Genomic DNA, 57,671 nt, shown 5'->3' on the forward strand with positions numbered 1-57,671 from the left:
GGGTCGGTCTCGGTCGGTGTCGCCGTCGCGCTGTTGCTGAAGGCGCCGTCGGCCTGGATCGTGCCGGTGACCGTGATGGTCGCGGTCGAGCCCGACGCGATGCTGGCGATCGTGCACGGGAACGCCGTGCAGGCGCCGCTGACCGTGCCCAGCGTCAGGTTGGTGAGCGTGTCGGTCACCTGCACGTTGGTCGCGGCGGACGGACCGGCATTGCTCACCACGATGTCGAACGACACCGTCTGACCGATCAGATAAGGACCCGCGGTCGTCAGCGTCTTGGCGACGGAGACATCGGCGGTCGGCGTGGTGTTGTCGCCGTCAGTGCCGGTGTTGTTACCGGTGTTCGGGTCGGTCTCGGTCGGTGTCGCCGTCGCGCTGTTGCTGAAGGCGCCGTCGGCCTGGATCGTGCCGGTGACCGTGATCGTCGCGGTTGAGCCCGACGCGATGCTGGCGATCGTGCACGGGAACGCCGTGCAGGCGCCGCTGACCGTGCCCAGCGTCAGGTTGGTGAGCGTGTCGGTCACCTGCACGTTGGTCGCGGCGGACGGACCGGCATTGCTCACCACGATGTCGAACGACACCGTCTGACCGATCAGATAAGGACCCGCGGTCGTCAGCGTCTTGGTCACCGACACGTCGGCGGACGCCGTCACTGTCGTCGGATCGCTCGGGTTGCAGCGTGCCTGCGTGCCGCCCGAAGCCGGACAGGTGGTGTCACCACCGCCGCTGGCGCGTGCGGTGTTGGTCACGCTCGGCGCGGCAGCGGCGCCGACGGCCACGGTCAGCGTGATCGGTGAGCCCGTCGAGCCGGCCGGGATCACGGTCGTGCTGGTACAGGTGACCGTCGGCGAGGCGAAGGAGCAAGTCCAGCCAGTGCCGGTGGCCGACACGAAGGTCAGGCCGGTCGGCAGCGTGTCGGTGACGGTGATCGTGCCCGAAGTCGGCGCCGTGCCGGTATTGCTGACGGTCAGCGTGTAGGTGCCGTTGGTGCCGACAACGAAATTGCCGGTATGGGTCTTGGTGAACGACAGCTGCGGCGCATTGACCGTGGTGCCTGCGCTGCTGCAGTTGGTGGTCGCGTTGTTCGCGCAGCCCGGGCCCGGCGGCGTTCCCGGATTACCGGTGCCGGTCGGATTGGTCGCGGCGTAGTTGGTGATCGATCCGCCCGTCGCCGGCGCGGTCACGGTCAGCACCACATTCACCGATCCGCCAGCCGCGATCGGGCCCGGGATCGTACAGGTCAGCAGTGCGCCCGCCGCGCTCGGCAGCGTGCCGCAGTTCGCGCCCGTCACCGCCGTGGCGATCACGCCGGCCGGCAACTGGTCCTGCACGATCACATTGGTGCCACTTGCGGTCTGGCCGTTGTTGCTCACGGCCAGCGTGTACTGATAGCTCGTGCCCGCCGTGACCGCCGCCGGGCCAGTCTTCGCCACGGCGATGTTCGCCGGCGTGTTGACCGTGGTCGGGTCGCTCGGGGTGCAGCGCGGATCGGTCGTGCCCGAAGCCGGACAGGTCAGATCGCCACCGCCGCTGGCGCGCGCGGTGTTGGTCACGCTCGGCGCGGCAGCGGCGCCCACGGCCACGGTCAACGTGATCGGCGAGCCCGCCGAACCGGCCGGGATCACGGTCGTGCTGGTACAGGTGACCGTCGGCGAGGCGAAGGAACAGGTCCAGCCAGTGCCGGTGGCCGACACGAAAGTCAGGCCAGCGGGCAGCGTGTCGGTGACGGTGATCGTGCCCGAAGTCGGCGCGGTGCCGGTGTTGCTGACCGTCAGCGTGTAGGTGCCGTTGGTGCCGACGACGAAATTGCCGGCATGGGTCTTGGTGAAGGTCAGCTGGGGAGTGACGACCGTATCGCTATCGGTCGCGGTGCAAACGCCGGTCGTGCTGTTGAACGCGCCGGCACCATTGGCGGCGATACAGGCCGCGCCGGTATTGGTGACGCCCGATGGCGGCGTGATGGTCGCGACGTTGGTCGCATTGTTGTTCTGAGCGAAAGCGACGGGAGCCCCGAGCGCTGCCAGGCAGAATCCCAGAGACAGGACGACGCGACGACTTGCCGCGGCAAAGCCATGACCGAATGCGAACACGCTGACTGCTCCCCAGAGACGTTTTTTCGACAGCGGCTGCGTAGCCGGCTGTCTCCCCCACAGCTATTCCCCAGCACGAAATCTCACGAAATGGTGAGAAATAATGCTCTGTACTTACATCAATCTAACATCAATACGGATGTCTGTCACACTTCACTCAGGCACACGGCAAATTTGGACTGCCAAGACGTTCAGGAAATAGCCCTGGCCCTTGCACTCCATTAAAGTGTGATATAGCGCACAAACGCGTGAACGACATCGCCGTTTGGCGGCGGGATTTGGCCGCTGGTCGCGTGGCGGGAATGGGAATGGCGCCTCCCGGCCTGGGGCAGGCGGGGTGGGAGCGGCGCGAAGAGATGGTGGGTCGTGATGGATTCGAACCATCGACCAGCGGATTAAAAGTCCGATGCTCTACCGACTGAGCTAACGACCCGAGTTGTTGCGCCCGGCGTTGCACCGGGGGACGCGCATTCTAGCAACCTGTCGGGAAACGCACATCCTCCGCGCGTTTCCCGAGTGGCAATCGGCTCAACCGACGTAGCGCGTGGGGTCGTCGACCCCGGCGGCGGCGAAGCCTTCGGCCCGCAGGCGGCAGGCATCGCAATGGCCGCAGGCGCGGCCTTCGGCATCGGCGCGATAGCAGGACACCGTCTGCGAGAAGTCCACGCCCAGGCGCAGCCCCTCGCGCACGATGTCGGCCTTGCTCATCTGCTGGAGCGGCGCCTGGACGCGCAGTCCCGCGCCCTCCACGCCCGCCTTCGTGGCGAGATTGGCCAGCCGCTCGAAGGCGGCGATGAACTCGGGGCGGCAGTCCGGATAGCCCGAATAGTCGACCGCGTTGACGCCGCAGAACAGGTCCGTGGCGCCCAGCACTTCGGCCCAGCCGAGCGCCACCGACAGCATGATGGTGTTGCGCGCGGGCACGTAGGTAACGGGAATGGCCGGGCTGTCCGGATTCAAATGGGAATCCACGGGCACGTCGATGTCGTCGGTGAGCGCGGAGCCGCCGATGCTGCGCAGGTCGACGTCAACAGTCTTGTGCTGCACGGCGCCGAGCGCCTTGGACACGCGCGCGGCGGCGGCCAGCTCGGAGGTATGACGCTGGCCATAGGCGACGCTGAGCGCATGGGTGATGAACCCCTGCTCGCGGGCGATGGCCAAGACGACGGCGGAATCCATGCCACCGGACACGAGGACGACTGCTTTTTTCATCGGAGGAACCGGACTCGGAAATTCGGACACTGGATCGGACGAGCGCGCTCAGCGCCCCGGCTCGTCGTTCCAGAGGATCTTGTGCAGCTGGAGCTGGAATTTTACCGGCAGACGGTCGGCGACGATCCAGTCCGCGAGCGCGCGGGCATCGAGTTCGGACTTGCTGGGCGAGAACAGCACGTCGCAGCGCTCATGCAGCTTTTGTTCGGCGATCAGGTCACGCGCCCACTCGTAGTCCTCGCGTCCGCACAGGACGAACTTGATCTGGTCGTGCGCGGTGAGCAGCGGCAGGTTCTCCCAGCGATTGCGCTCCACTTCGCGCGAGCCGGGCGTCTTGATGTCGAGCACGCGCGAGACGCGCGGATCGACCTGGGCGATGTCGATCGCGCCGGAGGTTTCCAGCGAGACCTCGTAGCCGGCATCGCACAGGCGTTGCAGCAACTGGAGGCAGCGCTTCTGCGCGAGCGGCTCGCCACCGGTGACGCAGACGTGGCGCACGCCATGGCTGGCGACCTCTTCGAGGATGGCGTCGATCTCGCGCCATTCGCCGCCGTGGAAAGCGTAGGCGGTGTCGCAATACTGGCAGCGCAGCGGGCAGCCGGTCAGGCGCACGAACACGGTCGGCCATCCCGCGTCGCGGGCTTCGCCCTGTAGCGAGAGGAAGATTTCGGTGATGCGCAGCCGCTGCGCCGCGGCGGCGGCCGCATCTGTCGTTACGGCGTGCATGATGCGTGTCGGAAATCCGCGCGCGAGGCCGCGGATTCTCAAGGTGGGACGGTTATTTTACTTGGGACAGCTGGATCGCGCGCAGCCGATCCTCGGCGGTGCGGGAGGCGTCGGTGCCCGGGAAGCGCGCGGAGACATCCGCGAGGGTCTTCTCGGCGGCGTCGTACTGCTTCTGCCCGTACTGCGACAGGCCGACCTTGAGCAGCGCGCCCGGCGCCTTGTCGTGGGTCGGATAGCGGTCGAGCAGCGCCTGGAACTGCTGCTGCGCCAAGCTGTAATTCTGGGTGACGTAGTAGCTCTCGCCCAGCCAGTACAGCGCGTTCGGCGCGTAGGCACCGTTCGGATAGGACTGCAGGAAACTCTGGAACAGCTGCGCCGAATCCACGTACTGCCCGCCTTTCAAGGCATTGAACGCGGCTTCGTAGGCGCCGCGCTCGTCGGCGCGGTTGGCGATCGCGCCGGCATCGCCGTGGATCGTGGGCGCGCTGTCGGTCGGAGCGGGTGCCGCCGGTGCCGTGGGCGCGGCCGGCTGCGACGGCGTGCTGGGAACCGAAGCGGCGGGAACCGAATTGGGATCGAGCGCGGGCTGGCCGGGTGACGCGGGCGCCCCGCCCTCGAGACGGTTGAGGCGGCCGTCGAGATCCAGGTACTGGCTGCGGTTGGTCGACTTCAGCTGTTCGACCTGCTGCTGCAGATCCTCGATCTGCGAACGCAGGGCCTGCTGGTCGCTGCGCAGCTGCGTGATCTGGTTGAGCAGATCGACGTTGCCCTGGTTGTTGGCGGCCTGCTGCTCGAGCGCGGCGACGCGATCGGCAAGGCTGGCACGTTGCGCAAACGCGGGCGCGGCGGCCACGAGGGCCGCCGCTAACACCGCTGTGCCTGTCATCGTGGAAACGATGCGGTACTTCATGCTTCAGCCGTCAAGACTTACTTGGCGGTGTAGACGATCTCGACGCGACGATTCTTGGCCCAGCAATCTTCGGTCGATTCGGTGCAGGTCGGACGCTCTTCGCCGTAGCTGACCACGGTGAGCTGGCTGCCCGAACCGCCGTTGGCCTGCAGCGCGGAGGAGACCGCATTGCCGCGGCGCTCGCCCAGGCCGAGGTTGTACTCGCGGCTGCCGCGCTCGTCGGCGTTGCCTTCCAGCGTGATGCGGGCGGACGGACGGTCGCGCAGGTACTTGGCGTGGCAGGCCATCGCGGCCTGGAATTCCGGACGCAGGCCGTCCTGGTCGAAGTCGAAGTACACCACGCGCTGACGCAGGCAGGCGTCGGTATCCAGATCGTTCGGGCCGTAGGCGCCGGGGGCAGTCGGGCCGGTGTCGGTGACGCCGCCTGTGGTCGAGCCGGGTTCGCTTCCGGTGGTCGGCGTTTCCTTGACCTTCTTGGAACAGGCAACGGCCGCGGTGCACAGCAGCGCGGTAAGCAGGACGCGGGTGGTGGTGTTCATCTCGTCGAATCCTTAGCAGTGAAGAGGGGTGTTGCAGAATGCGTTGGTTGGCATGCAGGTCAGATCAGCGTTGCGTGCGATACGGTCCCCAGGCCGGCTCGCGCACGTCACCGTCGGCGAGCACGAGGCGCTGACGCACCCGGCCATCGGCCGAGACTGCGTACAACACTCCGCGCCTGCCTTCACGGGCCGCGTACAGGATCATGCTGGCGTTGGGGGCGAAACTCGGCGATTCGTCGAGCGAACCCGGCGACAGCGTGGACCAGCGCGGCGACCCGAGGCTGCGATCCAGCAGTGCAATACGGTACACGTTGCCGCTTCCCTGCGCCACGGCGATCTTCTTGCCGTCAAAGGACACCGTGGCACTGGCGTTGTAACTGCCCTGGAACGTCACGCGTGTAGCGCCGCCGCCACTGGCCGGGGCCTGGTAGATCTGCGGCTTGCCGCCGCGATCGGAGGTGAAATAGAGGGAGCCGCCATCGGCGCTCCAGGTCGGTTCGGTATCGATGCCGAACTGGTTGGTGATCTGGGTCAGCGCCTTGCTGCCGAGGTCCATCACGTAGATCTCGGGATTGCCGCTGCGCGAGAGCGTCAGCGCCAGCTTGCGGCCATCCGGCGAGAACGACGGCGCGCCGTTGATGCCGCGGAAGCTGGCCACCAGTTCGCGACCGCCGGTGGTGATGTCCTGGATGTAGATGGACGAATTGCCACGCTCGAAACTCACGTAGGCAAGACGGCGGCCATCGGGACTCCACGAGGGCGACAGCAGCGGCTCCGGCGAACGCACCACGGTCTGCGGGTTGTAGCCATCGGAGTCGGCCACCATCAGCGCATAGCGGCTGCCCTTGCCGGTGCCGACCGCGGTGATGTAGGCGATGCGGGTCCAGAACGCACCACGCACGCCGAGAATCTTCTCGTAGATCGCATCGGCGATCTGATGCGCCACGTCACGCATGGCATTGCTGCGCGCGGTCATGGCGAAGCCGAGCAGACGTTCCTGCTTGGCGACGTCGAACAATTCGTACTCGACGCGATAGCTGCCGCTGCCGCCATCGACGACGCGGCCGACCACCAGGTAGTCCTGCTTGAGCAGGCGCCAGGTCGGATACTGGATCTCGCTGCCCTTGGTGGGCTTCTCGACCATGTCGTTCACGGGCAGGCCGCGGAACTGGCCGGAGCGGTCGAGATCGGCGCGCACGACGCTGGCGACGTCGGTATCCGGCGCCGCCCCGCTGCCCTGGTACGGCATCGGCACCACGGCAATCGGCAGGGCCGAGGCGTTGCCGCCGACGATGTCGATTTCCAGGCCCTTCTCCTGTGCAAGGGCCGCCATCGGCAGCAACAGGACGAAGAAGAGTGCGGCAAGGCGTCGCAGGGATCGGGTCATGGGCAGGACGGGAATCCGGGGGATGCGAAAGCGTGACAGGGTGTTCATGAACAAGGCTTCAAAGCTGAACGGAAAGTGATGCCTTTACAGGCCATTTTCCGCGAAGGCGGGGGTTTCACCCTCGAATGGCCGCTATCTAGCGGCCTAAAGCCGTCTTTTAGTCATCCTGTGCCTGAAAGTTCAGAACCACGGTGCGGTTGAAAACGGGCTCGAACCCGGCATAGGGCAGCGGCTGCGCCTTGAGGACGGCCGCCTTGACCGAGCGCCGGCCGGTTTCGTCGTAAGGGCAGCTCGGGTCGATGTCGATGCTGATCACGTCACCGGGAGGACGTTGCCGGATCCGAACCTGGCAACGCTTTCCGGTTGGAACGGATTCCGGACGCATCCACTGGCGGAGGATCGCGCCATGAAGCGCGACCATGTAACGCCTCAACAGTTCGGCATCAGCGCTCGCAGGCGCCGACGGAGGTTCGGGACCTGCCCCGTGCCACGGAATGAGTCCTGCGCACAGAAGCACGAGCACGCCTCCCACGATCGCGCGGCGTGAATATCGAATCATTCCGGTGCGACGCGATGATGGAAACCCGGGCGCAAGGCCTAGCGATCCTGCGCTTCAAAATTCAGAGTCAGAGTACGACTGAAGACGGACTCGAAACCGGCATACGGCAGCGGCTGCGCCTTGAGCACGGCCGCTTCGACCGAACGTCGGCCAAGCTCGTCGTAAGGACAACTGGGGTCGACCTTGGCATCGATGACTTCACCGCCCGGCAGCTGGCGGATGGTGATGCGGCAGCGCTGACCGATCGGTACGTTGTCCGGACGCGTCCAGTTGCGCAGGATCGCTTCCCGCAACGCTTCCTGATAGCGCGCCAGCAATCCGTTGTCGGTGCCTTGCGGCTGACCCGGCGGCTGCGCGCTCGCCGCCGCCTGCTGCGACGCCTGCGACGCCTTGAGATTGGCGATCTGCTTGAGCTTCTGCTCCGCCAGATCGGCCTCGCGTTTGGCCTTGGCCATCTCGGCCTGGATCTTCTTCAGCTCTTCCTGATCCTTCTGCTGCTGGGCCAGACGCTGCTTCTTCTCAATCTCTTCCTGGCGCTGACGCTCGGTCAGGTCGATCTGCTCCTGACGACGCTTCTCTTCCTGCTCGCGCTCACGCGTCTCGGCCGAGATCGCGTCGCGCTCGACCTTCTCCTGGTCGATGTCGGACGGCTCGGGAATGCGCTCCTGCGCCTGGAACTGCGGCTCCACCTGCGAATCCTGCGGATTCGGCTCGGGCAGCGGCTGCGGCAGCGGCGTCGCATCGACTTCGATCGGCTGTTTCTGCGGCGGCTCCGGCTCCACCGGCTCGGGACGCTTCTGCAGCGTGCGGCGCATCGCCGCCGACAGATCGCTGAACTCCATCAGCTCCGCGCTCACCGGCGCGCCGGCCGCGCCGGCCGGCGACGAACTGCCCGACCACCACAGCCCGACGAACATCAACGAGAACAGCAGCGCGTGCAACAGCAGCGCCAGGAACACGCCTTGGGTAGTGTCGGCGCGGGTCTCGCGCATTACTTGCCACCACCGCCGTTCTTGGGCTGGCTCATCAGGCCAACCTTCTCCACGCCGGCGCGCTGCAGCAGCACCATCGCGTCCATCACCTTCTGGTAGTTGGCGCTGCCGTCACCGGCCACGAACACCGCCTGCTTCGGATTCTGGCGCACGATGGCGCCGACCTTCGCTTCCAGCTCGGAACTGCCGATGGCTTCATTGCTGCCGGCCTTCACCGCGAGGAAGTAGTTGCCCTCGGTGTCGACGCTGACCACGATCGGGTCCTTCTTTTCCTCGATCGATTTGGCGTTGGATTGCGGCAAATCGATGTCCACGCCCAGGTTCATCAGCGGCGCGGTCACCATGAAGATGATCAGCAGCACCAGCATCACGTCGATGTAGGGCACGACGTTGATCTCGGCCTTGAGCTTGCGCTTGCGGATGCGGCGGCCGGTGGCGGTCAGGGCCATGTCGGAATCCTCGTGTCTTGTCTCTTCAACGTGCGTGGCGGTGCTTCGGGGCTAGCTGTTTCAAAACCAGCTGACCAACACACCGGTCACTCATCCAGGTGCGACTGACGCTGCAGGATCGAAGAGAACTCTTCGGCGAAGGCGTCGTAACGCACGCCGATGCGTTCCACCTTGGTGGCGAAGCGGTTGTAGGCCCACACCGCCGGAATCGCCGCGAACAGGCCCATGGCGGTGGCGATCAGCGCTTCGGAAATGCCGGGCGCGACGCTGGCGATGGTGGCCTCCTTCACGTTGGCCAGGCCCTGGAACGAAATCATGATGCCCCACACCGTGCCGAACAGGCCGACGTAGGGGCTGATCGAGCCGACGTTGGCGAGGAATTCGAGATTGCGCTCCAGGCCATCCAGTTCACGCGAGGTGGTCACGCGCATCGCACGCTGCGCGCCTTCCAGCTGGATGCGACTATCGACGCCGCGGCGCTGGCGGATACGGTTGAACTCGCGGAAGCCGCCTTCGAAGATCGCTTCCAGGCCACCGATATCACGGCTGCGCTCGGTGGCGCCGGTGTAGAGCTTGGACAGATCGGCGCCCGACCAGAAGCGCTCCTCGAAACGGTCGGCTTCCTTCTCCGCGCGCGCGAGCACGCTGCGCTTGCGGAAGATGATCACCCACGACACGATCGAGGCGGCCAGCAGCAGCAGCATCACGAACTGCACCGGGATCGAGGCGTGCAGCACCAGCTGGACGATGTCGAGGTGATTGCCGGCGGCTGCGGCCGTGTTGGCGGCGGCGGGATCGGCGGCCAGCTCGGTCGCGGCGGCGGCGGCTTGCTCCGGCAGCGGCTCGGCCGTGGTTTGCAGCAGCATGGGCAATGCACTCATCCGTTGTTACTCCGCAATCTTGTCTTCGAGAAGTTTGAGTTGGTCGTACAAAGGTTCGGGAATGCCGCGCGGGCGGAAATCGCCGGCGCCTACCGCCGCGACCCGCACCTCCGCATCGAGCAGTGTGTCGTCGCCGCGACGGATCGCCTGCGCGATCACCAGGCTGGCGCGGCGGCACTGGCGCAAGCTCACCGTCACGTCGAGCGCGTCATCCAGACGCGCGGGCTTGCGGAAATCGATCCGCATCGCCCGGACCACGAACACCAGATCGTAGGCTTCGCGCAAAAGTTCCTGGCCGTATCCGCGCGCGCGCAGCCACTCGGTGCGTGCGCGTTCCAGAAACGCCAGATATTGCGCGTGATAGACCACGCCACCGGCGTCGGTATCTTCCCAGTAAATGCGGACGGGGTGGCTGAATGTATCGTTCATGAAGGCCTCTTGCCCGTCATCCCGGCAAAGGTGGGGAATTTGGCGTCTTTCGTACCGGCGCCGCATGTTTCCCGAAGGGCAAAGTCACTGGATTCCCGCTTCTGCGGGAATGACGGGCAAACACATCTCAAAACAGCGCCTCCGGCTCCCCGGCACCCGGCTCCCGGCCCTTCGGCTGCAGGCCGAGATGCCGATAGGCCTTGTGCGAGGCCATGCGCCCGCGCGCGGTGCGCACGAGGAATCCCTGCTGGATGAGATAGGGCTCGATCACGTCTTCGAGCGTGCCACGCTCTTCGCTCAGCGCCGCGGCGAGCGATTCCACGCCGACCGGGCCGCCGTCGAAACTGTCGATGATCAGATGCAGCAGCCGGCGGTCGAGGTCGTCGAAGCCTTCGGGATCGACCTTGAGCATCTGCATCGCCGCGTGGGCGACCTCGTGATCGATATGGCCGCTCGCCTTGACCTGCGCGTAGTCGCGCACGCGCCGCAGCAGGCGGTTGGCGATGCGCGGCGTGCCGCGCGAGCGCCGCGCGATCTCGCCGGCGCCCTCGGCGACGCAGTCGATGCCGAGAATCTGCGCCGAGCGGCGCACGATGCGCGTCAGTTCTTCCGCGCTGTAGAACTCCAGCCGCTGCACGATGCCGAAGCGGTCGCGCAGCGGCGCGGTGAGCAGGCCCGCGCGCGTGGTGGCACCGATCAGGGTGAAGGGCGGCAGGTCGAGCTTGATCGAGCGCGCGGCCGGGCCCTCGCCGATCATGATGTCGATCTGGAAATCTTCCATCGCCGGATACAACACCTCCTCCACGACCGGCGAGAGGCGATGGATCTCGTCGATGAAGAGCACGTCGTGCGGCTGCAGGTTGGTCAGCAGCGCGGCCAGATCACCGGCCTTCTCGATCACGGGACCGGAGGTGATGCGCAGGTTGACGCCGAGCTCGTTGGCGATCACGTGCGAGAGCGTGGTCTTGCCGAGTCCGGGCGGCCCGAAGATCAGCACGTGGTCGAGCGCCTCGCGGCGCTGCTTGGCCGCTTCGATGTAGATCGCCAACTGCTCGCGCACCGGCTGCTGGCCGAGATATTCGGCCAGACTCCGGGGGCGGATCGAGGCGTCGACGGCGTCGTCCTCGCGCGTGGCGCCGGCGGCGATGAGGCGGTCTTCTGTCATGCGCTTATGTTCGCATGACCGGGCCCGGAAGACCGCTTTCGGTCAGGCCGTCGAGCCCTGGAACGCTTGCGCCGCCAAGGCGAAGGAATACTTGCGCGCGGCGTGATCGAAGATGTTGGCCGTCAACATCAGCTCGTCCGGCTGGTGGCGGCTCGCGAACGCCGCGATGCCTTCGCGCACTTCGGCTGCATCGCCGACCACGGCGCAGGCCAGCGCCGCCTCGGTCATCGCCTTCTCCGGCGGCGTCCAGTAGGCCTCGATGTCGTCGATCGGCGGCGGGATCAGCCCCGGCTGTCCACGGCGCAGGCGCACGAAGCTCTGCTGCTGGGTGGTGAACAGGCGCCGCGCCTCGGCGCTGCTGTCGGCGGCCACCACGTTCAAGGCCAGCATGGCGTAGGGCGCTTGCAGATATTTCGACGACCTGAAGTCGCGCCGGTACAACGCCAGCGCCTCCTCCATCGCCGCCGGGGCGAAATGCGAGGCGAAGGCGAAGCGCAGTCCCAGCATCGACGCCAGCTGGGCACTGAACAGGCTGGAGCCCAGCAGCCACACCGGCATGTCGATGCCGGCACCGGGTACCGCGCGCACGGCCTGTCCCGGCTGCGCGGGATCGAAATAGCGCAGCAACTCGGCCACGTCGTGCGGGAAGGCATCGGCGCTGTCGAAATAGCGGCGCAGCGCGCGCGCCGTGGCCTGATCGGTGCCAGGCGCGCGACCGAGACCGAGGTCGATGCGATCGGGGTACAGCGACGCGAGCGTGCCGAACTGCTCGGCCACCTGCAGCGGCGCGTGATTGGGCAACATGATGCCGCCGGCGCCGACGCGGATCGTATGCGTGCCGCCGGCGATGTGTCCGATCAGCACCGCGGTCGCCGCGCTGGCGATGCCCGGCATGTTGTGGTGCTCGGCGAGCCAGTAGCGGCGGTAGCCAAGCGCCTCGGCATGGCGGGCCAGATCAAGCGAATTGGCGAAGGCCTGGCTGGGATCGCTGCCCTCGGTGACCGGGGCGAGATCGAGAAGCGAATACGGGAGCATCGTTGCCACATCGTCGAGAATGCCGGCATCTTGCGGCGGCCGCATGCCGATGTCAGTGGCACGGGCGGGATACTGCGATCCGCGCGTGGTTCACGGCGGGGTTCGCAGGATCTCGCCCAGGATCTTCGTGGCCTCGAACAGCCTCTGCTCTTCCGAGCCGCCGAATCCGAGCAGCAATCCGCTGCGGCGATCCGGACCGGCGTAGCACGTGGACAGCGCAGTCGCCGTCAGGCCGCGTTGCGTCATGCGTCGCACGATGTCCTTGTCGTCGAGTCCGTCCGACAGCAGCACCGCCACGTGCAACCCCGCATCGGCGTTATGCACCACGAGCCGATCGCCACAATGCTGCGCCAACCCCGCAAGCAGTGCATCGCGCCGCGCCAGATACACGCCGCGCATGCGGCGCAGATGCCGGGCGAAATGACCCTCGCGCAGGAATTCCGCGAGTACCGACTGATACAGCGTGGGCGAGAACAGGTCGAAGACTCTGCGCGCCTCGGTGAAATCCGGCACGCGCGATGGCGGCACCACCAGGTACCCGATCCGCAGCGCGGGAAACAGCACCTTGCTGAAGGTGCCGATGTAGATCACGCGTTCGTGCGCATCCATGCCCTGCAATGCGCCGAGCGGACGGCTGACGTAGCGGTATTCGCTGTCGTAATCGTCCTCCAGCACCCAGGCGTCGTTCCGGAATGCCCAGTCCAGCAACGCCAGGCGTCGCGCCGCGGTCATCGACATTCCCAGCGGATACTGGTGCGAAGGCGTCACATACACCGCGCGCACGTGTTCGCCATGCCGTTGCAACGCGGCCACGTCGATGCCCTCCTCGTCCACGGGCACCGGCACGATCCCGGCGCCGCCCGCGCCCAGTGCGACACGCGCGCCCGGATAACCCGGCTCTTCCATCGCCACGCGATCGCCGCGCGCCAGCAGCACCACCGCGGCCAGACGCAGCGCCGCCTGCGAGCCGGACACGATCAGCACTTGTTCGGCCTCGCAGCGCACGCCGCGAGCGGCGCGCAGATGCTCGGCGATCGCCATGCGCAGCGCCGCCACTCCCGCCGGATCGCCGTAGGCCATCTGCGCGAGCGGAAGTGCCTGCGCATGCCGCGCCACCAATCGCGACCACGCCGCCTGCGGGAACTGGTCCAGCGCCGGCAGGCTCATGCGGAACGGGCCGAGCCCGCCGTCGTCGCGGATCGGCGGCGGCGGATGGACGGCCCGGCCCGGCCGAGCCGGCGCCTGGAGTTGCAGGAGATCGTCCGGAAGCGCCGCGCTGACGAACGTCCCCGACCCTGCCCGCCCTTCGAGATAGCACTCGTGCAGCAGCTGTTCGTAGGCCGTCAGCACCGGCAGGCGCGAGACGGCCAGCTCCGCCGCCAGCGTGCGCGTCGAGGGAATGCGCTGGCCCGGCCGCAACACGCCATCGAGGATGGCGCGGCGCAGTCCGTCATAGATCTGGCGATGGATCGGAACGCCGCCGGACCGATCGAGGGACAGATGCAAAGTGGTCATGGCGCCTAACCACAAAGTGGTGATAGGCACATTACCACTCTGGGCCTAGAGTCCTCGCGACCATCTCTCGGGAGAGCCCTCATGTCCGCACGTCCGACACGTCGCCCGAAGCGTCCGCGCCTCCGCAATCCCCTGCTGGCCTGCCTGCTGGCCTGCCTGCTGCCTTGCGGCCTCGCCATCCTGCCACCCGCGCTCGCGCAGACCGCGCCACCTCCCTCGCCAATGCCCGCGGCCCAGCCGTCCGACGGGCAGCACGACTTCGACTGGGAAATCGGCACCTGGAAGACGCATCTGAAGCTGCTGCTGAATCCCCTCAGCGGCGCCCCGCCCCAATGGGCCGAGCTCACGGGCACGTCCGTGATCCGCAGGGTGTGGGATGGCCGCTCCAACCTGGTGGAGCTGGTTGCCGACGGTGGAGACCTTCACATCGAAGGCGCCAGCTGGCGCCTGTACGACCCGAAGACGCGGCAATGGAGCCTCAATTTCTCCAACAGTCGCGTCGGCACGCTGACGCCGCCGGTGTACGGCGAATTCAAGGACGGCGTCGGCGTGTTCTACGGCCAGGACTTCAACGATGGCCGCGCGGTGCTGGTCCGCTTCGTGATCACCCCGATCACGTCGGACAAATATCGGTTCGTGCAGTCCTATTCCGGCGACGGCGGCAAGACGTGGGAAGTCAACTGGATCGCGACGGACACGCGCGTGACTGACAATCCATAGGCGCGAGCGCGGCGCTTTGTCGCTCGTCATCCCGGCGAAAGCCGGGATCCAGCCTTTCGTCCAGAGACGCGCTTCCGTTGAGAAGAAGCTGGATCCCGGCTTTCGCCGGGATGACGAGCATTTTGCGAAGGCCCCTCGCAGGCCCCATCAGATCTCGACCTGCGCACCCAACTCGACCAGGCGATTGCCGGGGATGCGGAAGAATCCCGTCGCCGGCGCCGCATTGCGATGCATGAAGGCGAACAGCTTGTCGCGCCAGACCGGCATGCCGCGGTGGCGGCTGGCCACGATGGTTTCGCGACTGGCGAAATACGTGGTGTCCATCGGATCGAAATACACCCCACCCTGATCGCAGGAACGCATCAGCGCCAGCGGCACGTCGGGCGTTTCCATGAAGCCGAAGCGGATCAGCACGCGATAGAAGTCGTTGCCGATCGCCTCGATCTTCAGACGCTTCTCGCTTGGCGCATGCGGAACGCCCAGCGTCTCCACGGTGAGGAAGACGTTGCGCTCGTGCAGCACCTTGTTGTGCTTGAGGTTGTGCAGCAGTGCATGCGGCACCACGCCCTGGTCGGCGGTCATGAAAATCGCCGTGCCCGGCACGCGCACCGGCGGCGCCAGCATCAGGCCGGGCAGGAAGCTGTCGAGCTGGATGCCTTCCTTGCGCACTTCCTCATGCAGCAGCTCGCGGCCGCGGCGCCAGGTGCGCAGCATCGTGAACACGATGATGCCCAGCACCACCGGGAACCACGCGCCGTGGAAGAACTTCACGCCGTTGGCGATGAGGAAGCCGATGTCGATGACCACCACCACCGCGCACACCGGCAATACCCAGACCCTGGCGCGCTTCCACTGCGCGCGCACCAGCAGGGCAAGCAGCAAGGTGTCGATCAGCATGGTACCGGCCACCGAAACACCGTAGGCCGAGGCCAGCGATGTCGAGGAGCGGAATGCCAGCACCAGCGCGATCACCGCGATCATCAGCATCCAGTTGATCCACGGGATGTAGATCTGGCCGATGGTCTCGCGCGAGGTATGACGGATCTGCATGCGCGGGATGTAACCCAGCTGCATCGCCTGACGCGCCACCGAATACGCACCCGTGATCACCGCTTGCGAGGCGATCACCGTCGCCGCGGTGGCGAGCGCGATCATCGGCCAGCGTGCCCATTCCGGCACGCCGAGATAGAACGGGTTCTTCGCGGCGTCCGGGAATTCCAGCACCAGCGCGCCCTGCCCCAGATAGTTGAGCATCAGCGACGGCAGCACGAAGAAATTCCAGGCCACCTGGATCGGGAAACGGCCGAAATGGCCCATGTCCGCGTACAGCGCCTCGCCGCCCGTCACCGCCAGCACGATCGCGCCGAGGATGAAGATGCCGTGCCAGCTGTGATCGATGAAGAACTTCACCGCCCACCACGGATTGATCGCCTTGATCACTTCCGGATTGTGGAAGATGTTGATCACGCCGATCACCGCCAGCGACAGGAACCACAGGATCGTGATCGGCCCGAAGATGCGGCCGACCCGCTCCGTGCCATGGCGCTGCACGAGAAACAGCACCAGCAGAATCGCCACCGTCACCGGCACGATGAACGGATGCAGCTTCGGCTCGATCACTTCCAGGCCTTCCACCGCCGACAGCACCGAGATCGCCGGCGTGATCACGCCGTCGCCAAAAAACAGCGACGCGCCGAAGATGCCGAGGATGCCGACCGCATACGCCGAGCGCCCGCCCTTGGCGAGCGTGCGCTGCGCCAGCGTCATCAGCGCCATGATGCCGCCCTCGCCTTCGTTGTCGGCGCGCATGATGATCAGCACGTACTTCAGCGTGACCATGATCATCAGCGCCCAGAACACGAGCGACAGGATGCCGAGCACGGTGTCGTGGTCGGCGACCAGTCCGTAGTGCTCGGAGAACGCTTCCTTCAGCGTGTACAGCGGGCTGGTGCCGATGTCGCCGAACACCACGCCGATCGCACCGATCACCAGCGCCGGCAATCCGATCTTGCCGTGGCCGTGATTCGATGCATGCGTGTTCGATGCGTGCGCGTCGGAATTATGATTGTTGGAAGAATTGCCCATGACTCTCCGGTCGCCGTACCGCTGCTCAGCGCAGCGCGGACTGTAGCGCCTTGCGGATGATGGTTTCGGCGGCGTCGCCGTCGGCGTGTGCCTGCTTGGCCATGCGCTGCGCTTCGGCCGGCTTGTAGCCGAGCTGCTGCAGGGCGATGGTCGCCTCCGAAAGAGGATCGGCCGGCGCCTTGCCGGCAATCGCGGTGGTGGTGGAACCCATGGTGGCGACGCGATCGCGCAATTCAACCACCATGCGTTCGGCCGTTTTCTTGCCGATGCCGGGAATGCGCGTGAGCGCCTGCACATCGCTGGTCTGCACCAGGCGGGCGAATTCGTCCACCGACGCCCCCGACAGCACCGCCAGCGCGATCTTGGCGCCGATGCCGCTCACGCGCTGCACATCGCGGAACAGCTGGCGCTCGGCCTCGCTCAGGAAGCCGTACAGCGACACCGAATCCTCTTTCTGCGCGTAGTGCGTGAACAGCGCCACCTCGCGTCCGGCCTCCGGCAGGTCGTAGAACGTGCTCATCGGCGCTTCCAGCTCGTAGCCGACGCCGTGCACGTCCACCACCAGCCAGGGCGGCTGCTTGTGGATGAGAATGCCCTTGAGCCGCCCGATCATCGGATCACTTCCTGCTCCAGGCTTCGCGCGCGTTCACGCCGAGCTTGCGCGCGGTCGCGCGCACATGCGCATGCGTGATGGCCACGGCCAGGGCGTCGGCGGCGTCGGCCTGCAGCTTGCCTTTCAGATTGAGCATGACCCCCACCATGTGCTGCACCTGCACCTTGTCGGCGCCGCCTTTTCCCACCAATGCCAGCTTGATTTCTTTCGCGGCATATTCGTGGATCGGCAGATCGCGCATCACCGCCGCGCACAACGCCGCGCCTCGCGCCTGTCCCAGCTTCAATGCGGAATCCGGATTGCGGGCCATGAACACCTGCTCGATCGCGACTTCGTCGGGTCGATGCGTGTCAATGATCTCAGACAATCCTTGGAGCAATCGCTTTAATCGCGCCGGAAAGCCGCCTTCCGGCCCCGTATCGCCGCCCAACAGGTTCAGGGGCGCGTGAAAGACGTGTGTCGTCTTGCCCGTGGCGTCGACGTCGATGATGCCGACGCCGGTACGCTGCGAGCCCGGATCGATGCCGAGGATGCGGGTCACGGCTGCATTCAATCGCAGGCAATCGCGCGCTGTTCCCTTCTCCCTCCGGGAGAAGGTGGCGCGTAGCGCCGGATGAGGGCGGGAAAACGACTTGCCAAAGAACGTTCCATGACACGGAATTCTCCTACCCTCATCCGCCCCTTCGGAGCCCTCAGCCGCTTGAAGCGGCTTCGATCTCCCCAGGGGAGAAGGGAAAGGCAAGTCGCGTCACGCATATGCCGCGTCGCCGAGATCGGCGTTCGAATACACGCTCTGCACGTCGTCGAGATCTTCCAGCCAATTCAGCAGCTTGGCCACCTGTTGCGCGGTCTCGCCTTCCACAGCGATGTCGTTGTCGGCGCGCATCGTCACCTCGGCGTGACCCGGCGCCAGTCCGGCGGCGGTCATCGCATCGCGCACTTCCGCGAAACTCTCCGGCGCCGTCACCACGTCGATCGAGCCGTCGTCCGCATACACCACCACGTCGTCGGCGCCTGCCTCGATGGCCGCCTCGGTGATCTTCTCCTCGCTCGATCCGGGCGCGTAGCTCAGCACGCCGAGCTTCTTGAACATGAAGGCGACCGAGCCGTCGGTGCCGAGATTGCCGCCGAACTTGCCGAAGGCATGGCGCACATCGGACACGGTGCGCACCTTGTTGTCGGTGAGGCAGTCCACGATCACCGCGACGCCGCCCGGGGCGTAACCCTCGTAGCGGATTTCCTCGTATTCCACGCCTTCCAGCGCGCCGGTGGCTTTCTTGATCGCGCGTTCGATCACGTCCTTGGACATGTTCGCCGACAGCGCCTTGTCGATGGCGCTGCGCAGGCGCGGATTGCCGCCCGGATCGCCGCCGCCGCTGCGTGCCGCGACCGAAATCTCGCGGATGATCTTGGTGAAGATTTTCCCGCGCCGGGCATCCTCGGCGTTCTTGCGGGCTTCGATGGAAGGACCTCTACCCATGGGCTGTTCAGGCGGCGCGAATGGACGAAACCGCGCATTTTACCTGATGCCCACCGGAGGTGCCGGGCGGGCCAGAATGGGGCCGGATCAGCCGTTTCAGTGCAGGAAACGCCCCTCGCGCAGGAAGGCGGCCGCCTGCTGCGCCGCCTGCGCCGAGAACACCAGGCCGCTGTGGCTGGAAGCGACGACGCAATGGTCGCGCAGGCCGGGCAGGCGCGTTTCCTCCAGCGCCACCGTGCCGTCCGAGGCCAGATCGAAGTCCGGAAACAGCCGCCCGAGGCCGTGCGGCACGTTGCCGGCCACCATGCCGACCTCGGCCACGCCCTCCCAGGCCTCGAATCCGCGCTGCAGGAATTCCGCGCTCCTGCCCAGCACCGGCAATGCCCAGGGCAGCGCCGCCAGGTGCCGCGCGGTCGTACTGCCGCGCAAGGGCGAGCCCAGGCAGACCACGCGCGTGACCGGCAGGTCCGGCGCGCGGCGCAGGGCTTCCAGCGCCATCATGCCGCCGAGGCTGTGCCCGACGATGGTGGTCTGGGGCGATGCCCGCAAGGTTTCGATCAACGCCGGCAGCGCCGCTTCCGGGCCGCCGACCACGCTGGCGTAGCCGAGGATGCGTGGCGTGAATCCCGCCTCCCGCAAGCGCACCGCCAGCGGCGTCAGCCAGGCGCGCGCGTTCCAGATGCCGTGCAGCAGCACGACGTGTTTGCTCAATGCAGGCCCGCCGGAGCCGGCCCGCTCACGCCGGCCTGCCCATGCCGGCCCGCTCATGCCGCCTCGCTCCGAGGCCGGCCGACCGGTTGCGCCGAGGCTTCGCGGCGCAGGATGAATTCGAGATCGCGCACCCGACCGACCGGGAATTCGTATTCGCCCACGCGCCGGAACCCGTGGCGTTCGTAGAAGCGCTGCGCACCGAGATTCTCGGACCACACGCCGATCCACAGCGTGCGCGGGCCGTCACGCTCCAGCCAATCGATCACGGCGCGGAACAGCTGCCCGCCCCAGCCGCCGTTCTGCAGCGACCGCCGCACGTACAGGCGCTTGAGTTCGCCATCGCCGGGCGCGACTTCGTCATGCGGCAGACCGCAAGGGCCGGCCAGCGCATAGCCAATGGCTTCGGAACCATCACGCTCCAGCAACCAGAACGCGTAGGCCGAATCGTTCAGCAACCTGGCGTGCGCTTCGACCGAATACGTCTCGCGCAGGAAGAACTCCAGGTCCTCCGGCGGATACAGATGCCCGAAAGTTTCGATGAAGGTTTGTGCCGCCAGCGTCGACAATGCCTGCGCATCGGCAGGCACGGCACGGCGGATCACCAGATTCGGTCGCTGTTCGGTCATTCGCGCAGGCATGTCGTCACGCAGTTACAGCCGGAGGCTAGCATCGGCTCTTCGTGGCGTGCAACGCATGGGCGGGGAATGGCGGCCCGACCGGATGTCCTTGCAACGTCGCCATCACGCTCTTCTCAAGGAATGGCATCCGGCGCGAAACGACCGCACGGCTACCGCGCGATCGGACAGATATCATCGCCTGCCTGCTTACGCCGCCGGCGGCGGATTCTTCTTGGCGGCCACGCGTGTGCCCGCCTTCAGCAAGGCGTTCGGCGCCAGCACGATCTGATCACCGGCGGCGATGCCGTCGAGGATCTCGATCTCGCCGCCGAGATTGCGCCCGACCTTGACGCGTCGGTAATCGAGTTTCGACGCCGGCCCCAGGAGCGCGACCCGCGTGCCGTCGGCGTCGGTGATCACCGCCGACTCCGGCACGATCACCGCGGCGGCGGTGCGCGGCACCGACAGCTTCACCTCGCCGACCATGCCGGCGGGAATGCGATTGTCGGGATTGGGCAGACGCAGTTCCACGCGCATCGCGCCGATGCTGCTGGAGATGCTCTGCGCGCTGCGGATCACTTCGGCCTGGAAGGTTTCGCCCGGCAGTTCCGGGAAGCTCACTTCGGCGCGCAGGCCGGGGCGCACCTGCAAAGCGGCGCTCTGCGGCACGTCCACCACCACGCGCAGCGGATCGAGCACGTTGACGGTGAACATCGGCGTGGCCGAGGAGGCCGAGTCGCCGACCACGCGATCGCCGCGTTCGATGTTGCGCGCGGCGATCACACCGGCGAACGGCGCGCGCACCACCTGGAAGCCCTGGCGTTCGCGAGCACTCACCAGCCGCGCCTCCGCGGCGGCGCGGCCGGCGATCGCGGCATCCTGGGCAGCCTTGCGATCGGTGTACATCTCCTTGGAGATCGCATTGGACCGCACCAGCACCGCGGCGCGATCAAAATTGGTCTTCGCCAGTTCTTCATTGGCGCGGGCACTGATCACGTCCGCCTGCGCCTCGCGCACCGACGAATCGACTTCTGGCGTCGAGATCACCGCCAGCACCTGCCCCGCGGCGACCTTGTCGCCGAGATCGACGCGGCGTTCGGACACGAGTCCCGTGGCGCGTGCGTACAACTGCGCCGATTCTCCAGCGAGCGCGCGTGCCGGCAGGCTCAAAGCGTAGGCCGCGTCCGCGGCGCGGGCATTGGCCACGAGGACTTGCGGCAATGCGCTCGCACCCGGCTTGGTTTCCTCGGCGTCGCTGCGCGCGCAACCGGCCAGCGTCGCCAACGCGGCGGCGCACACCACCGCAAGTAGCGCACGAACGGGAGCGGATTGGATGAAGGTGGCGGAACTCATAACGGAACTCCGGCATCGGCGGTTTCGCCGCCTGAAGAAGATGAAGAAGAAGGAAGAGGGTCGGTTTGCGTCGTTTGCGTCGCCGCGGCATGGCGCTTCAGACGGCGACCGAGCACGGCCAGGATCGACGGCACCACGACCAGCGTGGCCGGCGTGCCGAACAGCAGGCCGCCGATCACCGCACGGCCGAGCGGCGCGTTCTGCTCGCCGCCTTCGCCGAGACCAAGCGCCATCGGGATGATGCCGAGCACCATCGCGCTGGCCGTCATCAGCACCGGGCGCAGACGCACGGCGGCGGATTCGTAGGCGGCCATCTCGGGATCATGGCCTTCGGCGATCAGGTTGCGGGCGAAGCTGGTGACCAGCACCGAGTTGGCGGTCGACACGCCGATCACCATCATCACGCCCATCAGCGCCGGCACGCTGAGCGAGGTGCCGGTGACGAACAGCGCGACGGCGGCACCGGCGATCGCGATCGGCAGGCCCGACATCGCCACCAGCGGCTGGATCCACGACTGGAAGTTCACCACCAGCACCAGGAACACCAGCACCGCCGACATCAGCAGGCCGGCGGCGAGTTCGCCGTAAGCGCTCTGCATCTCGCCGGCCTGGCCGACGATCTCGATGCGGTTGCCGGGTTTCAGATTGCCTTCCTGCTGCGCGACGATCGCGCGCAGGCGGTCGTACACCGAGCCAAGATCGCTGTTCTGCACGTTGGCGAGCACGCTGATCGTCGGCGCCAGCGTGGTGCGCGCCAGGCTCGCCGGCACCTTGCGGGCCGTGATCGTGGCGATACTGCGCAGCAGCACCGCCTGCCCGTCGCCGCCGATGCGCAGCGGCATGTTGAGCAGGGTTTCGGCATCGCCAAGTTCGGTGATCGGCGCCTGCACCTGCACGGTGTAGGCGAGCGCATTGGCGGTGTCGGTCCAGTACACCGGCGTGACCGTGCCGGCCGAGCCAAGTACCGCCAGCACGGCGCGGCTGGCCTGCTGCGCGTCGAGTCCGAGCTGCGCGGCGCGGGTGCGGTCGATCTTGATCTGGTACTCCGGCAGATCCAGCACCTGACGCAATCCCACATCCACCGCGCCGGGAACCTCGCGCAGTTCGCGCTCGATCGCGCGCGCGGCGGCGAGATTGCCGGGAACGTCACGACCGGCGAGTCGCACCTCGAACGCCGCGGCCGCCGAGCCGGCCAGCGTGCGGCTGGTGGCATCGGGCGGGCGCTCGAACATCACCACACCGGGAAACTTCTCCGCGATCACCCGCCGGATGGCGGCCAGGTATTCATGACTGGGCGCATGCGGCGAACGCAACTGCACCTGCACCTCGGCCTCGAACGCACCGACCACGGTGCTGTCCACGATCGACATGTTGTAGGCCTCGGGCACGCCGATCTGTTCGTAGACTGTCTGCAGTTCCGAGGCGGGGATGATGCGGCGGATCTCGTTCTGGATGTCGCTCAGGCGCGCGGCGGTCTGCTCCAGTCGCGTGCCGGGCGGCATGCGCACCTGCATGCGCAACTGGCCGGCGTCGACCTGCGGGAAGTAGTCGCGCCCCAGCATCAGCGCCGCACCGACGCCGAGCGCCAGTGTCAGCAGCGCCGCCAGCGTCAGCACACCACCATGATGGCCCAGCCGCACCAGCAGGGCGTGATGGCGTTCACGCAGATTCTCCAGAACATGCTCGACGCGATGATTGACCGACAGCAGCAGTTTCTCAGGGGCCCAGCGCGGGTTCTTGCGACTCTCGATATCGGCAGGCAGCAGCAGGTAGCACAGCACCGGAATGAGTGTGCGCGACAACAGGAACGAGGCCGCCATCGCGAAGATCACCGCCAGCGCCAGCGGCGTGAACACCCAGGCCGACAGGCCGGTCATCAGCAGGATGGGCGTGAGCACGATACAGATCGCGATCGTCGACACCATTTCGGGAAACACCACTTCCTTGGCGCTGTCCAGGATCGCCGTGCGCACGTCCTTGCCCATCGCGATGTGACGGTTGGTGTTCTCCACGTCCACGACCGCGTTGTCGACCAGGATGCCGATCGCCAATGCCAGACCACCCAGCGTCATCACGTTGAAGGTGTAGCCGAGCAGGTCGAGCATCGACACCGAAGCCAGCAGCGCCAGCGGAATCGCCGACAGCACGATCACGCTCGAACGCCACGAGCCGATGAACACCAGCACCACGAACGCCACCAGCAGGCCCACCAGCACCGCTTCGTGCTGGATCGAGCCGATGGCGTTGTCGACGAACACCGACTGATCGAAGATCGGCTCGATCCGCATGCCCGGCGGTGCCGATGCCAGCACTTCCGGCAGCTTGGCGCGCACCGCGCGTACGATCTCCACAGCCGAGGCGCCGCCCATCTTGATCAGCGCCACCGACACCGCGTTGGCGCCGTCCATGCGCGCGACGTTGGTCTGCAGTGCGCCGCCATCGCGCACCGAGGCGATGTCGCGCACGTAGATGATGCTGCCGTCGCGGTTGGCGACCGGCAGATCGAGAAATTCGGCGGTGGTGGCCGGGCTGACGTTGAGCGAGATCTGCATCTCGCGCGCGCCCTCGCGGATCGAGCCCGATGGCAAGGTCGGATTGCCGCGCTCCAGTGCGTTGGTCACGTCCGCCGGCGTCAGGCCGTAGGTCTGCAATGCGGAAGGATTCAGATCGACCATGATCTGCCGCGGCGCGCCGCCGTAGGGCAGGCTCATGCGGATGCCCGGGATGGTCTGGATCTGCGAACGCAGCTGCAGGCGCGCGTAGTCGTACAGCTGCGCCTGCGACATCGAATCCGAGGACAGCACCAACTGCAGCACCGGCGTGCTGGACAGGCTGTTGCGCACCACGATCGGCGGCGAGGTGCCGGTGGGCATGCGCCGCAGGATCGTCTGCGAGATGGAGGTGATCTGGCTGTACGCGCGATCCAGGCTGACGTTCGGCTGGAAATCGATGCGGATGATGGCGACGCCGTTGATCGTTTCCGATCGCACTTCCTTGATGTCGTCGACGCTGTTGAGGATCGCGATCTCGGAGAACGTGGTCATCTTGGCGGCCATGTCCGCCGCCGGCAGACCGCTATAAGTCCAGACCAGATTGATCGAGGGAATGCCGACTTCCGGCAGGATGTCGGTCGGCATGCGCCGTGCCGCCAGCGTGCCGAACAGCAGGATCAGGATCGCTAGCACGCCGATGGTGTAACGGCGTGCCAACGCATATTGGACGATCCACATGATGAGAATCCCGGTGTGGGGGAGGCGGGACATCTCGCCACGGAAACAACTTCAACCCCTGCCCGTGAAATCAACAAACCGGGAAGAGGCGGATGGTGCGCCGAGCGTTGTCGATCAAGCTACGCCGGTCGTATTCACCGGCGTTAGTTCATTGCTGTCAGAGAATTGCCTAATCCTGCAATCCGTGCCGAGATGTACTCACGATACCCGGAACCGGCGCGCATAATCGCCGCAACGGCAGAACAAGGTATTCCGTCATGCATTCAAGTGTTTCCGCCGACTCCATCGCCGCCCGCGCGCAACACGCGCAGCAAGCCGAGCTTGCTGACCGGATTGCCCGATTGACGCCCGAGGACGGCAATCACACGACGTCCATATCCAAGCTCTTCGCCTATCGCGCCAGCGCGCCCGGGCCGTGCATCCCGTCCGTGTACGAGCCGCGGCTGGCGTTCGTGGCGCAGGGCAGCAAGATCGTCATGCTGGCCGGCGACACGTATCGCTACGACCCGCTGCACTTCCTGGTCGTTTCGATGCCGCTTCCGGCCGCCAGCGGTGTGATCGATGCCACGCCCGAGAAGCCCTATCTGGCGCTGCGCCTGGACATCGAGCTGGATGAGATCTCTTCCTTGCTGCGCGATGTCGAGCCGCCGCCGGCACCGGTCCAGGTCGATCGCGGCCTGTACGCCGCGCGCGCCGACGCGCAACTGCTCGACGCCGTGCTGCGCCTGATGCGCCTGCTGGATAATCCGCAGGACGTACCGGTGCTGTCCGCGTCCATGAAACGCGAAATCTATTACCGCGTGCTGACAGGTGACCTCGGTCACCGTTTGCGCGATCTCGCCACCGCCGGCAGCCGCTCCAATCGCATCGCCAGGGCGGTGGCGCAGCTGCGCGAGCACTACGCGCAGCCGCTGCGCATCGATGAGCTCGCGGATTCGGTGCACATGAGCGTGTCGTCCCTGCACCACCAGTTCAAGGCGGCCACGTCGATGTCGCCGCTGCAGTTCCAGAAGCAGATGCGCCTGCACGAGGCGCGCAGGCTGATGCTGATGGACGGGTTGGAGGCCAACACCGCCGCACATCGCGTCGGCTACGAAAGCCCCTCGCAGTTCAGCCGCGAATACAAGCGCCTGTTCGGCGCGCCGCCGCGTTCGGATATCGGGCTGGCGAGAGCCTCGCAAGCCGGATGACGTGAACGGGAGCGGCCGTAGCCGCTCCCGCAGGATTCACTTCAACGGATTATTTCTACCAAGGATTGCACGGGTGGAGCGTGAAGTTGCGCTGCCCCGTGTCCTTGCCCCAGGTGAGAATGCTTCCGTCGCATTCGACCCGCATCCCACCTATCGCCACGCCGCTGCTGTTGTAGAAGGTGATCTCGGCCCACTCTTCTCCGAGGATGGGCCATCGGGCGGACACCAGCCCCGAGATCGTGATCAGCGCTGCGACCAGCATGAGCCTGACCGCGGTTTTCCTGCGAATGCGCATACTTCCTCCATGATCGACGCGGATCCATTTCCGCCGCCCGACCATAGCACCGGCCGCGACGGCAGATTGCCAATGCCGTCGCAACGCCGGGCCCATCGCCACCTCAGGACTTGGGCCGCACCATCACGTGTACTTCCGCCAGCTGCGCGTCCGGAATCGGCGACGGCGCGCCGGTCATCAGGCACTGCGCGGTGGTGGTCTTCGGGAACGCGATCACATCGCGAATCGACTCGGTGCCCGCCATCAGCGCGGCGATGCGGTCGATGCCGAAAGCGATACCGCCGTGCGGCGGCGCGCCGTAACGCAACGCCTCGAGCAGGAAGCCGAATTTCGCCTCCGCCTCTTCCGCGCCGATGCCGAGCAACTCGAACACCGCCGACTGCATCGACGAGCGATGGATGCGGATCGAACCGCCACCGATTTCGTTGCCGTTGAGCACCATGTCGTAGCCGCGCGAGACCGCAATCTTGGCGTTGGCGCGCAGATCGGCCTCGTCATCGACCGCGGGCGCGGTGAACGGATGATGCAGGGCCACGTAACGGTTCTCTTCAGCATCCCATTCGAACATCGGGAAATCGGTCACCCACAACGGCTTCCAGCCGTTTTCGACCAGGCCGAGATCGCGGCCGAGCTTCAGCCGCAGCGCGCCCATGAAATCGCTGGCGGTCTTGTAATCGGCCGCGCCGAACAGCAGCAGATCGCCGCTGCCTGCCTGCGTGGCCTGCAGGATCGCGGCGAGCGTGGCGTCGTCAAGGAACTTGGCGATCGGCGAGTTGACGCCTTCGCGTCCCTTGCCCGCGTCTTCGACCTTCATCCACGCCAGGCCCTTGGCGCCGAACTTGGCCGCATGCGCGGCAAGATCGTCGATCTGCTTGCGCGACAGCGCCGCGCCACCGGGCGTGCGCAGCGCCACGACACGGCCATCCTCATGGTTCGCCCAATCGGTGAACACCTTGAACTCGGATGTCTTCACCAGCTCGGCGACATCGACCAGCTCCAGCGCGATGCGCAGATCGGGTTTGTCGGAGCCATAGCGACGCATCGCCTCGGCATAAGTCATGCGCGGGAACGGATCGGCGAGCTCGACCTGCATCACTTCGCGGAACACGTCACGGATCATCGCCTCGACCGTGTCCTGCACGTCGTGTTCTTCCACCCAGGCGAATTCCATGTCGAGCTGGGTGAATTCGAGCTGGCGATCGGCGCGCAGCGCCTCGTCGCGGAAGCAGCGCGCGATTTGGTAATAGCGGTCGAAGCCGGCCATCATCAGGATCTGCTTGAACAGCTGCGGCGACTGCGGCAACGCGTAGAACTCGCCCGGATGCATGCGCGCCGGCACCAGGAAGTCGCGCGCGCCTTCCGGCGTGGCCTTGGTGAGGATCGGCGTCTCGATGTCCTGGAAGCCGCGCGCATCGAGCCAGCGGCGCAGCGCCTGCACCAGGCGGATGCGCGTGCGCATCATGCGCTGCATCGGCGGCGTGCGCAGATCAAGGTAGCGGTACTTCAGGCGGATGTCCTCGCCCGGATTCTCGTGCGCGTGGAACGGCAGCGGCTCGGCCTTGTTCAACACTTCGATCCTGGTCGCGACGATCTCCACGCGACCGGTCTTGATCTTGTCGTTCACGCTCTGGCGCGCGCGCACCGTGCCTGTCACGCGCAGGCAATCCTCGTAACCCACGTGCGCGGCCCTGGCGATCACTTCAGCGTTGCCGGCGGCGTCCGAGGGTTCGGCGACGATCTGGACGATGCCCTCGTGGTCGCGCAGATCGATGAAGCACAGGCCGCCGAGGTTGCGGGCGACGTCCGCCCAGCCGCACAGGGTCACGGTTTGGCCGATCAGGCTTTCGTCGATCAGGCCGCAGAAATGGGTACGCATAGGGATTCCAAGCAAGAGCTGCGCTGCGGCAGCCGAAAGACTAGATAGTTTAAGGCAGCGAGGCGGCCACCCCTTCTCCCGTTGGGAGATCGAAGCCGCTTCGAGCGGCTGAGGGGCGCGAAGCGCCGGATGAGGGCGGGAGAACGATTCGCCTGGGAACGTTCCCGTGGGCCGGCATTGCCCCGCCCGCATCCGCCCCTTCGGGGCCCTCAGCCGCGGATGCGGCTTCGATCTCCCAACGGGAGAAGGAAAAGCCGGCTATTCCGCCGCTTTGGCGGCCGCGGGCGCGGAGGTCGTCTCGATCTTCGCCGCCGGCTTGGCGTCGCCAGCGGGCTTGCTTTCGGCCGGTTTGCTCTCGCCCCCGGCCTTGCCGCCCTCGCCGCCCTCGACCAGATTGCGCTTCTTGTCGCCGTCCTTCTTGAAATCGGTCTCGTACCAGCCGCTGCCGGCAAGCCGGAACGCGGGGGCGGTCAGCTGGCGCTTGATGGCCTGCGCGCCGCAGGCCGGGCAGGTGTCGGGGTCCGGGTCGGACAGCTTCTGCAGCCGGTCGAAGGCATGGCCGCAGGCGGTGCAGTGGAAGGCGTAGATCGGCATCGGCTCAATCGTTCTAGGAAACGCCGGGAATTTTGGGGGTTGGCGCCACCAAATCAAGCACGCGGCAGGCCGAAAGGGACATTCCGCCCTCCCAAAGGCCACAAACCGGCCGCCACCAGGCTCCGTCGACGTCTAAATCGGCCAGGGTCGCGTTCCCTGTCCGCCCCCTCGAAAGCGTGATGCGCGCGGCTATGAATACGAATGCAGTCCTCCATGTGCATTTGCACACGGCGGGATACTGCCGAACGGGGAAACACTGCTCAATCGCCAGCGTGGAGGATGCGATGCCGCTTCGGATGCCAGTACGGATGTCATCGACAGGACTGCTTTCGTCCTGCCTGCTCACACTGTTCGCCCTGCTGCTGCTCGTGCAGCCGACGAACGCACGCGCGGCGATCGACGCGCAGAATCTCGGCGCGAAATACGACGCCACCGCCAGCAACATCACCTTCCGTGTCTACTCCTCGCGCGCGACGCGCATCGAGGTGTGGATCTACAAGACCGCGCAGGGCGCGCAGGAGAAGGTCAGCTACGTGCTGACCAAGGACACCACGACCAACATCTGGTCGAAGACCGTCTCCGTCGCCACGCTGTCTGGCACCTACGGCATCACCGGCACCGTCTACTACGGCTATCGCGCCTGGGGCCCGAACTGGCCGTACAACAGCGCCTGGACCAAGGGCACCGGCACCGGCTTCGCCAGCGACGTCGATGCCAACGGCAACCGCTTCAACCCCAACAAGTTGCTGATCGATCCCTACACGCGCGAGATCAGCCACGACCCGATCACCGCCACGTGCCAGGACGGCAGCCTCTACGCCACCGGAGCCACCCATCGCAACAAGGATAGCGGCGCCTGCGCGCCGAAGAGCATCGTACTGGCCGCCGATACCACGTCCATCGGCACCAAACCGACTCGCGCGCTGAAAGACGACGTCATCTACGAAGTCCACGTGCGCGGACTGACGATGAACGACATCTCGCTCCCCGCCTCGATCCGCGGCACCTACGCCGGCGCGGCGCAGAAGGCGTCCTATCTCGCCGGCCTCGGCGTCACCGCCGTCGAATTCCTGCCCGTACAGGAAACCGGCAACGACCAGAACGACATCGCTCCGAACTCCACCACGGACGACAACTACTGGGGCTACATGACCCTGAACTACTTCGCCCCGGACCGCCGCTACGCCTCCGACAAGACACCCGGCGGCCCGACGCGCGAATGGAAGGCGATGGTGAAGGCCTTCCACGACGCCGGCATCAAGGTCTACATCGATGTGGTCTACAACCACACCGGCGAAGGCGGCGCCTGGGGCGGCACCGACGGGCTCACTGTCTACAACCTCTATTCGTTCCGCGGCCTCGACAATCCGACCTACTACTCGCTCACCTCCGACTACCAGCATCCCTGGGACAACACCGGCGTCGGCGGCAACTACAATTCGCGCAATGCCATCGCGCAGAACCTGATCGTCGATTCTCTGGCATGGTGGCGCGACGCACTGGGCGTGGACGGCTTCCGCTACGACCTCGCCTCGGTGCTCGGCAACAGCTGCCAGCACGGCTGCTTCAATTTCGACAAGAGCGACTCCGGCAACGCGATCAACCGCATCCTCAGCGAATTGCCCTCACGCCCCGCGGGAGGCGGCAGCGGCATCGATCACATCGCCGAACCCTGGGCGATCGGCGGCAATTCCTATCAGGTCGGCGGCTTTCCTGCCGGATGGGCGGAATGGAACGGCATCTACCGCGACGCGCTGCGCAAGAAGCAGAACAAGCTCGGCCTCGAAACCGTCACCACGGGCACGCTCGCCACGCGCTTCGCCGGCTCCAGTGATCTTTATGGCGACGACGGCCGCAAGCCGTGGCATTCGATCAACTTCATGGTCGCCCACGACGGCTTCACCCTCAACGACCTGTATGCCTACAACAGCAAGCAGAACAACCAGCCCTGGCCCTACGGCCCCTCCGACGGCGGCGAGGACAACAACAACAGTTGGGATCAGGGCGGAAATCTCGCCGAGCAGCGCAAGGCGGCGCGCACCGGAATGGCGTTCCTCATGCTCAACGCCGGCGTGCCGATGATCACCGGCGGCGACGAAGCGTTGCGCACCCAGTTCGGCAACAACAACGCCTACAACCTCGATTCGGCGGCCAACTGGCTGTACTGGACACGCGACAGCTACGAAGCCAACTTCGAGACCTACAGCAAGCGCCTGATCGCCTTCCGCAAGGCGCACCCCGCCCTGCGTCCGGCGAATTTCTATTCCAGCGTCGACAACAACGGCAACGTGATGGAGCAGCTGCGCTGGTTCAAGCCGAACGGCGCGCAGGCGGATTCCGCATACTTCAACGATGCCAACAATCACGCCATCGCCTGGCGCATCGACGGCAGCGAATTCGGCGATGGCGCCAGCGCGATCTACATCGCCTACAACGGCTGGTCGGGCAGCGTGAACTTCACCCTGCCCTGGCCGGGAACGGGCAAGCAGTGGTACCGCGTCACCGACACGGCGACGTGGAACGAAGGCGCGAACACCGTGGTGACGCCGGGTTCGGAAACGTTGATTGGTGGCGAGAACACCGTCTATGGGCTGGAAGCGCGTTCGGTGTTGTTATTGATCGCCAAGTAACGGGCATCCCGATTCTTCGTCCCGGCGAAAGCCGGGACGACGGCGACTGAGCCTGACGCGGACCCGACGAACGGCTTCGGACGTCAAGTCGATTCGTAGAGCGTCAGCAACTCCTGCTCGACCGATTCCAACTCGCTGCGCAGCGTCTGTTGCTCGCGCCCAAGATCGGCCGCACGCTTGCCGCCATCGGCATACGCCGCGGGATCGGCAAGTTCGGTTTCAATCGCGGCCAGACGCGTTTCCAGTTCCGCCGCACGCGCCTCCGCCTTCGCCAGCTTGTGCGGGTTGATCTTGGCGGGCTTCGCGGTTTTCGCCGGCGCAGATGGTGTCTGCGCGGCCGGCACGGGCGCGGAGGCGGGCGGCTTGCCTTCGCCGCCGCCCGCGCGCGTGCGCAGCCAGGACGCGTACTCGTCGAGATCGCCGTCGAAAGGCTTGACCACGCCGTCGGCCACGCGCCAGAAGCTGTCGCTGACCAAACCGATGAGATGGCGATCGTGCGACACCAGCACGATGGCACCGTCGAAATCGCTGAGCGCCTCGGCCAGTGCTTCGCGCATGTCGAGATCGAGGTGGTTGGTCGGCTCGTCGAGCAGCAGCACGTTCGGCTGCCGCCATGCGATCAATGCCAGCGCCAATCGCGCGCGCTCGCCGCCGGAGAAGCCATCGATGCTTTCGAAGGCGCGGTCGCCCGGGAAATACCACTTGCCGAGGAAATCGCGAAAGGCCTGCGTCGATGTGTTCGGCGACAGTTCGCGCAAGTGGTCGATCGGCGACGTGCCGGCGACCAGCGCCTCCACCGTGTGCTGGGCGAAGTAGCCGATGCGCAAGTCCGGATGCGCGTAGCGCTCGCCTTCGATCAGCGGCAGTTCGCCGACCAGTGATTTCACCAGCGTCGACTTGCCGGCGCCGTTGGGGCCGAGCAGGCCGATGCGATCGCCCGCCTCCAGCCCGAAGCCGACATTGTCGAGAATGCGCACGCCGGCGCCATAACCGCAGACCGCATCGTTAAGCCGCAGCAGTGCATGCGGCAGTCTCGAAGGCTGCGGGAAGTCGATGCGGAATTCGCGCTCGGCACGCACCGCCTCGGTGCCGGCCAGCTTGGCCAGACGCTTCATGCGCGACTGCGCCTGGCGCGCCTTGCTGGCCTTGGCCTTGAAGCGGTCGATGAACTTCTGCAGATGCGCGCGCTCGGTCTGCTCCTTCTCGAACGCGATCTGCTGCTGGCGCAAGTGCTCGGCGCGCTGGCGCTCGAAAGCGGTGTAGTTGCCCGCGTACAGCTTCGCCTTGCCGTCGTTGAGATGCAGGGTGTGGGTGCAGACGTTGTCGAGGAACTCGCGATCGTGGCTGATCAGCAACAGCGTGCCCGGATACTTCAGCAACCACTGTTCCAGCCACAGCACGGCATCGAGATCGAGATGGTTGGTCGGTTCATCGAGCAGCAGCAGATCGCTCGGCGTCATCAGGGCACGCGCCAGGTTCAAGCGCACGCGCCAGCCGCCGGAGAAGGCGCTCACCGGTTGCTGGTGCGTCTCCGCCGAGAAGCCGAGGCCGTGCAGCAGCCTGCCGGCACGCGCGGTCGCGTCGTAGCCATTGAGCTCCTCGAGCCGGTGGTGCGCTTCGGCCACCGCCTCCCAATCCTCGTTGGCGAAGGCGTTGGCCTCGTCCTGCAGGGCGGCGTGCACGGCGGCATCGCCAGACAGCACGAAATCTATCGCCGGATCGGGTAGCGACGGCATTTCCTGCGCGATGCTGGCGATGCGCACGCGGTTGGGCACGTCGAGGTCGCCACGGTCGGCCTCCACCTCACCGCGGACCGCCGCGAACAGTGAGGATTTTCCAGTGCCATTGCGCCCGACCACGCCGCAACGCCAGCCGGAGTGCAGGGCCAGATCGACATTGGACAGCAGCAGGCGCTCGCCGCGCCGCAGGGCGAAATCACGGAACGAAATCATGCTAGGGCCTGTTTACACGTATGGAAGGGGTCGCGCCGGGCCTATGGGCGCGCGAGGCAAGGAAGAGTGAGGGCGCGTATGCCGATACGCAACCGAACGATGACGCTGCCTCGCGCGCCCGTAGGCCCGGCCCTTCGGGTTGCTTCTCAATGGCCGCCATGCGGCGCCGCACGGCTTGACCTTGCAGGCAGCAAGGCGCTGCGCCGCGCAACACCACCTGACGGCCATTGAGAAGCAACGCGACCCCTTCCATACGTGTAAACAGGCCCTCATGATCGCACGAACCGGCCGCATGACCGATGGGCATCAGGTCATGAACAGAAGTTGGACCACGCTCCGCGACGGCGACGAATAATCCGATCAACGGCCTGTGCCGTCCTCCCCCTCGTCTTTGCCGGAGCTGTTCATGCCCCGTACCACCCTCTTGCTCGGCGCAATCCTGGCCGCGCTCGCCGCCCTGCCCGCGGCCGCCCAGGAAGCCGCACCCGAGCCCCCTGCGAATGCCACCAGCCTCGATGCCGTGATCGTCACCGGCACGCACGTCAGCGATCGTACCGTCGCCGAATCCACGGCGCCGATCGACATCATCACGCCCGAAGCGCTCGATGCCACCGGCACCACGGAGCTCGCCACCGCGCTCGCGCGCGCCCTGCCCTCGCTGAACTTCCCGCGCCCGGCGATCACCGACGCCACCGATGCCATCCGCCCCGCGCAGCTGCGCGGACTGGCGCCCGACCAGGTGCTGGTGCTGGTGAACGGCAAACGCCGCCACACCACGTCGCTGCTGAATCTCAACGACAGCATCGGCCGCGGCTCCTCGCCCGTCGATCTCAATGCGATCCCGATCGCGGCGATCGAGCGCGTGGAAGTGCTGCGCGACGGCGCCTCGGCGCAGTACGGCTCCGACGCCATCGCTGGCGTGATCAACGTCGTGCTCAAGGGTAGCGGCGAAGGCGGCAGCATTTCCGGGCGCTACGGCCAGTACAGCGCGGGCGACGGCGAGCAGTATCAACTTTCCGGCGATGCCGGCTTCAAGCTCGGCGGGAACGGCGCAATCCATCTGGCCGCGCAGGCCGGCCATCAGGACAACACCAACCGCGCGCGGCCCTATCTCGGCACGGTCACGCCCACCAGCAATCCGCCCGGCCGCGTCGTACACCGTTACGGCGATCCGGAAGTGGACGATGCGGCGTTCTCGTACAACGCCGACTGGAGCCCGAGTGAAGGCATCGAGTTCTATTCCTTCGGCACCTTCAGCCGCCGCCGTGCCATCTCCAATGGCTACTACCGTGCGCCCGGCAACCCCAATAATATCCCCTCGATCTATCCCGATGGCTTCCTGCCACAGATCGACAATCACAGCTACGACCGCGCCTTCGTGCTCGGCCTGCGCGGCAAGACGGCCGGCGGCTGGAACATCGACCTGAGCTACAACCGCGGCCAGAACCAGCTCGACTTCGATGTGCGCCACAGCCTCAACCGCACGCTCGGCGAAGCCACGCCGCGCAGTTTCTACATCGGCTCGCTGGAAACGACACAAAACCTGCTCAACGCCGACTTCAACAAGAGCTTCGACGTCAGCTGGCTGCCTTATCCGCTCACTCTCGCCTTCGGTGCGGAATGGCGCGGCGAACGTTTCGTGCAAGCGGCCGGCGAGCCGGCCTCCTACATCTCCGGCCCCGAACCCGGAGCGCCGGGCGCGCAGGTGTTCCCCGGCTTCACACCTTCCGATGCCAGCAATCGCGATCGCAACAGCTACTCGTTCTATGCCGATCTCGAGGCGAACGTCACCGAGAAACTTTCGCTCGGCCTTGCCGGCCGCTACGAGAAATACAGTGATTTCGGCGAAACCACATCCGGAAAACTGTCCGCGCGCTACGCCTTCAACGACAAGGTGGCGTTGCGCGGCACGATTTCGACCGGCTTCCGCGCGCCATCGCTGCAGCAGCAGTTCTATCAATCCACGCAGACGGTGATCGTGCTCGGAGATCCCACGCCCTACGAAATCCGCACCTTCGCCGTCGACGATCCGGCGGCAGTCGCGCTCGGCGCCGAACCGCTCAAGGCGGAGGAATCGACCAACCTCGGCCTGGGCCTGGTGCTGCAGCCGATCGATGCGCTCTACATCACCGTCGATGCCTATCAGATCGACATCGATGATCGCATCATCCTGTCCGAGAACCTGCGCGGCCCGGCGGTAGAAGCCTTCCTCACCGCGCGCGGCTATCCCGGCATCACCGGCGGGCGCTACTTCACCAACGCGGTCGACACACGCACGCGCGGTATCGATATCGTCGGTAGCTATCGCTGGGACCTGGGCAACGGTACGCTCAACCTCACCTCGGGCTACAACCGCAACAAGACCACGCTCGAACGCATCGCGGCGAATCCGCCGGAGCTGACCGCCGGTGGTCTCAACCTGCAGCGCATCGGCCGCGTCGAACGAGGCCGCATCACCGAGGGCGCGCCGCGCGACAAATTCTTCGTCGGCGGCACCTGGACCACTGGTCCGTGGCGCTTCGACGCCGCCGCCACGCGCTACGGCGAATTCCACACCTTCAACGACGATCCCAGCGGCGCGCGCGACCAGACCTTCGGTGCCAAGTGGACGTTCGACCTCGCCGCCACCTACGCCATCAGTGGCTGGAGCTTCACCCTCGGCGCCGACAACGTCCTCGACGAATATCCGGACGAAGCCATCTACGCCAACAGCGAGAGCGGCCAGCTGCCCTACAGCAGCTATTCGCCGTTCGGCTTCAACGGCGCGTTCGTCTACGGCAAGGTCGGTTACAAGTGGTGAGCTGATCGCTGACCGCATTTGTTGCGCACGATCCGCCATTCCGTGGCGACGGAATGGCGGATGCGCACCAAGTCATCGCCGATACCCGGAATGGAACACCCAACGGAGTCCCATTTCCGGACATTCCGGGTCAAAACCAGACCAAGCGCGAATTGACGCATTTGTTACGGCCGTGTTAAACACGGGACGCCATCCTGTTCAGGAGTCGTTCCATGCGCCGTACTCCGTTGTCAGCAGCCCTGTTGTTCGCCCTCGCTTCCTCCTCCGCACTGGCCCAGACAGCCCCCGCCGAAAGCCAGCCCAAGGAACCCAGCACGCTCGACACCCTCGTCGTCACCGGTACTCGCGTGAGCGATCGCACCGTCGCCGAATCGCAGTCGCCGATCGACATCATCACGCCGGAGACGCTGCAGGCCACCGGCACGCCCGAACTGGCGACCGCGCTGTCGCGCGCCCTTCCCTCGCTTAATTTTCCGCGTCCGGCGATCACCGATGGCACCGATGCGGTACGTCCGGCGCAGATCCGCGGTCTCGCACCGGATCAGGTGCTGGTCCTGATCAACGGCAAACGCCGCCACACCACCGCGCTCATCAACCTCAACGGCAGCCAGGGCCGCGGCTCCTCGCCGGTCGATCTCAACGCGATTCCCGTATCCGCGATCGAACGCGTCGAAGTGCTGCGCGACGGCGCCTCCGCGCAATACGGCTCCGATGCCATCGCCGGCGTGATCAACATTGTCCTCAAGGGCAGCGGCAGTGACGGCAGCATCAGCGCCACCGGCGGAAAATACAGCGCCGGCGACGGCGAGCAATGGAACCTCGCCGGCAATGCCGGGTTCGACTTCGGCGACAAGGGATTCATCCGCCTCGCCGCGCAAGGCGGCCATCAGGACAACACCAACCGCGCACGGCCCTATCGCGGCGTGGTCGAGCAACGCTACGGCGATCCGGAAGTCGATTCCGGTGCCTTTTCCTACAACGCCGAGTTCAATCCCGCCGAAGGCGTCAGCTTCTACTCGTTCGGCGGCTACAGCGAACGCGACGTGCTCTCCAACGGCTACTTCCGCTGGGACACCGACCCGCGCAACAACCCGAACATCTACCCGAACGGCTTCCTGCCGCAAATCCACAACATCAGCAAGGACACCTCTTTCGTGGGCGGCATTCACGGCACCGTTGCCGAGGGATGGAACGTCGACCTGAGTCTGGACTACGGGCGCAACCGCCTCACCTTCGACATCGAGAACACGCTCAATCGCAGCCTCGGCGACGCGTCCCCAACCGAGTTCTACGCTGGCGCACTCGAAGTCACCCAGAACGTGCTCAACCTGGATATCAGCAAGGCACTGGACTGGGGCCTCGCCTATCCGGTGACGCTGGCCTTCGGTGCGGAATGGCGCGGCGAGAAATTCAAGCAGAGTCCTGGCGAACCACTGTCCTATGCCAACGGCGGCGTTCCGGCCTCCAGCGGCGCGATCCTGCCGGGCGCGCAGGTGTTCTCCGGCTTCCGGCCCGATGACTCCGGCAACTTCAATCGCGAGAGCCATTCGTTCTACGTCGACCTCGAAACCGACTTCACCGACAAGTTCTCTGCCGGCATCGCCGCGCGTTACGAGGACTACAGCGATTTCGGCGACATCACCACCGGCAAGCTGTCGGCGCGCTACGCTTTCAACGACAAGGTCGCGCTGCGCGGCACCGTGTCGACCGGCTTCCGCGCCCCATCGCTGCAGCAGCAATACTTCCAGTCGGTGGCGACCAATTTCATCAGCGGCGTTGCCTACGACATCGGTACCTTCCGCGTCGACAGCCCGATCGCTGCCGCGCTGGGCGCCGAGCCACTCAAGGCCGAGGAATCGACCAACTTCGGCCTGGGCCTGGTGCTGCAACCGATCGATGCGCTCTACATCACTGTGGATGCCTATCGCATTGACATCGACGATCGCATCGTCCTCTCCGAAAACTTGATTTCCACACCGGTACGCGAATTCCTCCAGACCATCCGTCCGGGTATCGGTGGCGGACGCTATTTCACCAATGCGGTCGATACGCGCACCACCGGCGTCGACATCATCGGCACCTACCGCTGGAAGCTGGACACTGGCACGCTCGATCTGACAGCCGGCTACAACTACAGCAAGACGAAGATCCGCCGAATCGCCGACAATCCCGCCGCGCTGGAAGCGATCGATCCGAACGCGGTGCGCATCGGCCGCACCGAGATCAGCCGCATCACCGAAGGCGCCCCGCGCGACAAGTTCATGCTCGGCGGCACTTGGAACAGCGAACACTGGGCACTTACCGCCACCGCCACGCGTTATGGCGAATTCACTTGGCTGGACGGCACAGTGCCCGTGCCGAACTACGCCAATGATCAGACCTTCGATGCGAAATGGACGCTCGATCTGGCGGCCACCTACAAACTGGACAGCTGGGACTTCACGCTTGGCGCCGACAACGTGCTCGACGAATATCCCGACGAATCGAAGACCGCACTCGGCGCCCGCACCTATCTTCCTTATAACACCGCCTCGCCGTTCGGCTTCAACGGCGCCTACGTCTACGGCAAGATCGGATACAAATGGTGATGCAGTACATCGCTCCATTCGCTTCAAATGGAAACCCCGCCTTCGCGGGGTTTCTTTTTTCCGTCATTACAGACGCCTCCCACACCGACGGATTTGCATGATTCGCATGCGACCGTCATGATCGACGCAATCGCACGACGGAGTCGCCGATGCCGCACCACACTTCCCTCATCGCCATCCTCTGCATCGGTTTCGTCCTGGCCTTCGTGCTGGGGCTGATCGCGCAGCGATTGCGGCTGTCACCATTGGTTGGCTATCTGGTCGCAGGCATCATTGCCGGGCCGTTCACGCCCGGCTTCGTCGCCGACCAGACACTGGCACCACAGCTGGCGGAAATTGGCGTGATCCTGCTGATGTTCGGGGTCGGCCTGCATTTCTCGCTGAAGGATCTGATGGAAGTGAAGGCCGTCGCCATCCCTGGCGCGGTCGCGCAGATCACGGTGGTGACTTTGCTGGGCCTCGGCCTGTCGCTGGCGATGGGCTGGCCGATCATGAACGGAGTCGTCTACGGCCTCGCGCTTTCCGTGGCGAGCACCGTGGTGGTGTTGCGCGCGCTTGAAGAGCGGCGATTGCTGGAGACACGCCGCGGCCGCATCGCGATCGGCTGGCTGATCGTCGAAGACTTGGCGATGGTGCTCGCGCTGGTGCTACTGCCCGCCCTGGCCGGCGCGATGGATGGCGGCGAAAACCAGGGAATCGGCAGCATCCTCGCCGCGCTCGGCCTCACGCTGCTGAAGGTCTGCGCCTTCATCGCGGTGATGCTCATCGTCGGCAAGCGCGCGATCCCGTGGACGCTGGAACGTGTCGCCGGCACCGGCTCGCGCGAACTGTTCACCCTGTGCGTGCTGGCGCTGGCGATGGGCGTGGCGTTCGGCGCCGCCGAACTGTTCGGCGTGTCGTTCGCGCTCGGCGCGTTCTTTGCCGGCATGCTGCTCAACGAGTCCGAGTTCGGCCATAAGGCCGCCAACGATTCGCTGCCGATGCGCGACGCATTCGCGGTGTTGTTCTTCGTCTCGGTGGGCATGCTGTTCAATCCCTCGATCCTGGTGGAGCATCCCTGGCTGGTGCTGGCCACCTTCGCGATCATCATCCTCGGCAACGCTTCGGTCGCTCTGCTGATCGTGCGCCTGCTCAAGCTGCCGAAACTGACGGCACTGACGATCGCCGTAAGCCTGTCGCAGATCGGCGAGTTCTCCTTCATCCTCGCCTCGCTCGGCGTCGACATGGGGGTTCTCACGGAAAACGCGCGCGACCTGATCCTCGCCGGCGCCTTGCTCTCCATCGTGGCGAATCCATTCCTGTTCACGCTGCTTGATCGCTGGGAGGCGCGTAACGCCGTAAAGACCATCGACCCCGTCGACGAGCCCGTGAAACTGCCGGACAACATCGTCGACCACGCCATCGTGGTCGGCTTCGGGCGCGTGGGCAGTCAGCTCGCCAAGCTGCTGCAGGAACGTGGCGTGCCGGTCGTCGTGATCGAGGACGAGGCCGACCGCGTCGCGCATGCGCGTGCGATGGGCATGCCGACGATCCGAGGCAACGCCGCCGTCGAGCGCGTGTTGCTGGAAGCCGCGCCAGAACGTGCCAAGCTCGCGGTGTTCGCCATTCCACAGGCATTGGAAGCCGGCGAGACCATCGCACGGCTCAAGGTGCTGAATCCCGAGATCACCGTGCTCGCGCGCGCGCACAGCGATGCCGAAGTGAAGCATCTGCTTGCACACGGCGCCGATGGCGCGGTGTTGGCGGAGCGCGAACTCGCCTACTCGCTGGCCGAAATGGTGATGGCAACGCCGCCCTACAGGCAGCTGCGGACACATCCCGCCTGAAACGACGCCTTCTCCACCAGAGAAGGCGCCGCCGGGTACCGTCAGGCTTTCACGAACACCAGTTGTCCGCCCTGTGCATCGACCTGCACGGTATCGCCGTTGGCGAACTCGCCCGCCAGGATTTTCTGCGCCAGCGGATTCTCCAACTGTTGCTGGATCGCACGCTTGAGCGGACGCGCGCCGTAGACCGGATCGAAGCCGACATTGCCGAGCAGCTCGAACGCCTTGTCGCTGACGGTGATGCGCAGCCCGCGCTCGGCCAGCCGCTTCTCCAGACCGCGCATCTGGATCCTCGCAATCGCCTTGATCTGCACCTTGTCGAGCGGATGAAACACGACGATGTCGTCGAGACGGTTGATGAACTCAGGACGGAAGTGCGCCTGCACCACGCCCATCACCGCCGCCTTCATCTGCGTATAGGCCTCCGATGAATCGTCACCGGCCAATTCCTGGATCTGATGCGAGCCGAGGTTGGACGTCATCACGATGACGGTGTTGCGGAAATCAACGGTACGGCCCTGGCCATCGGTGAGGCGGCCATCGTCGAGCACCTGCAGCAGCACGTTGAACACGTCCGGATGCGCCTTCTCGACCTCGTCGAGCAGGATCACGCTGTACGGACGACGGCGCACGGCCTCGGTGAGATAGCCGCCTTCCTCGTAACCGACGTAGCCCGGAGGCGCGCCGATCAGACGGGCGACGCTGTGCTTCTCCATGAACTCGCTCATGTCGATGCGTATCATCGCGTCCGAGCTATCGAACAGGAATTCCGCCAGCGCCTTGCACAGCTCGGTCTTGCCGACACCGGTCGGACCGAGGAACAGGAACGAGCCGCTCGGCCGATTCGGATCGGAGAGACCGGCGCGCGAACGGCGCACGGCATCGGAGACGACGCGGATCGCTTCCTCCTGACCGACGACGCGCGTCTTCAGCGCATCCTCCATCTTCAGCAACTTCTCGCGCTCGCCTTCGAGCATCTTGCTGACCGGAATGCCGGTCCAGCGCGACACGACTTCGGCGATCTCCTCGGCGGTGACGCGATCCTGCAGCAGCTTGAAGCCCTGCGTCTCGGCTTCCTGCGCGGCCTTTAGCTGCTTCTCCAACTCCGGCAGCATGCCGTACTGGATCTCGCTCATCTTCGCGTAGTCCTGACGACGCTGCGCGGCCTCGAGTTCGAGCTTGGCCTGCTCGATCTGCTCCTTGATCTTGGTCGCGCCCTGCAGCGTGGCCTTCTCGGCCTTCCACACTTCTTCCAGATCGTTGTATTCGCGCTCCAGCGTTTCGATCTCTTTCTCGAGATCGGCCAAACGCTGCCTGGAGGCGTCGTCCTTCTCCTTCTTCAGCGCTTCGCGCTGGATCTTGAGCTGGATCAGGCGGCGCTCCTTGCGATCGAGCTCCTCCGGCTTGGAGTCGATCTCCATGCGGATGCGCGAGGCGGCCTCGTCCATCAGATCGATCGCCTTGTCCGGCAACTGGCGGTCGCTGATGTAGCGATGCGACAACGTGGCCGCGGCGACAATGGCCGGATCGGTGATCTCAACGCCATGATGCACGGCGTAGCGTTCCTTCAAACCACGCAGGATCGCGATGGTGTCCTCCACGCTCGGCTCGCCGACGAAAACCTTCTGGAAACGGCGTTCCAGCGCCGCGTCCTTCTCGACGTATTTGCGGTATTCGTCGAGCGTGGTCGCGCCGATGCAGTGCAGCTCACCGCGAGCGAGCGCGGGTTTCAGCATGTTGCCGGCATCCATGGCGCCTTCCGCCTTGCCGGCGCCGACCATGGTGTGCAGTTCGTCGATGAAGAGGATGATCTGTCCTTCGTTCTTGGCCAGATCATTCAATACCGCCTTCAGGCGCTCCTCGAACTCGCCGCGATATTTGGCGCCGGCGATCAACGCGCCCATGTCGAGCGAGAGCACCCGCTTGCCGCGCAAGCCCTCCGGCACTTCGTTGTTGACGATGCGCTGCGCCAGCCCCTCGACGATGGCGGTCTTGCCGACGCCGGGTTCGCCGATCAGCACGGGATTGTTCTTGGTACGGCGCTGCAACACCTGGATCGTGCGCCGGATTTCCTCGTCGCGGCCGACCACGGGATCGAGCTTGCCGCTCTCGGCGCGCGCGGTGAGGTCGATCGTGTATTTCTCCAGCGCCTGCCGCGCGTCCTCGGCGTTCTCGTCCTTCACCGATTCACCGCCGCGCATGGCGTCGATCGCCGCTTCCAGCTTGCGCTTGTCGGCGCCCGCCGCCTTCAATGCCCGGCCGGCATCGCCGTTGTCGTCGAGCGCCGCCAGCACGAACAACTCCGAGGCGATGAAGGCATCGCCCTTCTGCTGCGCCAGCTTGTCGGTGACGTTGAGCAGGCGGCCGAGATCGTTGCCGACGGAAATCTGGCCGGCCTGACCGGACACCTTCGGCAGCTTGTCCAGGGCCTCCGTCAGCCGCTCGCGCAGGACCGGCACGTTGACGCCGGCCTGGGTGAGCAGTGGTCGCGTCCCGCCGCCTTGCTGGTCGAGCAGGGCCAGCAGCAGGTGCACGGGCTCGATCAGGTTGTGGTCGCGGCCCACGGCCAGCGATTGCGCGTCGGCCAGCGCCTGCTGGAAACGCGAGGTGAGTTTGTCCATTCGCATCGGGGTTGCCTCGGAAAGCGGCCGGCGCGGGGCCGGCAATACCCATGAAATGCGGGTGGCGATGTGGGTTTCAAGCCGGCCCGGACGCCCGGCCCACAGACGGCCCGGCATCAATCGCATCATCGGAAGCCAGGCCGTGGCCTCTGCGCCCGACCGCCCAATCCTGGGAGGCTTGCGCAAGAACCAGGGAAGGCCGGCATGGCAGGATGTAGGGGCTGATTTTAAGGACACCACCATTAAGGACACACGCCATGCCTCATGCCCCTAGCCATCATCGCTTCGCGCCGCTTGCGCATCTGGCGATCGTGATTGGCGCGAGCCTCGCAGCAACCACACCGTCGCGAGCACAGGCGAATGACCCATCCGTCCTGCGTTGCGGCTGGTTCGAGAACCCGACTCCAGGAAACGCGTGGCTTACCGACCGGGATGCGGAGTGGGTTATCGGCATCCAGGGCGCACATCTGGCCGAGGGCGATTGGCCCGAGTTCGGGCCTCGCGAGTGGATCGCCACGAACGGAAGCTATGGCCATGGCTGTGCCTGCCTTCGCGTAGTCGCGGATGAAAGCACCCATGAGATCAAACGCATTCTCAGCGCCAGTTCGCGCCCGCTCAGCGTTTGTCGAAGGGACCGGGCGCTCAAAGAGCCGGAGTAACCCACCCCACTTTCTGTCCTGCCTTAAATCCGGGTGTTAACCGCCATGTCCCCTTCCTCTCCTTCCAGCTCCTTCGCAGATTCAATCATTGGCCGCGATCTCGCCATGCAGGTGGCGGACAAGCTGGATGCCGTTGGATTCTTCGGCTACTCGCATCGCGACTATTGCGGCATGGGCCTCTACAAGGATGGTGACGTTTACGTGTACGCCGAAGTTGATGACGGCCTCATCCTGAGCAGAGCCCAGATGGAAGTAATCGGCAGCACATTGGCCGGCGAAAGGCTGGAGTTCGCCACACGGGTCGCTTTCGTCGACTGGCTGAGCGCACAATCCGACGCCTCGCTCTCCGGCATGGAGCTTTCAGATCCCTGGCTGCGCAACAATCAGCGCATCACCATTGAGCGCCTGCGCGAGTTTACGGCCGACAATTCATTCCAGCCGACTCCCCGTCCCAGCACCGCCTAGCGCAGGCGCCAGGCCGCATGAATCGCATGCGGCCTGATATTGCATTCAAGCCGAAGCCGGATTCCGGATTCAGCCCAGCGACTTCGCAGCCTCGACCACCTTGTCGACGGTGAAGCCAAAGTACGGGAACAGTTGTTCAGCCGGCGCGCTGGCGCCAAAGCTGTCGATACCGACAACGGCACCGTCGAGACCGACGTACTTGCGCCAGAAATCGGTGACACCCGCTTCCACCGCGACGCGCTTGCGGCAGGCCTTCGGCAGCACGGACTCGCGATACTCCGCGCTCTGGCGATCGAAGACGTTGGTGGACGGCATCGACACCACGCGCACCTTGTCGCCGAGCTTCGCGGCCGCTTCCACCGCGAGGCCGACCTCGGAACCGGTGGCGATGAAGATGAACTCCGGAGCGCCGACCGAATCCTTCAACACATAGCCGCCGCGGGCGATGTCGGCCACCTGCGCCTCACTGCGCGGCTGGTGCTGCAAATTCTGCCGCGAGAAGATCAGGCAGCTCGGACCATCCTTGCGCTCGATCGCGGCGCGCCAGGACACGGCCGACTCCACCGCATCGCAGGGACGCCACAGATCGTTGTGCGGGATGTAGCGCAAGGACGCGAGATGCTCGATCGGCTGGTGCGTGGGGCCGTCCTCGCCGAGGCCGATCGAATCGTGCGTGTAGACGTGGATCGCGTGCGCACCCATCAGCGCGCTCATGCGCACAGCGTTGCGCGCGTAGTCGCTGAAGACGAGGAAGGTGGCGTCGAAGGGAATGAAGCCGCCATGCACGGCGAGGCCGTTGCTGATCGCGGTCATGCCGAATTCGCGCACGCCGTAATAGGCGTAGTTGGCGGCCGGGTCGTCGCTGGCCACGGTCTTGCTGCCCTTCCACAACGTCAGGTTGGAATGCGCGAGATCGGCGGAGCCGCCGAGCAGTTCCGGCAGCAGCGGCGCGAAGGTCTCGATGGCCATCTGCGAGGCCTTGCGCGAGGCGATGGTCTGGCCATCGGCCTGCAGCTTGGCGATGTAGGCATCGGCGGCGGCGGTGAATTCGGCAGGCAGTTCGGCGTGCGAGCGGCGCGTCAGTTCCGCGGCGAGCTCGGGATGGCGCGCGGCGTATTTGTCGAACAGGGTATTCCACTGGTCCTCGCGCACGAGACCGGCGTTGCCGGCGCGCCAGGCGTCGCGGATGTCCTGCGGAATCTCAAACGGGCCGTAGTTCCAGTTCAGCGCCTTGCGCGTGGCTTCGACTTCGTCCTTGCCGAGCGCGGCGCCGTGCACGGATTCCTTGCCGGCCTTGTTGGGCGAACCAAAGCCAATCGTGGTGCGGCAGCAGATCAGCGTCGGCTTGTCGTCGCGCGTGAGCGTCTGTTCAATCGCCGCCTTCACCGCGTCCGGATCATGGCCGTCGACGCCGCGAATCACGTGCCAGCCGTAGGCTTCGAAACGCTCCGGTGTGTTGTCGGTGAACCAGCCCTGGGTATTGCCGTCGATGGAGATGTGGTTGTCGTCCCAGAAGGCGACCAGCTTGCCCAGGCCCCAGGTGCCGGCCAGCGAAGCGGCTTCGTGCGAGATGCCTTCCATCATGCAGCCGTCGCCCATGAACACCCAGGTGCGGTGGTCGACGATCGCGAATTCGGGGCGGTTGTAGCGCTGCGCCAGCAGTTTTTCCGCGAGCGCCATGCCGACGGCGTTGGCGAAGCCCTGCCCGAGCGGGCCGGTGGTGGTTTCCACGCCCGGCGTGACGAAGTTTTCCGGATGGCCCGGCGTCTTCGAGTGCAGCTGGCGGAAATTCTCGATCTCCTCCAGCGGCAGGTCGTAGCCGGACAGATGCAGCAGCGCGTACTGCAGCATCGAACCGTGGCCGTTGGAGAGCACGAAGCGGTCGCGGTTGAACCACTTCGGATTGTTGGGGTTGTGGCTGAGGTAGTCGTTCCACAGCACTTCGGCGATGTCGGCCATGCCCATCGGCATGCCGGGATGGCCGGAATTGGCGGCCTGGACGGCGTCGATGGCGAGAAAACGGATGGCGTTGGCGAGGTCGCGGCGAGTGGGGGCGGATGTCATGGAGAACCGAGGCGCCGAGCAATGTGTGGGATGCTTATTGTCCCACCTCGGGAATGCCCTGTCGCCTGCCGCGGTTTCGTTACTTGACCGGCGCTTCCAGGATGTCGCAAAAGCCCTTTTTCAAGCCTTTCCTGTCCACGAGCAGCCCGCCGGCGGGCGTGAATGACACTTCGACGCGAACGCCGCCGCCATTCCTGGACACCAGGATGTTCAACGGCACCCGCCTTCCGCTGCCGGACACGCCTTGATCGGCGGAAATGGTGCCCGCCTTCCTGTCGGCGCTGATGACCGTGAATCCCTGTCGGACCACTTCCTGCTGCAGCTTCTTGAAGGCGGCATCGACGGAAATGCCGGGATATTCGGCCCAGCTCCTGAATGAGCGGCCTTTCAGAATATTGCCTTCCTTGCTGTAGTGATCCATGCATTGGCCTTCCTGAGCCCGCGCTTGCGCGAACGGCAGGAGCGCCATCAGCAATCCTGCGCAAAAGAACGCTCTCATCACCATTCCTTCAACCTTCCCTGAAGTGGATGCGCCCATCATGCCGGGCGCGGACAGCTTAACGCGTGCGGACACGCCTTCTAGGCAATGCTGTTGCCGCGATCCTCCAGGCTAGGACCATCGGCCTCGCCCTTGGAAACCATCGCGGCGATGCCAAGATCGCCGGTGACATTGACCACGGTGCGCGACATATCCAGGAAGTGGTTGACGCCCAGCACCAGGCCGATGCCTTCCGGCGGCACGCCCACCATCCCGCAGATCAGCGCCACCACCGGCAGCGAGCCGGACGGCACGCCGGCCGTGCCGATGCCGCCGAGGATGCAGACCAGCATCACCATCACCTGCTGCCAGATCGATAGTTCCACGCCGAAGAACTGCGCCAGGAACAGCACAGTCACGCCTTCAAACAAGGCCGTGCCGTTCTGGTTGGCGGTGGCGCCGACCGTCAGCACGAAGCGCGAGACCTTGCGCGGCAGGCCCAGCGCCTCGTCGGCCAGGCGCAGCGACACCGGCAATGTCGCGTTGCTGGAGGCGGTGGAGAAGGCGACGAGCATCGCCTCCTGCACGCCCTTGAAGAAGCGCATCGGCGAATAGCCGCCGATGAATTTCAGGGCCAGCGAATACGTCACCACCAGATGGATGACGAGGGCGAAGAACACCACCAGCACATAGGCGCCAAGCCGCAGCATCAGATCCCAGCCGAATAGCACAGCCAGATTGAACATGAAGCAGAACACCGCATAGGGCGCGAGGCGGATGATCAGCCCGATCAGGGTCATCGAGATCTCGAACAGGCCCTCGATGCCGCGCTTGAGCGTCTGCACCGCCGGCGAGTTGGTCAGCACCATGCCGATGCCGAACATCAGCGCGAAGAACATCAATGCCAGGATCGAGGCGTTGTCGGAGGCCGCGCCGATCACGTTCGAGGGCACGATCGACAGCAGCATGTGCAGGCCGCTGGAATCGCTCTTGCTGCTGTCCTTGACGATGGCCTGCGCGCGCTCGGCGCCTTCGGTGAGCAGTTGCTGCGCCAGCGCCTTGTCGACACCGGCGCCGGGCTGGAACAGGTTCACCATCACCAGTCCGAGCAGCACCGCGGCGCCGGACAGCAGCACGGTGTAGAGCAAGGTGCGCCAGCCGATCCGCCCCAACGATCCGATGTCGCCCATCTCCGACACACCGACCACCAGCGCCGAGAACAGCAGCGGCACGATCATCATGAAGATCAGGTTGAGGAAGACCGTGGAGAACGGCTGCGTCGCGTATTTCGTCAGCAGCTGCACCCATTGCGCCTCGGGTCCGACGCCATAGTGCACGATCAGGCCGAAAACCAGGCCGACGACGAAACCGATCGCGATCTTCCAATGCAGCTGCATGCGCCCGTCTTTCCGGCGATGCCCGCCAGTGTGCATGCTCGATTCGGGCATGTTCGGTTCGGACATGGCGGGCTCCGCAGGCGAAAAACGGCCGCAGCTTAGCAAACCCGGCTCGCCAAGCGCTTCCTGCACCGCACTGCGGCCTTGTTTCCGGCGGCTGAAAGCCGATCGCGCGATGCAAATCGCCTCAGGAGGGATACAGCGGCGGCAGCACCGTTTCCCGCGCGAGAGTCACGGTTTTCCATCGCGGCCCGGAGGCGAAAGCACTCCGCAACGCGGCGCGTGCGGCGACCGCGTCTCCACCGCCCCAGCGCGCCCGCTGCAATTGCTCGACAGCGGCCTGCTGCGCGGGATCGTCGAGCCTTGCCCGCAAGGCATCGAGATCGGCGACCGGCGGCTGCGCCATCATGCACAACGCATCCGCGACGGTACCCAGATCGGCGGTATCGAGCAGATGCTTCAGATCACGCTGGCCGATGCGCGGCGCGGAAGGTGTCGCAACGCCCTGCCCGGCGTTCGCCGTAGCGTGACGCTGCGGCACGAGGGTCATGTTGCGACGGTGCAATCCCCATCCCAGCGTCACCAGCCACAGCACTGCGAAAACCACTGTCGCCAGCGCCCACGGACGGACGGACGCTTCCGCACCTGGAATGCTCGTATCGCCAACCGCCGACGAGATCGCGGCCGCGCCCGCGGTGGAACCTTGCGGCACCACGGAGTTCGCGCCTTGCGTTCCACCGCCAACCCTCAGATTGAGATCGGGCAGCGATGCGGTGCGCGCGATGCCGGCGCTCGTATCCCACCAGACGATGCGCGGACCGGGCACCCGAAGCGCCCCGCCCTGTGCCGGCACGATCGAGAACTTGCGCGTCAACCTGGTCTGCGGCCGTCCCTTCTCGATCGTGTCGTCGCTCTGCACCGGATCGGTGAACACCTGCGCGCCATCGATGGACGGCAATTGCAGCTCGGGCAGCTGCGAGGCGTTGGCGCCGTCCGCATGCACTTCGATCGTGACCGTCGCCGCTTCGCCCGCGCGCGCACTCTGCGGCGTGTTGAGGTAACGCAGCGACAGCCCCCGCAGCGGTAGCCAGGGTTGCGGCGCGTTCGCGGGAATCGGGCGCACGTTGAGCCGTTGCGGATTGCCGGCAGTGCTCAGCTCACGCTCGCCGTCACCGAACATGTCATCAAAGAAACCACCCAGGCCGCGCCCCTGGAAACGCGCACCAGGCACGGTGAGCGTGCCGCTGCGTTCGGGGATCAGCAGATAGCGGCGTTCGACCACGGTGTACTGCTTGCCGCCGACCTGATCGGTGAATTGCAGATCCCTGCCGACGCGCTGCAGTGATGCGCCCTCCGGCGTCGGCTGGTCGAGCTGGCCGGAAATCAGCGGTGTTTCGTAATACAGCCGCACCGTGTAGCCCACCGACTGCTGCACATAGGGCGCCGGATCGTCGGCCGACGCCTCGATGAACACCGGCCCGCCCGCGCGCGCGACTCTGACCGCGGAAACGTTCAAGGCCAGCGGCTGCGTGGTGCGCGAGCCGATCCTCAACGCGGGAATGGTCAAGGCGCCTTCGCGCTTGGGCTGCAGCGCCACCGCATACAGCATGCGCGTGCGGGTCTCGCCGTTGACGATCTCGATCTGGCGGCTGCTGGTGTTACCGCTGATCGCGAAATCGCGCCGGAGCGGCGAGTAATCGGGCGAATCGACGGTCAGGTCATCGGTTTCGATGTTGAGCGTGGTGGTTTCGCCGACAGCGATGTTGTCGCGGTCGACCCATGCACGCGTCTGCGCCTGCGCGGCCAGGACCATGCACGACAACAGCAGACACAGCAGGGATCGCAACAACCACGACATCAGCGTTCTCCGGTTTCCTGACGGCGCTCGTATTCGAGCCGGAACTTGGCGCGCAGCAGGCTGCCCGGGTCATCCGGCACGCGCCGCAGCCAGGCATCGCTGGCCTGGCGGCGCTCGCGCTCGGCGGGAGTCTCGTTGCGTTGCCGTGCGTCTTTCGCGCCGCCCTTGTTCTTCTGCTCCTGCGCCTTGCGCAGCGCCTCCTCCATGCGCGCGCGCTGCTCGGCATCGGCCTTGCGCTGCGCCTCGGCATCGCTTGGTTTCGGCTGCGACGGCGTGTCTTGCGACGGAGGTGACGGTTGCTGCCCTTGCGGTTGCGGCTGGTTCTGACGACCGTCCTGGGACGGCTTGTCGTTCTGCGGATTCTTGTTTTGTTGCTCGCCGTTCTGGGGCTGCGAGTCGGAATCGTTCTTCTGGCCGTCTTGCGGATTCGACTGCCCGTTGCCGGAATGATTCTTCTGCTGCTTGTCCTGGTTCTTGTTCTGCTGCTGCGGCGGCGGTTTGCGCTTCATCTCTTCGAGCACGGCCTTGCGATTGGCGATCGCGTCGGCCATCGCCGGCTGTTGGCGCAGGGCCTCGTCGTAGGCGGCGATCGCATCCTGGTATTTGCCTGCCTGGGCGAATGCGTTGCCGCGGTTGTAAGCGGCGTCGGCGCCCGGCAAATCCTTCCAGGTGCGCTCGGCGGTGGCGTAGTCGCGCTTGCGATACGCATCGGCGCCCTCGCGCATCTTTTCGTGCTGTTGCTGATCGGCGCGGCGCCACAGCGTGCCATCGTCCGCCGCATGCGCGGGCTGCAGCGGCAGCCATGCCATCACCACGAACGCCGCCAGCACGCTGCCGCGGCGGAAGGCCGGCAACATCAGCAGCAGCAAGGGCAGCAGCAGCCAATAGCCGTCGTCCTTCCACACGCTCGCTTGATTGCCTTGCAGCGAGACCGCCTCGCGTCCCGCCTGCGGACGCAGCACGCCCAAGGCCTCAAGATCGCGCGCATCCGCGCTCAAGGCCTGATAACGGCCGCCACCGCCATCGGCCAGCTCACGCAGCGAAGCCGAATCCAGCCGTGTGCGCTCGATGCGTCCCTCCGCCGTGCGATAAGCACTGCCGACCTCGCTGCCGAGGCCGAGCACCGACACGCGCATGCCCGCATCACGTGCCTGGCGTGCCGCCTGCTGCGCTTCGGCATCGGCATGATCGGTCAGCAGCAGAATGTCGCCGCCGCCGTAGCCGGCCTGCCGGATCAGTCGCGCGGACCAGGCGATCGCCGATGCCGCGTTGCTGCCCTCCACCGGCATGATGTCCGGCGTGAGCGCATCCAGGAACAGCGCGACGTTGGCCGCGTCGTCGGTCAGCGGTGCGACCGTGTGCGTGTCGCCGGCGAAAGCCACCAGCGCCACCTGACCACCGGCGCGTTGCTTGAGCAGCGCGGCGATCTTCGCGCGCGCCTGCAGCAGGCGCGAGGGCGGCAGATCGGCCGCGAGCGTCGCGCTGGACAGATCCAGCGCGATCACCAGCGGCGCTTCGTTCTGCAACAAGGGCTGCTCGCTCTTGCGCCAGCTCGGGCCGGCCAGCGCCAGTATCGCCAGCGTGAATGCCGCCAGCAGCGCCCACATTCCGAGCGCGCCGCGAGCGCCTTCCCGCGCCGCCAGCAGATGCGGCAGCAGATGCGGATCCACCGCGTCGCGCCAGACACTGCGCTGTCGCCGCTGCCGATACCACCACCACGCCGGCAGCGGCAACGCGAGCAACGCCAGCAGCCAGTAGGGCCGCAGGAAGTGCAGCGCGGAGAGTGCCTCCTGCCACGTTGCGATGCTCATGCCGTCGCTCCGGCCAACATCCGGCGTGGCCACGCGAACGCGAGCAGCAGGCACAGGACGGAAGCCGTCAACGGCCACGGATAACGCTCGATCTGCGGCCGCACGCGCTTGCCGGCGCGCATCACCGGCTCCAGCTTGTCGATCTCGGCGTAGATGCCGGCGAGCTGTTCGGTATCACGCGCCCGGAAAGCGCGGCCGCCGGTCATGTCGGCGATGCGCTTGAGGCCGGCTTCGTCGATGTCGTCACCGCCACTAGGCACCGGCAGGCGGAAACCGAACACCGACATCGTGCCGTCGCTGCCGAACGCAATGGTGTGGATGCGCACATGCTCGTCGCGCGCGAGTTCGGCAGCCTTCATCGGATCGAGCAGGCCGGCGTTGCTCACGCCGTCGGTGAGCAGGATCAGCACGCGCTGATCGGCGGGCTGCGCGCGCAGACGCTTGACTCCCAGGCCGATGGCATCGCCGATGGCCGTTTCCTGCCCGGCCAATCCCACCACGCTGTCGACCAGTTGCTGGCGCACGCTTTCGCGATCGAGCGTGAGCGGTGTGAGCGCATACGCACGCTGTCCGAACACCAGCAGGCCGACGCGATCGCCGACGCGGCGATCGAGGAAGTCCGCCAGCACCGCCTTCGCCGCGGTGAGGCGATCGACGACGCCGTTGCCAAGTTGCATGTCTTCTTCGGCCATGCTGCCGGACAGGTCGACAACCAGCATCAGGTCGCGCCCGGATTGCGGCGGCTGCAACGCCTCGCCCGCCTGCTGCGGGCGTGCCGCGGCCACGCAGAGCAGCGCCCATGCCAGCCACAGCATCGGATTGGCGAACCCCGCACGCCCGACGCCGATGCGGCCACCGGCGATCGCATCCAGGCGTGTGCCATACGGGACTTTCAATGCCGCCGAAGCGCTGCGCTGCGCCGGCAGCAGGCGCCGCACCAGCCAGGGCAGCGGCAATGCCAGCAGCAGCCAGGGCCAGGCGAAGGAGAATTCCGGCAGGGAAAACCAGTCGCTCACTTGCGCACCGCCATCAATTCGAGATAGCGCTTGCGTGCAAGCGGGAGCAGATCGCGCACGGTTTCATCGGCGAGATCGCGGCGGAAACCGCCATCAAGCAGAAGACGTCCCGGTCCTTGCGAGAAGGGTTTTTCCGCGCGGCCTTTTTTTCTCGACGGACCGTCGAGAAAGGCCAGCCAGGCTTCGCCTTCAAGCTTGTCCGCCGCCGGATCACTGCGGCGCGCGGCGCGGCGCAGCAGTTCCGAGATGGCGGCGACCCGCGCGGCAGCGCCGGCATTCGCGTGCAACGCATCCTCGAACAGGCGCACGGCTGCTTTGCGGTGGCGGCTGCGGCGCAGCCAGAGACGCAGCAACACTACGACGGCAACGATCACTATCGCGGCCACCAGCCACCAGCCAGGCGCGGGCGGCCACCACGGCGGCGCCCCGGGCTGGTGGATCTCGCGCAGAACGAGGCCGTCGGAAGATTGCATCTCAGCCGGCCCTCGTCTTGCCGAACAGCGGCAGCCAGGCATCACTGGGCATCTCGCTCGACAACACCTGCACGCGGACGCCACGCGCAGGCAGGCGCGCGAGCGCGGCCTCCAGCGGCCGCACGAATTCCTGCCGCCAACGCTGGCGCGGCGCGTCGGCCGCGAGATCGAGTTCGACGCGATGCCCGGCGCTGGCGAACGGCAGCGCCGCACGCGGCGGCACGCGCTCCAGCGGATCGCTGAGCAGCAGCACGATCACTTCGTTGTGCATCGCCAGCGCAGGCCAGCGCTCGTCGGGAATGGTCATGACACTGGCGGGATCGGCCAGCACCAGCAGGCGCGAACCGGGACGCAGCACGCGCCGCGCGTGATCGAGCGCGACGCCGAGCCCGGCATCGCCGGCTGGCGGCTGCGCATACCAGCGCACCAGCGCATCGAGCACGCGCAAGGCACCACGCGGGCCCGAGGCCGGCGCAACAGGCGGTTCGGAACCGTTGCCGCGCAATGCCGCGATGCGATCGCCATCGCGCACCGCCGCCCACGCGGCGATGGCGCCGGCGCGCGCGGCTTGCACGGATTTGAAGCGCACGCGCGTGCCGAAGTACAGCGCTGGCGCGGTGTCGGCGACGATCAGCGTGAGCCGCTCGCGTTCGGCCTGAAATAGTTTTGTGTGCGGACGGCCGGAGCGCGCCGTGAGCCGCCAGTCGATATGACGCGCATCGTCTCCGAGCGTGTACTCGCGCGATTCCGCGTATTCCATGCCACGGCCGCGCTGCGGCGACAACGCCTGTCCGCTGACGCCATGACGCCCGCGGCGTGGCGGTCGCCGTCCCTGCGCGGCGGCGCGCAGTGCGACGAGTTCGGCCAGCGTCGGCGTGATGCCGTTGCCGAGCGCGACGGAATGGGCAGCCGGTTGCGTGCTCATACGGGGATGATGGGCGGCAAGGTGGCGGGCGCGATCGAGGCCGCGCCTTACGGCAACGGCACTTTGTCCAGCAGCGCCCGCACCAGCCGTTCGCCGTCCCAGCCTTCCGCGGTTGCTTCGTAGCTCGGCAGCACGCGATGGCGCAGCACATCCGGTGCGATGGCGCGCACGTCATCAGGAGTGACAAAATCGCGGCCACCCAGCCAGGCGCGCGCGCGCGCGCAGCGCTCCAGCGCGATCGAGCCGCGCGGGCTCGCCCCCCAACCAATGCGGCGTGCGAGGTCGGCGTCATAGCGACGCGCATCGCGCGAGGCCAGCACCAGTTCGACCAGATAACGCTCCACCTGCGGCGCGACGTGCAGATCGAGCACGGCGTTGCGCGCGGCGAAGACATCCGCGGGAGCGATCTTGGTCGCCGGCGCGCGCGCGGGCTGCTGCGCCTGGCGCGCGCGCTCGCGGGCGAGACGCAGGATCTCGCTTTCGGCCGCGGCTTCCGGATAGCCGATGCGCACGTACATCAGGAAACGGTCGAGTTGCGCTTCCGGCAGCGGGAAGGTGCCTTCCTGCTCGATCGGATTCTGCGTGGCCATCACCAGGAACAGCGGTGACAGGCCATAGGTCTGGCGGCCGACGGTCACCTGCCGCTCGCCCATCGCCTCCAGCAATGCGGATTGCACTTTTGCCGGCGCGCGGTTGATCTCGTCGGCGAGCAGCACGGAGTGGAAGATCGGCCCCGGCTGGAATTCAAAATGACCGTCCTGCGGACGCCAGACTTCGGTCCCGGTGAGATCTGCCGGTAGCAGATCGGGCGTGAACTGCACGCGGGCGAAGTCGGCCTCGATGCGCGAGGACAGCGCGCGGATGGCGGTGGTCTTGGCAAGACCTGGCGCGCCTTCGACCAGCAAATGCCCGTCGGCCAGCAATGCGATCAGCAGGCGCTCGATGAGCGCGGCCTGGCCGACGATCTCGTGACTGAGGTCGTCACGCAGGGCATGGAACAGGCCGTGCAGGCGCGAGAGGTCCGAGGGGGTGTCGTTCTTGAGGGCGTCGTACGAGGCGGCGGTATCCATAGCGTGACAAGCAGCGGCGCGGGGTTGGCGTCAGGCCGAGTTTGACTGATTCAGCGGCCCCTGGTTCCAGCCGGACCTTCATCCGTTAAGGAAACCTCGACACGAAAACGCGAACGGGGCCCGCAGGCCCCGTCCGGTCGGCTGTCGCCGTGATCAGTTGCGCTGGGCGACCTTCAGCACCTTCGGCGTGACGAAGATCAGCAGCTCGGCCTTCTGCTTGCTGCGGCCCTTCTTGCGGAACAGGTTGCCGAGGATCGGCAGATCGCCGAGGAACGGCACCTTGGTCACGTCGCTGCGGTCGTTGAACTCGTAGACGCCGCCGATGACCACCGTCTGGCCATCCTCGACCAGCACCGCGGTGTTGATCGAGCGTTTGGCGAGGTTCGGCACCGAGCCGAGGCCCGAGATGGTGGTGTAGTCGGCGATCTCGTCCTTCTTCATCGCCATGGCCAGGAACACGCGGCCGTCATTGGTGATGGTGGGCGTGACCTTCAGTTCGAGCACGGCGTCCTTGAACTGCACCGTCGGCACGTTGGCGTTCTGGCCGCCGGTGACGGTGATGTAGCCGATTTCGCGGCCCTGGGTGATGACCGCCTCACGCTGGTTGCTGGTCACCACGCGCGGGTTGGAGACCACCTCGCCGCGCTGTTCCTGCTGCAGCGCCGACAGCTCGATGTCGAGCAGGTAGCCGGCGTTGAGGATCGACAGGGCGAGCGCGCCAGCGGCGTTGGTAACCGGCAGGTTCACGTTCAAGCCGCGGGTCAACGTGCGCAGTGGGCCGAGTGGGGCCTGCGGCTCGGGACCGGTTCCACCGCCCCGCTCCCAGGCATCGTGCGCTGCGGTGTAGTCCTGAAGCGACTGGTTGTATTCCCGCTGCGCCGTGGCCTCGGCATTGATGTTGTTGATGTTGGCGCCGAGATCACCGCTGAAATACTTGTCGCCCTTCGTGTTGCTGCCGCTGATGCCGAACTTGGCACCCAGCTCGCGCGCGAAGGACTCGTTGGCAATCACGATCCGGGCCTCGATCACCACCTGGTCGACCGGGCGGTCGAGCTGGCTGACGAGGTTCTTCACGTTCTGCACGCGCGGCGGGATGTCGATCACCAGCAGCGTGTTGGTGCGGCGGTCGAAGCTGATGCTGCCGCGCGAGGACAGGAAGCCGCGGCTCTGACCGCCGCCACCACCACCACCACCGCCACCGCTCTTGCTTTCTTCGGTCAGCAGCTTTGCGATGTCCTCGGCATTGGCGTAGTTGACCGGGATGTACTCGGTCACCATCTCGGCGCGTTCCTCGATGGCGATGCGCGCGTCAGCCCTGGCCTGCTCGGCGCTGGCGATTTCCGCCTGCGGCGCCACCCAGATCACGTTGCCGCTGCGGCGCTTGTCCAGCCCCTTGGCCTGCAGAACGATGTCCAGCGCCTGGTCCCACGGCACGTTGTCCAGGCGCAGGGTCATGTCGCCCTGCACGGTATCGGAGGCAACGATGTTGAGGTGCGCTTCGTCAGCGATGATCTTCAGCACCGTTCTGACGGCGATGCTCTGGAAATCGAAGGTGACCGGGCGACCGGTGTACATGCGCGTGGCGTCACCGGCCGTCGCCTGTGCGCCGGCGGCGGTGCCGGTGGTCGTCGCACCGACAGCACGGTCGGTGGGCGCGGACGCCGCGGCACGCGGCACGATCTCGACCACGTAGTCGCGACCGGTCTGATACGCCATCGGCTCGAACGTACCCTGCGTCGCCAGCACGATGCGCGAACCGGTACCGACCTGGTTGGCGTCGATACGCTGCACAGGCGTGGCGAAGTCGGTGACGTTGAGCGGCTTCTGCAGCGCCGGCGCCAGATTGGCGTTGCCGACGTCGATCACCACGCTGGAACCTTGCGTGCGCATGTCCGGCATCGCGCCGTCACCGCTGAACCGCATGATCAGCTTGCCGGAGCCGCCGTCACCGCGCTTGAAGTCCAGATTGGAAATCGAAACGCCGCCCGGAAGTCGCTTGGCAGGATCGACGCCCGCGGTCGCGGCGACGCTCTGTGCGGAAGCAGGGATCGCAGTGGCACCGTCGATAGGGGCTGCGTGGACGGCACCGAAGGCCGCCAGCAGGCCCGCGGCGAGCCCTACGGTGCCCACACGCAATACCGAGGCACGACCCCGATGCGAGTCTAACTGTTTTTTAACAAACATCTGATCTCCCCTAGTCACTTGTCTTCGAGCGCGACCGACGCCGGCCTTTCAAGCCAGCCCCCTGCACCGTCGGGCACCAATTCAACGAGTTCGATCTTGTCCTTGCTGACCGATGTTACACGACCATCGTTTTGGCCAATGTACATGCCTGACTGCACGCGATAGACGACCTTGTCGGGCGCCTGCACCAGAGCGACAAGG

General features: G+C 66.0%; 46 protein-coding genes and 1 tRNA gene (1 of these 47 running past the window's edge). 8 read left to right on the plus strand and 39 right to left on the minus strand.

Annotated features, from left to right (window positions below; genetic code table 11):
* From AC1RNP_RS09445 to pdxR, 15 genes are all read right to left on the minus strand, one after another.
* Positions 1 to 2,090: beta strand repeat-containing protein (locus AC1RNP_RS09445; RefSeq protein ID WP_493051007.1), on the minus strand; the 2,090-nt coding region annotated here is incomplete at its 3' end.
* Between the two features lie 357 nt (positions 2,091 to 2,447).
* A tRNA-Lys gene (locus AC1RNP_RS09450) sits at positions 2,448 to 2,523 on the minus strand.
* 95 nt (positions 2,524 to 2,618) lie between these two features.
* On the minus strand, positions 2,619 to 3,302 hold the full coding sequence (gene queC, locus AC1RNP_RS09455) for a 7-cyano-7-deazaguanine synthase QueC (protein ID WP_493051008.1): 684 nt from the start codon (positions 3,300 to 3,302) through the stop codon (positions 2,619 to 2,621).
* Positions 3,303 to 3,350: 48 nt separating this feature from the next.
* Entirely contained in the window at positions 3,351 to 4,028 is a 678-nt protein-coding gene (gene queE, locus AC1RNP_RS09460) for a 7-carboxy-7-deazaguanine synthase QueE (protein WP_493051009.1), read from the minus strand.
* Positions 4,029 to 4,080: 52 nt separating this feature from the next.
* Positions 4,081 to 4,938 (minus strand): tol-pal system protein YbgF, encoded by an 858-nt coding sequence (gene ybgF, locus AC1RNP_RS09465; protein ID WP_493051010.1) that lies wholly within the window; start codon positions 4,936 to 4,938, stop codon positions 4,081 to 4,083.
* A 17-nt stretch (positions 4,939 to 4,955) separates the two neighbouring features.
* Positions 4,956 to 5,477: a peptidoglycan-associated lipoprotein Pal gene (gene pal, locus AC1RNP_RS09470; RefSeq protein WP_493051011.1), complete on the minus strand. Its 522-nt coding sequence runs from the start codon at positions 5,475 to 5,477 to the stop codon at positions 4,956 to 4,958.
* Positions 5,478 to 5,541: 64 nt separating this feature from the next.
* The gene (gene tolB / locus AC1RNP_RS09475) at positions 5,542 to 6,864 is read right to left on the minus strand and encodes a Tol-Pal system beta propeller repeat protein TolB (RefSeq protein ID WP_493051012.1); all 1,323 of its coding nucleotides are present in this window, start codon (positions 6,862 to 6,864) and stop codon (positions 5,542 to 5,544) included.
* Positions 6,865 to 7,021: 157 nt separating this feature from the next.
* Positions 7,022 to 7,285 carry a cell envelope integrity TolA family protein gene (locus AC1RNP_RS09480; RefSeq protein ID WP_493051013.1) on the minus strand — a complete coding sequence of 88 codons (264 nt, stop codon included), beginning with the start codon at positions 7,283 to 7,285 and terminating at the stop codon, positions 7,022 to 7,024.
* A gap of 176 nt (positions 7,286 to 7,461) precedes the next feature.
* Positions 7,462 to 8,415 carry a cell envelope integrity protein TolA gene (tolA, locus tag AC1RNP_RS09485; protein WP_493051014.1) on the minus strand — a complete coding sequence of 318 codons (954 nt, stop codon included), beginning with the start codon at positions 8,413 to 8,415 and terminating at the stop codon, positions 7,462 to 7,464.
* A complete protein-coding gene (gene tolR / locus AC1RNP_RS09490; protein ID WP_493051292.1) occupies positions 8,415 to 8,858 on the minus strand; it encodes a protein TolR in 444 nt (147 codons plus the stop codon). Before tolR ends, tolA begins: the two co-directional genes overlap by 1 nt.
* 92 nt (positions 8,859 to 8,950) lie before the next feature.
* The gene (tolQ, locus tag AC1RNP_RS09495; protein ID WP_493051015.1) at positions 8,951 to 9,745 is read right to left on the minus strand and encodes a protein TolQ; all 795 of its coding nucleotides are present in this window, start codon (positions 9,743 to 9,745) and stop codon (positions 8,951 to 8,953) included.
* A 6-nt stretch (positions 9,746 to 9,751) separates the two neighbouring features.
* Entirely contained in the window at positions 9,752 to 10,174 is a 423-nt protein-coding gene (gene ybgC, locus AC1RNP_RS09500) for a tol-pal system-associated acyl-CoA thioesterase (protein WP_493051016.1), read from the minus strand.
* A 127-nt stretch (positions 10,175 to 10,301) separates the two neighbouring features.
* A complete protein-coding gene (gene ruvB / locus AC1RNP_RS09505) occupies positions 10,302 to 11,339 on the minus strand; it encodes a Holliday junction branch migration DNA helicase RuvB (protein ID WP_493051017.1) in 1,038 nt (345 codons plus the stop codon).
* Positions 11,340 to 11,381: 42 nt separating this feature from the next.
* Positions 11,382 to 12,374: an LLM class flavin-dependent oxidoreductase gene (locus AC1RNP_RS09510; RefSeq protein WP_493051293.1), complete on the minus strand. Its 993-nt coding sequence runs from the start codon at positions 12,372 to 12,374 to the stop codon at positions 11,382 to 11,384.
* A gap of 90 nt (positions 12,375 to 12,464) precedes the next feature.
* Positions 12,465 to 13,889: a MocR-like pyridoxine biosynthesis transcription factor PdxR gene (gene pdxR / locus AC1RNP_RS09515; RefSeq protein ID WP_493051018.1), complete on the minus strand. Its 1,425-nt coding sequence runs from the start codon at positions 13,887 to 13,889 to the stop codon at positions 12,465 to 12,467.
* A gap of 81 nt (positions 13,890 to 13,970) precedes the next feature.
* Between pdxR and AC1RNP_RS09520 the strand changes: the two genes are divergently transcribed.
* A complete protein-coding gene (locus tag AC1RNP_RS09520) occupies positions 13,971 to 14,609 on the plus strand; it encodes a hypothetical protein (RefSeq protein WP_493051019.1) in 639 nt (212 codons plus the stop codon).
* A 147-nt stretch (positions 14,610 to 14,756) separates the two neighbouring features.
* Here the strand turns inward: AC1RNP_RS09520 and AC1RNP_RS09525 are convergent, their stop codons facing one another.
* The 8 genes from AC1RNP_RS09525 to AC1RNP_RS09560 all read right to left on the minus strand — a co-directional run bounded on the left by AC1RNP_RS09525 (position 14,757) and on the right by AC1RNP_RS09560 (position 24,698).
* A complete protein-coding gene (locus tag AC1RNP_RS09525; protein WP_493051020.1) occupies positions 14,757 to 16,694 on the minus strand; it encodes a potassium transporter Kup in 1,938 nt (645 codons plus the stop codon).
* Positions 16,695 to 16,719: 25 nt separating this feature from the next.
* Positions 16,720 to 17,307, minus strand: coding sequence for a Holliday junction branch migration protein RuvA (gene ruvA / locus AC1RNP_RS09530; protein ID WP_493051021.1), 588 nt, complete (start codon positions 17,305 to 17,307; stop codon positions 16,720 to 16,722).
* A 4-nt stretch (positions 17,308 to 17,311) separates the two neighbouring features.
* Positions 17,312 to 17,848 carry a crossover junction endodeoxyribonuclease RuvC gene (ruvC, locus tag AC1RNP_RS09535; RefSeq protein WP_493051022.1) on the minus strand — a complete coding sequence of 179 codons (537 nt, stop codon included), beginning with the start codon at positions 17,846 to 17,848 and terminating at the stop codon, positions 17,312 to 17,314.
* Between the two features lie 207 nt (positions 17,849 to 18,055).
* Complete coding sequence (locus AC1RNP_RS09540; protein ID WP_493051023.1) at positions 18,056 to 18,787, minus strand: YebC/PmpR family DNA-binding transcriptional regulator; 732 nt, start codon at positions 18,785 to 18,787, stop codon at positions 18,056 to 18,058.
* 96 nt (positions 18,788 to 18,883) lie between these two features.
* Entirely contained in the window at positions 18,884 to 19,555 is a 672-nt protein-coding gene (locus AC1RNP_RS09545) for an esterase/lipase family protein (RefSeq protein ID WP_493051024.1), read from the minus strand.
* Positions 19,552 to 20,124: a GNAT family N-acetyltransferase gene (locus AC1RNP_RS09550; protein ID WP_493051025.1), complete on the minus strand. Its 573-nt coding sequence runs from the start codon at positions 20,122 to 20,124 to the stop codon at positions 19,552 to 19,554. The genes AC1RNP_RS09545 and AC1RNP_RS09550 overlap by 4 nt, the downstream gene beginning before the upstream one ends.
* 198 nt (positions 20,125 to 20,322) lie before the next feature.
* On the minus strand, positions 20,323 to 21,468 hold the full coding sequence (locus AC1RNP_RS09555; RefSeq protein ID WP_493051026.1) for an efflux RND transporter periplasmic adaptor subunit: 1,146 nt from the start codon (positions 21,466 to 21,468) through the stop codon (positions 20,323 to 20,325).
* The gene (locus tag AC1RNP_RS09560) at positions 21,465 to 24,698 is read right to left on the minus strand and encodes an efflux RND transporter permease subunit (RefSeq protein WP_493051027.1); all 3,234 of its coding nucleotides are present in this window, start codon (positions 24,696 to 24,698) and stop codon (positions 21,465 to 21,467) included. Before AC1RNP_RS09560 ends, AC1RNP_RS09555 begins: the two co-directional genes overlap by 4 nt.
* A gap of 257 nt (positions 24,699 to 24,955) precedes the next feature.
* On the opposite strand from AC1RNP_RS09560, the gene AC1RNP_RS09565 reads away from it, so the two are divergent.
* A complete protein-coding gene (locus AC1RNP_RS09565; protein ID WP_493051028.1) occupies positions 24,956 to 25,888 on the plus strand; it encodes an AraC family transcriptional regulator in 933 nt (310 codons plus the stop codon).
* 55 nt (positions 25,889 to 25,943) lie between these two features.
* Here AC1RNP_RS09565 and AC1RNP_RS09570 read toward each other — a convergent pair whose 3' ends face one another.
* The 3 genes from AC1RNP_RS09570 to AC1RNP_RS09580 all read right to left on the minus strand — a co-directional run bounded on the left by AC1RNP_RS09570 (position 25,944) and on the right by AC1RNP_RS09580 (position 28,653).
* Positions 25,944 to 26,183 carry a DUF6289 family protein gene (locus AC1RNP_RS09570; protein ID WP_493051029.1) on the minus strand — a complete coding sequence of 80 codons (240 nt, stop codon included), beginning with the start codon at positions 26,181 to 26,183 and terminating at the stop codon, positions 25,944 to 25,946.
* A gap of 103 nt (positions 26,184 to 26,286) precedes the next feature.
* On the minus strand, positions 26,287 to 28,059 hold the full coding sequence (aspS, locus tag AC1RNP_RS09575) for an aspartate--tRNA ligase (RefSeq protein ID WP_493051030.1): 1,773 nt from the start codon (positions 28,057 to 28,059) through the stop codon (positions 26,287 to 26,289).
* Positions 28,060 to 28,317: 258 nt separating this feature from the next.
* Entirely contained in the window at positions 28,318 to 28,653 is a 336-nt protein-coding gene (locus tag AC1RNP_RS09580) for an FmdB family zinc ribbon protein (RefSeq protein ID WP_493051031.1), read from the minus strand.
* Positions 28,654 to 28,961: 308 nt separating this feature from the next.
* On the opposite strand from AC1RNP_RS09580, the gene AC1RNP_RS09585 reads away from it, so the two are divergent.
* Positions 28,962 to 31,283 (plus strand): glycogen debranching protein, encoded by a 2,322-nt coding sequence (locus AC1RNP_RS09585; protein ID WP_493051032.1) that lies wholly within the window; start codon positions 28,962 to 28,964, stop codon positions 31,281 to 31,283.
* Between the two features lie 83 nt (positions 31,284 to 31,366).
* Here the strand turns inward: AC1RNP_RS09585 and AC1RNP_RS09590 are convergent, their stop codons facing one another.
* Positions 31,367 to 33,235 carry an ABC-F family ATP-binding cassette domain-containing protein gene (locus AC1RNP_RS09590; protein WP_493051033.1) on the minus strand — a complete coding sequence of 623 codons (1,869 nt, stop codon included), beginning with the start codon at positions 33,233 to 33,235 and terminating at the stop codon, positions 31,367 to 31,369.
* A gap of 406 nt (positions 33,236 to 33,641) precedes the next feature.
* Here AC1RNP_RS09590 and AC1RNP_RS09595 point away from each other — a divergent pair, with 406 nt between their 5' ends.
* From AC1RNP_RS09595 to ybaL, 3 genes are all read left to right on the plus strand, one after another.
* A complete protein-coding gene (locus tag AC1RNP_RS09595) occupies positions 33,642 to 36,035 on the plus strand; it encodes a TonB-dependent receptor plug domain-containing protein (RefSeq protein ID WP_493051034.1) in 2,394 nt (797 codons plus the stop codon).
* Between the two features lie 212 nt (positions 36,036 to 36,247).
* Positions 36,248 to 38,623 carry a TonB-dependent receptor plug domain-containing protein gene (locus AC1RNP_RS09600; protein ID WP_493051035.1) on the plus strand — a complete coding sequence of 792 codons (2,376 nt, stop codon included), beginning with the start codon at positions 36,248 to 36,250 and terminating at the stop codon, positions 38,621 to 38,623.
* 149 nt (positions 38,624 to 38,772) lie between these two features.
* Positions 38,773 to 40,449: a YbaL family putative K(+) efflux transporter gene (gene ybaL / locus AC1RNP_RS09605; RefSeq protein WP_493051036.1), complete on the plus strand. Its 1,677-nt coding sequence runs from the start codon at positions 38,773 to 38,775 to the stop codon at positions 40,447 to 40,449.
* A 41-nt stretch (positions 40,450 to 40,490) separates the two neighbouring features.
* On the opposite strand, the gene clpB is transcribed toward ybaL, so the two are convergent.
* Positions 40,491 to 43,076, minus strand: coding sequence for an ATP-dependent chaperone ClpB (clpB, locus tag AC1RNP_RS09610; RefSeq protein WP_493051037.1), 2,586 nt, complete (start codon positions 43,074 to 43,076; stop codon positions 40,491 to 40,493).
* 251 nt (positions 43,077 to 43,327) lie between these two features.
* Between clpB and AC1RNP_RS09615 the strand changes: the two genes are divergently transcribed.
* Positions 43,328 to 43,729 carry a DUF4087 domain-containing protein gene (locus AC1RNP_RS09615; protein ID WP_493051038.1) on the plus strand — a complete coding sequence of 134 codons (402 nt, stop codon included), beginning with the start codon at positions 43,328 to 43,330 and terminating at the stop codon, positions 43,727 to 43,729.
* Positions 43,730 to 43,774: 45 nt separating this feature from the next.
* Positions 43,775 to 44,194 carry a hypothetical protein gene (locus AC1RNP_RS09620; protein WP_493051039.1) on the plus strand — a complete coding sequence of 140 codons (420 nt, stop codon included), beginning with the start codon at positions 43,775 to 43,777 and terminating at the stop codon, positions 44,192 to 44,194.
* Positions 44,195 to 44,263: 69 nt separating this feature from the next.
* Here AC1RNP_RS09620 and tkt read toward each other — a convergent pair whose 3' ends face one another.
* From tkt to AC1RNP_RS09675, 11 genes are all read right to left on the minus strand, one after another.
* Complete coding sequence (gene tkt / locus AC1RNP_RS09625) at positions 44,264 to 46,258, minus strand: transketolase (RefSeq protein WP_493051040.1); 1,995 nt, start codon at positions 46,256 to 46,258, stop codon at positions 44,264 to 44,266.
* 79 nt (positions 46,259 to 46,337) lie between these two features.
* Complete coding sequence (locus tag AC1RNP_RS09630; protein ID WP_493051041.1) at positions 46,338 to 46,832, minus strand: hypothetical protein; 495 nt, start codon at positions 46,830 to 46,832, stop codon at positions 46,338 to 46,340.
* Between the two features lie 5 nt (positions 46,833 to 46,837).
* The gene (locus AC1RNP_RS09635) at positions 46,838 to 48,169 is read right to left on the minus strand and encodes a dicarboxylate/amino acid:cation symporter (protein WP_493051294.1); all 1,332 of its coding nucleotides are present in this window, start codon (positions 48,167 to 48,169) and stop codon (positions 46,838 to 46,840) included.
* Between the two features lie 151 nt (positions 48,170 to 48,320).
* Entirely contained in the window at positions 48,321 to 49,991 is a 1,671-nt protein-coding gene (locus tag AC1RNP_RS09640; RefSeq protein WP_493051042.1) for a BatD family protein, read from the minus strand.
* A complete protein-coding gene (locus AC1RNP_RS09645; RefSeq protein ID WP_493051043.1) occupies positions 49,991 to 51,802 on the minus strand; it encodes a VWA domain-containing protein in 1,812 nt (603 codons plus the stop codon). The genes AC1RNP_RS09640 and AC1RNP_RS09645 overlap by 1 nt, the downstream gene beginning before the upstream one ends.
* A complete protein-coding gene (locus AC1RNP_RS09650; RefSeq protein ID WP_493051044.1) occupies positions 51,799 to 52,818 on the minus strand; it encodes a vWA domain-containing protein in 1,020 nt (339 codons plus the stop codon). The genes AC1RNP_RS09645 and AC1RNP_RS09650 overlap by 4 nt, the downstream gene beginning before the upstream one ends.
* Positions 52,815 to 53,291: a DUF4381 family protein gene (locus AC1RNP_RS09655; RefSeq protein WP_493051045.1), complete on the minus strand. Its 477-nt coding sequence runs from the start codon at positions 53,289 to 53,291 to the stop codon at positions 52,815 to 52,817. The genes AC1RNP_RS09650 and AC1RNP_RS09655 overlap by 4 nt, the downstream gene beginning before the upstream one ends.
* A 1-nt stretch (position 53,292) precedes the next feature.
* Entirely contained in the window at positions 53,293 to 54,216 is a 924-nt protein-coding gene (locus AC1RNP_RS09660) for a DUF58 domain-containing protein (RefSeq protein WP_493051046.1), read from the minus strand.
* 47 nt (positions 54,217 to 54,263) lie between these two features.
* Entirely contained in the window at positions 54,264 to 55,286 is a 1,023-nt protein-coding gene (locus tag AC1RNP_RS09665) for an AAA family ATPase (protein WP_493051047.1), read from the minus strand.
* A 153-nt stretch (positions 55,287 to 55,439) separates the two neighbouring features.
* The gene (locus AC1RNP_RS09670; protein WP_493051048.1) at positions 55,440 to 57,470 is read right to left on the minus strand and encodes a type IV pilus secretin PilQ; all 2,031 of its coding nucleotides are present in this window, start codon (positions 57,468 to 57,470) and stop codon (positions 55,440 to 55,442) included.
* 14 nt (positions 57,471 to 57,484) lie between these two features.
* Positions 57,485 to 57,671, minus strand: partial view of a pilus assembly protein PilP gene (locus AC1RNP_RS09675; protein ID WP_493051049.1) — the 3' end only. The gene runs 347 nt beyond the window's last position; 187 of the gene's 534 nt are visible here — the last part of the coding sequence; the start codon falls outside the window, past its right edge; it ends in the stop codon at positions 57,485 to 57,487.

The sequence above is a fragment of the Luteimonas sp. GW821-FHT14E02 genome, from assembly GCF_058803905.1.

Coding starts and splice junctions, on each gene's coding strand:
- AC1RNP_RS09595 (WP_493051034.1), top strand. CDS start 33,642: ATGCCCCGTACCACCCTCTTGCTCGGCGCAATCCTGGCCGCGCTCGCC.
- pal (WP_493051011.1), bottom strand. CDS start 5,477: ATGAACACCACCACCCGCGTCCTGCTTACCGCGCTGCTGTGCACCGCG.
- ruvB (WP_493051017.1), bottom strand. CDS start 11,339: ATGACAGAAGACCGCCTCATCGCCGCCGGCGCCACGCGCGAGGACGAC.
- AC1RNP_RS09565 (WP_493051028.1), top strand. CDS start 24,956: ATGCATTCAAGTGTTTCCGCCGACTCCATCGCCGCCCGCGCGCAACAC.
- AC1RNP_RS09585 (WP_493051032.1), top strand. CDS start 28,962: ATGTCATCGACAGGACTGCTTTCGTCCTGCCTGCTCACACTGTTCGCC.
- tkt (WP_493051040.1), bottom strand. CDS start 46,258: ATGACATCCGCCCCCACTCGCCGCGACCTCGCCAACGCCATCCGTTTT.
- AC1RNP_RS09525 (WP_493051020.1), bottom strand. CDS start 16,694: ATGGGCAATTCTTCCAACAATCATAATTCCGACGCGCACGCATCGAAC.
- ybgF (WP_493051010.1), bottom strand. CDS start 4,938: ATGAAGTACCGCATCGTTTCCACGATGACAGGCACAGCGGTGTTAGCG.
- AC1RNP_RS09555 (WP_493051026.1), bottom strand. CDS start 21,468: ATGAGTTCCGCCACCTTCATCCAATCCGCTCCCGTTCGTGCGCTACTT.
- AC1RNP_RS09520 (WP_493051019.1), top strand. CDS start 13,971: ATGTCCGCACGTCCGACACGTCGCCCGAAGCGTCCGCGCCTCCGCAAT.
- AC1RNP_RS09510 (WP_493051293.1), bottom strand. CDS start 12,374: ATGCTCCCGTATTCGCTTCTCGATCTCGCCCCGGTCACCGAGGGCAGC.
- AC1RNP_RS09480 (WP_493051013.1), bottom strand. CDS start 7,285: ATGGTCGCGCTTCATGGCGCGATCCTCCGCCAGTGGATGCGTCCGGAA.
- AC1RNP_RS09560 (WP_493051027.1), bottom strand. CDS start 24,698: ATGTGGATCGTCCAATATGCGTTGGCACGCCGTTACACCATCGGCGTG.
- pdxR (WP_493051018.1), bottom strand. CDS start 13,889: ATGACCACTTTGCATCTGTCCCTCGATCGGTCCGGCGGCGTTCCGATC.
- ruvA (WP_493051021.1), bottom strand. CDS start 17,307: ATGATCGGGCGGCTCAAGGGCATTCTCATCCACAAGCAGCCGCCCTGG.
- AC1RNP_RS09615 (WP_493051038.1), top strand. CDS start 43,328: ATGCCTCATGCCCCTAGCCATCATCGCTTCGCGCCGCTTGCGCATCTG.
- AC1RNP_RS09540 (WP_493051023.1), bottom strand. CDS start 18,787: ATGGGTAGAGGTCCTTCCATCGAAGCCCGCAAGAACGCCGAGGATGCC.
- ybaL (WP_493051036.1), top strand. CDS start 38,773: ATGCCGCACCACACTTCCCTCATCGCCATCCTCTGCATCGGTTTCGTC.
- AC1RNP_RS09580 (WP_493051031.1), bottom strand. CDS start 28,653: ATGCCGATCTACGCCTTCCACTGCACCGCCTGCGGCCATGCCTTCGAC.
- aspS (WP_493051030.1), bottom strand. CDS start 28,059: ATGCGTACCCATTTCTGCGGCCTGATCGACGAAAGCCTGATCGGCCAA.
- AC1RNP_RS09670 (WP_493051048.1), bottom strand. CDS start 57,470: ATGTTTGTTAAAAAACAGTTAGACTCGCATCGGGGTCGTGCCTCGGTA.
- tolB (WP_493051012.1), bottom strand. CDS start 6,864: ATGACCCGATCCCTGCGACGCCTTGCCGCACTCTTCTTCGTCCTGTTG.
- tolA (WP_493051014.1), bottom strand. CDS start 8,415: ATGCGCGAGACCCGCGCCGACACTACCCAAGGCGTGTTCCTGGCGCTG.
- ybgC (WP_493051016.1), bottom strand. CDS start 10,174: ATGAACGATACATTCAGCCACCCCGTCCGCATTTACTGGGAAGATACC.
- AC1RNP_RS09660 (WP_493051046.1), bottom strand. CDS start 54,216: ATGAGCACGCAACCGGCTGCCCATTCCGTCGCGCTCGGCAACGGCATC.
- clpB (WP_493051037.1), bottom strand. CDS start 43,076: ATGCGAATGGACAAACTCACCTCGCGTTTCCAGCAGGCGCTGGCCGAC.
- queC (WP_493051008.1), bottom strand. CDS start 3,302: ATGAAAAAAGCAGTCGTCCTCGTGTCCGGTGGCATGGATTCCGCCGTC.
- AC1RNP_RS09600 (WP_493051035.1), top strand. CDS start 36,248: ATGCGCCGTACTCCGTTGTCAGCAGCCCTGTTGTTCGCCCTCGCTTCC.
- AC1RNP_RS09640 (WP_493051042.1), bottom strand. CDS start 49,991: ATGTCGTGGTTGTTGCGATCCCTGCTGTGTCTGCTGTTGTCGTGCATG.
- tolQ (WP_493051015.1), bottom strand. CDS start 9,745: ATGAGTGCATTGCCCATGCTGCTGCAAACCACGGCCGAGCCGCTGCCG.
- AC1RNP_RS09665 (WP_493051047.1), bottom strand. CDS start 55,286: ATGGATACCGCCGCCTCGTACGACGCCCTCAAGAACGACACCCCCTCG.
- AC1RNP_RS09620 (WP_493051039.1), top strand. CDS start 43,775: ATGTCCCCTTCCTCTCCTTCCAGCTCCTTCGCAGATTCAATCATTGGC.
- AC1RNP_RS09590 (WP_493051033.1), bottom strand. CDS start 33,235: ATGATTTCGTTCCGTGATTTCGCCCTGCGGCGCGGCGAGCGCCTGCTG.
- AC1RNP_RS09545 (WP_493051024.1), bottom strand. CDS start 19,555: ATGAGCGGGCCGGCATGGGCAGGCCGGCGTGAGCGGGCCGGCTCCGGC.
- AC1RNP_RS09570 (WP_493051029.1), bottom strand. CDS start 26,183: ATGCGCATTCGCAGGAAAACCGCGGTCAGGCTCATGCTGGTCGCAGCG.
- AC1RNP_RS09550 (WP_493051025.1), bottom strand. CDS start 20,124: ATGACCGAACAGCGACCGAATCTGGTGATCCGCCGTGCCGTGCCTGCC.
- AC1RNP_RS09655 (WP_493051045.1), bottom strand. CDS start 53,291: ATGCAATCTTCCGACGGCCTCGTTCTGCGCGAGATCCACCAGCCCGGG.
- AC1RNP_RS09645 (WP_493051043.1), bottom strand. CDS start 51,802: ATGAGCATCGCAACGTGGCAGGAGGCACTCTCCGCGCTGCACTTCCTG.
- AC1RNP_RS09635 (WP_493051294.1), bottom strand. CDS start 48,169: ATGCACACTGGCGGGCATCGCCGGAAAGACGGGCGCATGCAGCTGCAT.
- queE (WP_493051009.1), bottom strand. CDS start 4,028: ATGCACGCCGTAACGACAGATGCGGCCGCCGCCGCGGCGCAGCGGCTG.